At 43.0% G+C, this 57,671-nt stretch carries 57 protein-coding genes (2 of these 57 cut by a window edge); 14 read left to right on the top strand and 43 right to left on the bottom strand.

The window, feature by feature from the left end; all coding sequences use genetic code 11:
* Positions 1-24: the start of a hydantoinase/oxoprolinase family protein gene (locus NST15_RS01950; protein ID WP_342498787.1), read on the bottom strand. 2,046 nt of this gene lie to the left of the window's left edge; the window shows 24 of its 2,070 coding nt (coding positions 1-24); the start codon lies at positions 22-24; its stop codon lies beyond the left edge, outside the window.
* A 366-nt stretch (positions 25-390) separates the two neighbouring features.
* Here NST15_RS01950 and NST15_RS01945 point away from each other — a divergent pair, with 366 nt between their 5' ends.
* The 3 genes from NST15_RS01945 to comJ all read left to right on the top strand — a co-directional run bounded on the left by NST15_RS01945 (position 391) and on the right by comJ (position 3,167).
* Entirely contained in the window at positions 391-819 is a 429-nt protein-coding gene (locus NST15_RS01945) for a NucA/NucB deoxyribonuclease domain-containing protein (RefSeq protein ID WP_007498233.1), read from the top strand.
* A 127-nt stretch (positions 820-946) separates the two neighbouring features.
* Entirely contained in the window at positions 947-2,644 is a 1,698-nt protein-coding gene (locus NST15_RS01940) for a methyl-accepting chemotaxis protein (protein ID WP_342498786.1), read from the top strand.
* Positions 2,645-2,780: 136 nt separating this feature from the next.
* Complete coding sequence (comJ, locus tag NST15_RS01935) at positions 2,781-3,167, top strand: competence protein ComJ (RefSeq protein WP_039166300.1); 387 nt, start codon at positions 2,781-2,783, stop codon at positions 3,165-3,167.
* Between the two features lies 1 nt (position 3,168).
* Here the strand turns inward: comJ and NST15_RS01930 are convergent, their stop codons facing one another.
* Together NST15_RS01930 and NST15_RS01925 are read right to left on the bottom strand one after the other, a co-directional pair.
* On the bottom strand, positions 3,169-3,975 hold the full coding sequence (locus NST15_RS01930) for an AAC(3) family N-acetyltransferase (RefSeq protein WP_342498785.1): 807 nt from the start codon (positions 3,973-3,975) through the stop codon (positions 3,169-3,171).
* Positions 3,976-3,999: 24 nt separating this feature from the next.
* Positions 4,000-4,419: an Lrp/AsnC family transcriptional regulator gene (locus tag NST15_RS01925; protein ID WP_342498784.1), complete on the bottom strand. Its 420-nt coding sequence runs from the start codon at positions 4,417-4,419 to the stop codon at positions 4,000-4,002.
* Between the two features lie 116 nt (positions 4,420-4,535).
* On the opposite strand from NST15_RS01925, the gene NST15_RS01920 reads away from it, so the two are divergent.
* Positions 4,536-5,300 carry an MBL fold metallo-hydrolase gene (locus NST15_RS01920; protein WP_326110629.1) on the top strand — a complete coding sequence of 255 codons (765 nt, stop codon included), beginning with the start codon at positions 4,536-4,538 and terminating at the stop codon, positions 5,298-5,300.
* Between the two features lie 46 nt (positions 5,301-5,346).
* Here the strand turns inward: NST15_RS01920 and NST15_RS01915 are convergent, their stop codons facing one another.
* Positions 5,347-5,676 carry a YckD family protein gene (locus NST15_RS01915; RefSeq protein WP_017366586.1) on the bottom strand — a complete coding sequence of 110 codons (330 nt, stop codon included), beginning with the start codon at positions 5,674-5,676 and terminating at the stop codon, positions 5,347-5,349.
* Between the two features lie 181 nt (positions 5,677-5,857).
* Here NST15_RS01915 and NST15_RS01910 point away from each other — a divergent pair, with 181 nt between their 5' ends.
* Positions 5,858-6,730 carry a transporter substrate-binding domain-containing protein gene (locus NST15_RS01910; protein WP_008347852.1) on the top strand — a complete coding sequence of 291 codons (873 nt, stop codon included), beginning with the start codon at positions 5,858-5,860 and terminating at the stop codon, positions 6,728-6,730.
* 12 nt (positions 6,731-6,742) lie between these two features.
* A complete protein-coding gene (locus NST15_RS01905) occupies positions 6,743-7,420 on the top strand; it encodes an amino acid ABC transporter permease (RefSeq protein ID WP_008347854.1) in 678 nt (225 codons plus the stop codon).
* A gap of 224 nt (positions 7,421-7,644) precedes the next feature.
* On the opposite strand, the gene NST15_RS01900 is transcribed toward NST15_RS01905, so the two are convergent.
* The 5 genes from NST15_RS01900 to NST15_RS01880 form a co-directional block, all read right to left on the bottom strand.
* Positions 7,645-8,943: an arsenic transporter gene (locus NST15_RS01900; RefSeq protein ID WP_008342056.1), complete on the bottom strand. Its 1,299-nt coding sequence runs from the start codon at positions 8,941-8,943 to the stop codon at positions 7,645-7,647.
* A 129-nt stretch (positions 8,944-9,072) separates the two neighbouring features.
* Complete coding sequence (locus tag NST15_RS01895; RefSeq protein ID WP_008342058.1) at positions 9,073-10,305, bottom strand: helix-turn-helix domain-containing protein; 1,233 nt, start codon at positions 10,303-10,305, stop codon at positions 9,073-9,075.
* A gap of 125 nt (positions 10,306-10,430) precedes the next feature.
* Complete coding sequence (gene pruA, locus NST15_RS01890) at positions 10,431-11,978, bottom strand: L-glutamate gamma-semialdehyde dehydrogenase (protein WP_007498254.1); 1,548 nt, start codon at positions 11,976-11,978, stop codon at positions 10,431-10,433.
* 23 nt (positions 11,979-12,001) lie between these two features.
* Entirely contained in the window at positions 12,002-12,919 is a 918-nt protein-coding gene (locus tag NST15_RS01885) for a proline dehydrogenase (protein ID WP_007498256.1), read from the bottom strand.
* A gap of 161 nt (positions 12,920-13,080) precedes the next feature.
* Positions 13,081-13,884, bottom strand: coding sequence for a nucleotidyltransferase domain-containing protein (locus NST15_RS01880; RefSeq protein ID WP_079920380.1), 804 nt, complete (start codon positions 13,882-13,884; stop codon positions 13,081-13,083).
* Positions 13,885-13,944: 60 nt separating this feature from the next.
* Between NST15_RS01880 and NST15_RS01875 the strand changes: the two genes are divergently transcribed.
* Positions 13,945-14,259, top strand: coding sequence for a hypothetical protein (locus NST15_RS01875; protein WP_008342068.1), 315 nt, complete (start codon positions 13,945-13,947; stop codon positions 14,257-14,259).
* Between the two features lie 70 nt (positions 14,260-14,329).
* On the opposite strand, the gene NST15_RS01870 is transcribed toward NST15_RS01875, so the two are convergent.
* Complete coding sequence (locus tag NST15_RS01870; RefSeq protein WP_008342070.1) at positions 14,330-15,292, bottom strand: acetylxylan esterase; 963 nt, start codon at positions 15,290-15,292, stop codon at positions 14,330-14,332.
* A gap of 209 nt (positions 15,293-15,501) precedes the next feature.
* Here NST15_RS01870 and NST15_RS01865 point away from each other — a divergent pair, with 209 nt between their 5' ends.
* Positions 15,502-16,287 (top strand): carbon-nitrogen family hydrolase, encoded by a 786-nt coding sequence (locus NST15_RS01865; RefSeq protein WP_073414744.1) that lies wholly within the window; start codon positions 15,502-15,504, stop codon positions 16,285-16,287.
* A 45-nt stretch (positions 16,288-16,332) separates the two neighbouring features.
* Here the strand turns inward: NST15_RS01865 and NST15_RS01860 are convergent, their stop codons facing one another.
* A complete protein-coding gene (locus tag NST15_RS01860) occupies positions 16,333-17,238 on the bottom strand; it encodes a LysR substrate-binding domain-containing protein (RefSeq protein ID WP_046527179.1) in 906 nt (301 codons plus the stop codon).
* Between the two features lie 118 nt (positions 17,239-17,356).
* Between NST15_RS01860 and NST15_RS01855 the strand changes: the two genes are divergently transcribed.
* Positions 17,357-18,130, top strand: a complete 774-nt coding sequence (locus NST15_RS01855) for a class I SAM-dependent methyltransferase (RefSeq protein ID WP_342498783.1) — start codon at positions 17,357-17,359, stop codon at positions 18,128-18,130.
* A 39-nt stretch (positions 18,131-18,169) separates the two neighbouring features.
* Here NST15_RS01855 and NST15_RS01850 read toward each other — a convergent pair whose 3' ends face one another.
* Entirely contained in the window at positions 18,170-18,727 is a 558-nt protein-coding gene (locus NST15_RS01850) for a shikimate kinase (RefSeq protein WP_007498270.1), read from the bottom strand.
* Between the two features lie 85 nt (positions 18,728-18,812).
* Positions 18,813-19,586 (bottom strand): IclR family transcriptional regulator, encoded by a 774-nt coding sequence (locus NST15_RS01845; RefSeq protein WP_008342083.1) that lies wholly within the window; start codon positions 19,584-19,586, stop codon positions 18,813-18,815.
* Positions 19,587-19,729: 143 nt separating this feature from the next.
* On the opposite strand from NST15_RS01845, the gene NST15_RS01840 reads away from it, so the two are divergent.
* On the top strand, positions 19,730-21,091 hold the full coding sequence (locus tag NST15_RS01840) for a hypothetical protein (RefSeq protein ID WP_191219137.1): 1,362 nt from the start codon (positions 19,730-19,732) through the stop codon (positions 21,089-21,091).
* Positions 21,092-21,131: 40 nt separating this feature from the next.
* On the opposite strand, the gene NST15_RS01835 is transcribed toward NST15_RS01840, so the two are convergent.
* From NST15_RS01835 to NST15_RS01795, 9 genes are all read right to left on the bottom strand, one after another.
* The gene (locus NST15_RS01835; protein ID WP_317328570.1) at positions 21,132-22,442 is read right to left on the bottom strand and encodes an MFS transporter; all 1,311 of its coding nucleotides are present in this window, start codon (positions 22,440-22,442) and stop codon (positions 21,132-21,134) included.
* 45 nt (positions 22,443-22,487) lie between these two features.
* Entirely contained in the window at positions 22,488-23,690 is a 1,203-nt protein-coding gene (locus NST15_RS01830; RefSeq protein WP_342498782.1) for a CoA transferase, read from the bottom strand.
* Between the two features lie 87 nt (positions 23,691-23,777).
* A complete protein-coding gene (locus NST15_RS01825) occupies positions 23,778-24,158 on the bottom strand; it encodes a cupin domain-containing protein (RefSeq protein ID WP_008342095.1) in 381 nt (126 codons plus the stop codon).
* A gap of 23 nt (positions 24,159-24,181) precedes the next feature.
* Positions 24,182-25,942, bottom strand: coding sequence for a thiamine pyrophosphate-binding protein (locus NST15_RS01820; protein ID WP_056703027.1), 1,761 nt, complete (start codon positions 25,940-25,942; stop codon positions 24,182-24,184).
* A 38-nt stretch (positions 25,943-25,980) separates the two neighbouring features.
* Positions 25,981-26,754, bottom strand: a complete 774-nt coding sequence (aroD, locus tag NST15_RS01815; RefSeq protein WP_058214131.1) for a type I 3-dehydroquinate dehydratase — start codon at positions 26,752-26,754, stop codon at positions 25,981-25,983.
* Between the two features lie 9 nt (positions 26,755-26,763).
* Positions 26,764-28,197 carry an aldehyde dehydrogenase family protein gene (locus tag NST15_RS01810; protein WP_050826916.1) on the bottom strand — a complete coding sequence of 478 codons (1,434 nt, stop codon included), beginning with the start codon at positions 28,195-28,197 and terminating at the stop codon, positions 26,764-26,766.
* Positions 28,194-29,051, bottom strand: a complete 858-nt coding sequence (locus tag NST15_RS01805) for a citryl-CoA lyase (RefSeq protein WP_272511972.1) — start codon at positions 29,049-29,051, stop codon at positions 28,194-28,196. Before NST15_RS01805 ends, NST15_RS01810 begins: the two co-directional genes overlap by 4 nt.
* A gap of 324 nt (positions 29,052-29,375) precedes the next feature.
* On the bottom strand, positions 29,376-30,197 hold the full coding sequence (gene nadE, locus NST15_RS01800; RefSeq protein ID WP_007498287.1) for an ammonia-dependent NAD(+) synthetase: 822 nt from the start codon (positions 30,195-30,197) through the stop codon (positions 29,376-29,378).
* 195 nt (positions 30,198-30,392) lie between these two features.
* Entirely contained in the window at positions 30,393-30,989 is a 597-nt protein-coding gene (locus NST15_RS01795) for an urea carboxylase-associated family protein (RefSeq protein ID WP_041508297.1), read from the bottom strand.
* Positions 30,990-31,071: 82 nt separating this feature from the next.
* Here NST15_RS01795 and NST15_RS01790 point away from each other — a divergent pair, with 82 nt between their 5' ends.
* A complete protein-coding gene (locus tag NST15_RS01790; RefSeq protein WP_007498290.1) occupies positions 31,072-32,421 on the top strand; it encodes an amino acid permease in 1,350 nt (449 codons plus the stop codon).
* Here the strand turns inward: NST15_RS01790 and NST15_RS01785 are convergent.
* Entirely contained in the window at positions 32,416-33,174 is a 759-nt protein-coding gene (locus tag NST15_RS01785) for a YqcI/YcgG family protein (protein ID WP_008342108.1), read from the bottom strand. The two genes, NST15_RS01790 and NST15_RS01785, sit on opposite strands and share 6 nt — an antisense overlap.
* 229 nt (positions 33,175-33,403) lie before the next feature.
* Here NST15_RS01785 and NST15_RS01780 point away from each other — a divergent pair, with 229 nt between their 5' ends.
* A complete protein-coding gene (locus tag NST15_RS01780; RefSeq protein ID WP_008342109.1) occupies positions 33,404-33,685 on the top strand; it encodes a DUF2651 family protein in 282 nt (93 codons plus the stop codon).
* On the opposite strand, the gene NST15_RS01775 is transcribed toward NST15_RS01780, so the two are convergent.
* The 6 genes from NST15_RS01775 to NST15_RS01750 form a co-directional block, all read right to left on the bottom strand.
* A complete protein-coding gene (locus tag NST15_RS01775) occupies positions 33,680-34,066 on the bottom strand; it encodes a UPF0715 family protein (RefSeq protein WP_050826910.1) in 387 nt (128 codons plus the stop codon). The two genes, NST15_RS01780 and NST15_RS01775, sit on opposite strands and share 6 nt — an antisense overlap.
* 119 nt (positions 34,067-34,185) lie before the next feature.
* Positions 34,186-34,815 (bottom strand): LysE family translocator, encoded by a 630-nt coding sequence (locus NST15_RS01770; protein WP_008342111.1) that lies wholly within the window; start codon positions 34,813-34,815, stop codon positions 34,186-34,188.
* Between the two features lie 125 nt (positions 34,816-34,940).
* Complete coding sequence (locus tag NST15_RS01765) at positions 34,941-36,128, bottom strand: MFS transporter (protein ID WP_108611512.1); 1,188 nt, start codon at positions 36,126-36,128, stop codon at positions 34,941-34,943.
* Between the two features lie 56 nt (positions 36,129-36,184).
* Complete coding sequence (locus NST15_RS01760) at positions 36,185-37,231, bottom strand: Gfo/Idh/MocA family oxidoreductase (protein WP_342498781.1); 1,047 nt, start codon at positions 37,229-37,231, stop codon at positions 36,185-36,187.
* Entirely contained in the window at positions 37,228-38,094 is an 867-nt protein-coding gene (locus tag NST15_RS01755; RefSeq protein ID WP_024718989.1) for an HAD-IIB family hydrolase, read from the bottom strand. Before NST15_RS01755 ends, NST15_RS01760 begins: the two co-directional genes overlap by 4 nt.
* The gene (locus tag NST15_RS01750; RefSeq protein WP_251186006.1) at positions 38,069-39,394 is read right to left on the bottom strand and encodes a DegT/DnrJ/EryC1/StrS family aminotransferase; all 1,326 of its coding nucleotides are present in this window, start codon (positions 39,392-39,394) and stop codon (positions 38,069-38,071) included. Before NST15_RS01750 ends, NST15_RS01755 begins: the two co-directional genes overlap by 26 nt.
* 109 nt (positions 39,395-39,503) lie before the next feature.
* Here NST15_RS01750 and NST15_RS01745 point away from each other — a divergent pair, with 109 nt between their 5' ends.
* Positions 39,504-40,493, top strand: a complete 990-nt coding sequence (locus tag NST15_RS01745) for a LacI family DNA-binding transcriptional regulator (RefSeq protein ID WP_017366563.1) — start codon at positions 39,504-39,506, stop codon at positions 40,491-40,493.
* A gap of 41 nt (positions 40,494-40,534) precedes the next feature.
* On the opposite strand, the gene NST15_RS01740 is transcribed toward NST15_RS01745, so the two are convergent.
* The 3 genes from NST15_RS01740 to NST15_RS01730 all read right to left on the bottom strand — a co-directional run bounded on the left by NST15_RS01740 (position 40,535) and on the right by NST15_RS01730 (position 44,796).
* Positions 40,535-42,157: an L-lactate permease gene (locus NST15_RS01740; protein WP_056703048.1), complete on the bottom strand. Its 1,623-nt coding sequence runs from the start codon at positions 42,155-42,157 to the stop codon at positions 40,535-40,537.
* A gap of 43 nt (positions 42,158-42,200) precedes the next feature.
* Complete coding sequence (locus NST15_RS01735; protein ID WP_007498309.1) at positions 42,201-43,148, bottom strand: L-lactate dehydrogenase; 948 nt, start codon at positions 43,146-43,148, stop codon at positions 42,201-42,203.
* Positions 43,149-43,365: 217 nt separating this feature from the next.
* Positions 43,366-44,796: a YfcC family protein gene (locus NST15_RS01730; protein ID WP_168948444.1), complete on the bottom strand. Its 1,431-nt coding sequence runs from the start codon at positions 44,794-44,796 to the stop codon at positions 43,366-43,368.
* A 153-nt stretch (positions 44,797-44,949) separates the two neighbouring features.
* Here NST15_RS01730 and NST15_RS01725 point away from each other — a divergent pair, with 153 nt between their 5' ends.
* Positions 44,950-46,077, top strand: coding sequence for a M20 peptidase aminoacylase family protein (locus NST15_RS01725; protein ID WP_008342120.1), 1,128 nt, complete (start codon positions 44,950-44,952; stop codon positions 46,075-46,077).
* A 47-nt stretch (positions 46,078-46,124) separates the two neighbouring features.
* Here NST15_RS01725 and NST15_RS01720 read toward each other — a convergent pair whose 3' ends face one another.
* From NST15_RS01720 to NST15_RS01670, 11 genes are all read right to left on the bottom strand, one after another.
* Positions 46,125-46,847, bottom strand: a complete 723-nt coding sequence (locus tag NST15_RS01720) for an SDR family oxidoreductase (protein WP_255233572.1) — start codon at positions 46,845-46,847, stop codon at positions 46,125-46,127.
* An 85-nt stretch (positions 46,848-46,932) separates the two neighbouring features.
* The gene (locus tag NST15_RS01715) at positions 46,933-47,808 is read right to left on the bottom strand and encodes an alpha/beta hydrolase (RefSeq protein ID WP_336297185.1); all 876 of its coding nucleotides are present in this window, start codon (positions 47,806-47,808) and stop codon (positions 46,933-46,935) included.
* 39 nt (positions 47,809-47,847) lie between these two features.
* On the bottom strand, positions 47,848-48,729 hold the full coding sequence (locus tag NST15_RS01710) for a glycine betaine ABC transporter substrate-binding protein (RefSeq protein WP_008342122.1): 882 nt from the start codon (positions 48,727-48,729) through the stop codon (positions 47,848-47,850).
* Complete coding sequence (gene opuAB, locus NST15_RS01705) at positions 48,729-49,574, bottom strand: glycine/proline betaine ABC transporter permease subunit OpuAB (RefSeq protein ID WP_029575460.1); 846 nt, start codon at positions 49,572-49,574, stop codon at positions 48,729-48,731. The genes NST15_RS01710 and opuAB overlap by 1 nt, the downstream gene beginning before the upstream one ends.
* A 10-nt stretch (positions 49,575-49,584) precedes the next feature.
* Positions 49,585-50,850, bottom strand: coding sequence for a glycine/proline betaine ABC transporter ATP-binding protein OpuAA (gene opuAA / locus NST15_RS01700; protein WP_008342124.1), 1,266 nt, complete (start codon positions 50,848-50,850; stop codon positions 49,585-49,587).
* Positions 50,851-51,250: 400 nt separating this feature from the next.
* Complete coding sequence (locus NST15_RS01695; protein ID WP_007498324.1) at positions 51,251-52,345, bottom strand: toxic anion resistance protein; 1,095 nt, start codon at positions 52,343-52,345, stop codon at positions 51,251-51,253.
* Positions 52,346-52,359: 14 nt separating this feature from the next.
* Positions 52,360-53,976 (bottom strand): YceG family protein, encoded by a 1,617-nt coding sequence (locus NST15_RS01690; RefSeq protein ID WP_017358587.1) that lies wholly within the window; start codon positions 53,974-53,976, stop codon positions 52,360-52,362.
* Between the two features lie 70 nt (positions 53,977-54,046).
* Positions 54,047-54,862, bottom strand: coding sequence for an HAD family hydrolase (locus NST15_RS01685; protein WP_017358588.1), 816 nt, complete (start codon positions 54,860-54,862; stop codon positions 54,047-54,049).
* Positions 54,859-55,968, bottom strand: coding sequence for a cysteine protease StiP family protein (locus NST15_RS01680; RefSeq protein WP_007498339.1), 1,110 nt, complete (start codon positions 55,966-55,968; stop codon positions 54,859-54,861). Before NST15_RS01680 ends, NST15_RS01685 begins: the two co-directional genes overlap by 4 nt.
* The gene (locus tag NST15_RS01675; RefSeq protein WP_342499047.1) at positions 55,961-57,292 is read right to left on the bottom strand and encodes a phosphoribosyltransferase family protein; all 1,332 of its coding nucleotides are present in this window, start codon (positions 57,290-57,292) and stop codon (positions 55,961-55,963) included. The genes NST15_RS01680 and NST15_RS01675 overlap by 8 nt, the downstream gene beginning before the upstream one ends.
* Positions 57,276-57,671, bottom strand: the end of a protein-coding gene (locus NST15_RS01670) for an HpcH/HpaI aldolase/citrate lyase family protein (protein WP_008342129.1). The gene runs 798 nt beyond the window's last position; 396 of the gene's 1,194 nt are visible here — the last part of the coding sequence; its start codon lies off the right edge, out of view; its stop codon occupies positions 57,276-57,278. The genes NST15_RS01675 and NST15_RS01670 overlap by 17 nt, the downstream gene beginning before the upstream one ends.

Here is a 57,671-nt window from a genome sequence, read left to right as displayed (position 1 = left end):
GAGCCGATAAGAGACATCCGCCATTTGTACTTCCCTCCTGCAATGTAATTAGAATCATATTTTGATAAATTACGACATTTTTTGATATTTGACTCCATATTATTAAAGCATATCGGTCTAGTCAATTTTATTTTTTTGAAATTTCTGTGTGTTAAAATCTTGAAATTAGCCCAAAAACCAATCATAAAGCCATTTTGCATCAGCATATATGTTTTTTGAGCAGCAAAATTAAATTTTTATGAGTTTGTACAACGAGGAAAAGAGCATAAACAGGTAAAAACCGTTTTTCAAACTTTAAAAGACGTTTTTTCAAAACGAGGAGAAATTGGTAAGTAATTCTGCTATACTTCTGTTTACAAAATACGCTAAAGAGAAAGAGAGCTAGCATCTATGAAACTTCTTAAAACCATTCTCTTGCTTTTATTGATTGTCATTGGTATAGCGACAGGCTATGTCCAACTAGGGCAACATAAACAAGAGACGACAAACTCTTCTTATGACAAAACCATTCACTTTCCATCAGATCGATATCCAGAAACCGCGAAGCACATAGAAGAAGCTATTGACGAAGGTCATTCTTCCATTTGCACCATTGATCGAAAAAATAGTGATGAGCAAAGAGACAAATCACTTCATGGCATTCCAACAAAGCGTGGTTATGATCGTGATGAATGGCCAATGGCGATGTGTAAAGAAGGTGGAGCAGGGGCTTCTGTCAAATATGTACGTCCTTCGGATAATAGGGGGGCAGGCTCTTGGGTAAGTCATCAATTATCAGATGATCCTGATGGCACAAGAATCCAATTTATTATCGAGTAGCACTATCTTTCCTTTTTTCACAACAAAAATTTCTGTGTAAGTGCATTCACGTATATCAAACATTTTTTTCATGCCGATAATCCTTAAGGAGGGATACCCCTACCTTATACCTAAAGGAGTAAAAAGCATGAAGAAAAAAGGAAAACTGAGGCTTGGCGCCAAAATAATGCTGATCTTTTTAAGTGTCCTCATCGTATTTTCAGCAGTGGTTGGTTATGTAGTGAACCGCGAAATGACAGAGAACATTAAGCAAATGGCCACCGAAAAAGCAAAAGGCGATCTAAAGCTAGGATACGCTTACCTAACTGAAAAGGTTGCTGGCTCGTGGCAGATAAAAGATGGCAAGCTTTACAAAGGAAATACTCAAATCAATAACCATGACACATTGGTTGATCAATTAGCCGAATATACTGGTGATACAATCACGATTTTCCAAGGAAATACCCGTGTTGCCACAAATGTCATGTTAAACGGGAAACGAGCTGTAGGAACCGAAGTCTCGCCTGAAGTAAAGGCCGCTGTTTTGGATAAAGGCGAGAATTATTACGGAACAGCCAATGTTGCCGGGAAAGACTACCAAACGGCTTATATGCCCATCAAAAATGATACAGGGGAAACGATTGGTATTTTCTATACCGGTGCAAATCAAAACATGATTTCACAAATGCTTCAGTCTTTCTTTATTCAATTTGTCACGGTTCTACTGTTAAGTTTAATTGTTTCTGTTATCATTATTTCTATTTTCACAAAGCGGATTCAGACACGTCTCAAACATATGGCATCTGCTATTAAGAGTGCAGGCGAAGGAAATTTAACCATCAACGTGACAGATCACACAGGCGATGAACTTTCTGAGCTGGCAGGTCACTTTAATAAGATGCGTGAGAAATTAAATCACACCATTTTAAATGTGATCAAAACATCTGAATTAGTAGCCACCTCTTCTGAGGAGCTGTCAGCTAGCGCAGAAGAAACGAGTGCAGCATCAGAAAAAATTACCCATACCATTCAAGAAGTCGCACAATCGTCTGAACAGCAATCAGCCCAAATGACAGCTAGTGAGCACACGATGAGACAAGTATCTAACGAGCTGGTAAACATCACTGAAAATGCGGGACAAATGGCAACAAGAAGCCAGTCCGCACAAGAAATGGCGAAAAAAGGTGTACAAAATATCGGTGAAGTCAATTCACAAATGACATCTATTGCAAAATCAATTGAAGAGAATGGTACAGCAATTCAAGCGTTGGAAACACGTTCAGCCGAGATTGATCAAATTTCCAAAGTGATTACAGATATCGCTAACCAAACAAATCTACTTGCTCTTAATGCGGCCATTGAGGCAGCACGCGCAGGTGAACATGGAAAAGGTTTTGCCGTTGTGGCAGACGAAGTGAGGAAGCTCGCAGAAGAATCGCAAACATCATCCAACATGATTTCACATCTCATTTCCGAAATACAAAAAGAGATGAATCATTCGACGAGTGCCATTAAACGAGTACGAGAGGAAGCGGCTCAAGGGGCTGTTCTTATTTCTCATACAGAGGATTCATTTATTGACATTCAGCAGTCAATGAAGGAAATGGCAGATGGCATTAAACATTTATCAGATGCATCCCAAAAAATCGCAGCTTATACAAATGATGCGAAGCAGACCTTTGCCTCTATCACAGAAGGCGTTAAACTGACGAGTGAACATTCACAACAAGTAGCAGGTTTAACAGAAGAACAATTTGCAGCAATGGAAGAAGTAACAGCTTCATCAGAGGCTCTTGCCCATTTAGCAGGAGACCTAAAAGAAATGGTTTCACAATTTCACATCTAGATCCCTCAAACAGTAGCGCAAGACGGCGACAATCGTCTTGCTGCCTAACATTCTCTTCAATTATCTTACTTTCAAACATTCACTTTTCAACATGATCGCCAGCTGGACAAATTTTATGAATAAAGGAGTTATCTATATGAATGATTTAAATCAAACGTATCCCCTATCTATCTCCTATCACCAAATCACCGTATACACTGGAAGCACGACGCCACCTGTGATTGATTGGACAGATGACGATATTCTTCAAGGATTCGCAACTGGGGATCGAGGTATTTCTTTTGAAGGTATCAATAACGGAAAGGCTTCTATTATCGTGACATTAAACAGCCATGAGCCTCCATCATCCGTTGATAGAGTCATCACAGTGCCATTTACTCATTCAAGTGATCATGTTTATCTGACAAGCGTCATGGCACAGGTACTGTCTTTCTCCATTCCAAAAGGAGACTATCAGCTCACCTGCTATATATCTGAGCACCCTGATCAAGATCTCTATTATTTTGATTTTCAGACTGCTTAGATCACGCCTGGTCGTACTGCTCAAGCCATTTTTCTGCAAAATCGACTGATTCTCTCATCGGCAATAAATACGAATTGGCTAGCCCGATTTGACTGTGGTTATAACTACATTCTGATTGTAAAAAATCACGACCAATCTGTTCAAATAGTTCTTCTCTTGTGATGATATCTTGATACTCTTTCCACACCCTCCAACCATTCTCTAAAATGGGGGCCCCTCGTGTCATGAGGTCTTGCTGTGAGATTCGATATTCAGCTAAGTGAAAAGCTGTAACACTCTCGAATGATGTGCCAATTAGCAGCACTTTTGCATCAAGATCGTACATACGTCCAAGAGGTGAATTTTCTCCTAAACCATAAGGAAGCGCATGGTAGTTCAACACTTCATGTTTCCTTTTCCCCCAGGCGGTGAATGAGAAATGAGGATGATTGCTTCTTTCTACGCCTGGGTATTTCCAAAAGGTCTCCGCTACCTTTCCCATTGCTGTTGGAGCTGTGTAAGCCGGATCAAATGCAGGCATCGTGTCTTTGATCGGTTTCCACCAAGAATAAGGAACAGGCGGATTGATCCAATCAGCAGGATCAGACAGCTCTAATGTTTGTGCCGGCATAATCAGTGTTCCTTCATCTGTTAAAATATCCATCATAGCTTGGATAACTGCTATGGCCCCTCCATTCACCCAGCCAATAGATGACAAGGATGAGTGGACACATAAGGTCATGCCCTGCCTCACACCGAGTTGAACCAAATCCGCTTTGATTCTTTCCTTTGTGATCGGCTCAACCTGATGTTCGATTAATTTTTTCATCGTTTATTTCCTCCTGCGCCTCATCTATTCTTGATGAGTGAGACGTTTCACAGCGATAGACAATTTATAATTTGCATGCTTTGTTAGCTCCGTTAAAAATTGATCAAGCTCATCATTACTGGAGAAATGTCCTTCAGCCATATAACAGCCCTCTCCACTAATTTTAAACAGGTTTTTGATTTCTTCCTTTTGATGGAGAAACGATAAAAGCGGTTCATGATCATGACTTCGGGTAAAGAGCTGCAAAAATGTTTGGATGTTCTGCTGTGTCCGCCAGTTAATTGAAATGGTATAGGCTTCAATAATCCCCTCTTCTTCAAGCTTTAAAACTCTATTTTTAGCAGCTTGACCGGTTAAATGGACTTTTTCACCAAGTGCTTTCATCGTCAATCGACTATTCTTTGAGAGTTCTTTTAATATATCCATATCTGTTTTGTCTAGCATTGGCTCACCTCTTTCAAAAATCAAGTCGTTCCGCTGAAAGACTTTCATGATCCTCTGTCACATGAGGCTCTTTTAATATACTGTAAACTTAATGAGAAAAAAAGGAGGCCTTTCTAATGAAAATAACACTCATTCGTAATGCTACTTTATACCTTCAATATGGTCCGTCAACATTTTTAATCGATCCCTTTTTAGCAGCAAAAGGAACCTATCCACCGTTCCCGCATACTGCCAATCAACATGTAAACAATCCAATTGTTGAGCTGCCTGCAAACATTGATTTGGACAAGATATTACAGCCGGATGCTGTCCTGCTCACTCATTTACATGTAGATCACTTTGACGACGAGGCAAAAAAGAGATTAGCTCAAACTTTGCCGATCTATACTCAATCAGAGAAAGATCGCACGGAAGTAAAAGAAGCTGGATTTCAGCATGTTACATGCATTGAAGATGAAATGGATGTTTGCGGTGTTCATATCAAACGAACTGGCGGGCAGCACGGGACAGGAGAAACCGCTAAACGGATGGGACAAGTGAGCGGTTTTGTTTTCTCTCATCCTGATGAGCCTACTCTTTATATTGCAGGAGATACCATTTGGTGTGATGAGCCGAAAGAGGTTGTGAATACATGCCAGCCAGATATTATTGTGGTCAATAGTGGGGCTGCCCAATTTTTAGAGGGAGATCCAATTACGATGACAAAGGAAGAGATTGTAGACATTCACCATACTCAACCACAAGCTCAAATCATCGCCTGTCACCTTGAAGCCGTGAATCATTGTTTATTAACAAGAGCCGCATTAAAATCTTACATTCAAGAGAATCATGCAGATCAGGCCATTTTTGTCCCTCAAGATGGTGAGACGCTGACCTTTTAACACATAAACAATAAAAACCGGCACCTTGCTGCCGGTTTTCTTAAACTTATGGTCGATGGTGCTGTGGTTTTTTTAGTAATGGAACAAACCCGTTATTTTTTAAGTGATTGTAATGTTCATCCATTCGTTTTGTGATGTGCGTGCCTTGTTCCTTCGTTAACACACCATACTGAACGTATTTTTCGATCACTTCTTTTCGTTTAGACAAAATTTGCTGTTCAAGTACTTCAATTTGTTTTTGTTGCTCTGTCGTTAATTTTACTTGATGCGTGACGGGGCGCTTTTCCATTTGGGGTGTTTCTCCATGAGCCGTATTCACCTGAAAACCAAATAATAGCACCATCGTTAGTATGATCAAACCACTTGTTTTTTTCATCTCTGTCGTTCCCTCCTTTATTCGATTTTAATTTGCGCACTCTTTCCTTTTTTATACATTATTCATCCCATCAAATTGCACATAATATTCTTACTTTTTCGCTTTTCATCTGAAAACGTTGTCCTAACTGAAAAAGCGTGCTATGTTTTGTTTTGTATAAAAAATAGAGGAGGATTCTTAAATGAGTCGTTTTTATCATAGAAAACCTATATGGGTGCTGCTTGTTGTGTCTGCTCTCATGCTTGTCATGTCTGCTTGCAATCAATCAGGCTCATCTCAGTCTGGAGAATCAAAGTGGGATCAGATTCAAAAGAAAGGGAAAATCGTGGTCGCTACTTCAGGCACCTTGTATCCTACGTCTTACCATGATACATCAAACGGCAAGGATCAATTGACTGGCTATGAAGTGGAAGTCGTCAAAGAAGCATTTAAGCGCCTTGACGTAAAAGTAGAATTTAAAGAAATGGGTTATGACGGTATGCTCAGTGCCATTAATTCAGGTCAGGTGGATGCCGCTGCAAACGATATCGACATCACAGATGACAGGAAAGATAAGTTCGCCTTTTCAACACCTTATAAATACTCATATGGAACCGCTATCGTCAGAAAAGATGATCTGTCAGGTATTAAAACGCTAAAGGATTTAAAAGGAAAGAAAGCAGCAGGTGCTGCAACGACCATTTATATGGATGTTGCCCGTAAGTATGGTGCAAAAGAAGTCATCTATGATAATGCCACAAACGAGCAATATTTAAAGGATGTTGCAAACGGCCGTACAGATGTCATTTTAAATGACTACTACTTGCAAACACTGGCGCTTGCTGCATTCCCTAAGCTAAATATTACGATCCATCCAGACTTAAAATACATGCCGAATGAACAAGGGTTTGTGATGAAAAAAGACAATACAGAGCTTCAAAAAGAATTAAATCGTGTATTAAAAGAGATGAAAAAAGACGGAACCATGAAAAAGATTTCGGAGAAATTCTTTAATCATGCTGACGTCTCAAAGAAAATTGATGTTGATGTCGAAGATGTCGACATTTCTAAATAAGGAGCCGCAGCCGTGGGAGATATTCATTTAGAATATATCTTTAATCCTGCACTGGCAAAAGCGTCATTTCCGTTTGTGATGAAAGGCATCTGGCTGACGCTGCTCATTTCTTTTGTGAGCATGTTTTTTGGTACGATTCTTGGCTTTTTTATTGCCCTTGCTAGAATGGCAAATACATGGTTCCTTCGGCTGCCTGCACGGCTGTATATTTCATTCATGCGAGGGGTTCCCATTCTGGTCATTTTGTTTATCCTTTATTTCGGATTCCCTTACATCGGCATTGAATTTACAGCTGTCACTGCTGCTATTATTGGATTCAGCTTCAATAGTGCTGCATACATTGCCGAAATTAACCGGGCGGCCCTCTCCTCTGTTCCAAGTGGTCAAGTGGAAGCCGCCAAATCACTTGGTCTCAGCTATTGGCAAACGATGCGCGGAGTCATTTTGCCTCAATCCGTGCGCATTGCACTGCCGCCCCTGACCAACGTCATGCTTGATTTAATCAAAGCTTCCTCACTAGCGGCAATGATTACTGTGCCAGAACTCTTCCAGCAAGCAAAAATTGTGGGTGGACGAGAATTCGATTATATGACCATGTATATATTGGTTGCCTTGATTTACTGGGGCATATGCAGTGTGGTCTCATTGCTCCAAGACTTTTTGGAAAAACGCTATGCAAAATATCTATAACAACAAAAAGCAGATCCATGGGATCTGCTTAGATTGTTGACAAAGGGCTAAAATGAACTTGATTTTAGCCCTTTGTCTTCTTTTCAGAGTGATAGAAAACCTTTGCAGTCTAGGAAAGACGAGTACTGGAGCGGAGCGAATTTGATATTCGTGAGCACCAGCACGCAGGACTGACAAAGAATGCGAGGGTTTGCCTACGCACTGAGATCCATTGGATCTGCTTTTTAATGTATCAGCCATAACCACACATACAACCCCAATAACGTGATGATCAGCGTCGGTATGGTTAGAATGATTCCAGCTTTCATGTATGCTCCCCAAGAAATATGCACACCTTTTTTCTTCAAGACATGAAGCCACAGCAATGTCGCCAATGAACCGATTGGGGTCATTTTCGGACCAAGGTTTGAGCCGATGACGTTGGCATAAATCAGTGCATCTCTCATCACACCTGCTGTATCTGTGTGACCGATGGCAATCGCATCAATTAAAACGGTTGGGAGGTTGTTCATGACAGAGGATAACACGGCTGCCAGAACCCCCATAAACATCGTTCCCGCAAGTAAACCGTGTGACGCCCCCTGTTCAATCCACGCTGCTAAAATTTCTGTCAGGCCGACATTTTTCAGCCCATACACCACGACATACATGCCGATAGAGAAAAACACAATCGACCACGGCGCTTCTTTGACGACTCGTTTTGTCGCTACTTGTGGACTCCGTTTCGCCAGCCATAAGAAAGCAATGGCAATGCCTCCTACAATGATTGACACCGGAATGCCTGCCAATTCGCCAGCAAAATATCCAACAAGCAAGCACCCTAACACATACCAAGATAACCGGAACATGCGCAGATCACGAATGGCCGAAGCTGGTTCCTTCGCCTGCGAAACATCGTACGTTTTCGGGATGAGTTTCCGATAAAACACATACAACACAAGCATACTAGCGCCAAGCGATACAAGGTTTGGGACGAACATGTTTGCTGTATATTCAAGAAAGCCAATATGAAAATAATCGGCTGATACGATATTGACCAAGTTACTAATGACAAATGGCAAAGACGTCGTATCTGCAATAAAGCCGCTTGCCATGACAAATGGCAGGATCATACGCTCATCCAGCTTCAGTGCTCTGACCACAGATAAAACGATCGGGGTTAAGATAAGTGCCGCTCCATCGTTGGCAAAAAAAGCTGCTACCACAGCGCCGAGCAATGTTAAATAAATAAACATGCGGACCCCGTTCCCTCTTGCGGCTTTTGCCATATGAAGTGCCGCCCATTCAAAAAAACCAATCTCATCTAAAATCAATGAAATGATGATAATTCCAATAAATGCAAAGGTGGCGTTCCAGACAATTTGGGTAACTTCCCATACATCGCCCAAATGAACGACCCCAAAAGCAAGCGCAAGAATCGCTCCCCCGCATGCTGACCATCCAATGGTTAAACGTCCTGGCTGCCAAATGACAAGGACGAGGGTCATGATGAAAATCAAAATGGCCAAGGTGACTGATCCCAAAGGTGGCCCTCCTTTCACTTTCCTTATAAAATCTTTATCTATCATACAACGAAATAAGGCAATTGTATGCCATTTTATCATCTCGCATAAAAATCCGCAGGTCAGCCTTTGCACCTGCGGAGTCCACGCCTATTGATCTTTTTTCATCAGCATCAATTCAATAAATAACTCACATCGCTGGCTAAAATGACTTAAATCGATAGACGTCATTTCAAAAATTTGTTTCATTCGATAGTTTAGTGTATTTTGATGAATAAACAACTGCTCTGCAGCTGGTTTTAGCTTGCAATTATTCAATAAGTAGACCTCTAAAGTTTTTAAAAATGATGTTTGGCTGTCACGGTCTTTTTCCTTTAGGCGCAACAAATCTGGATTGAAGTCGTTTTTCTTTTTTTGGTGACTGTAAATCGAGTCTAAGAACCGGAAGACCCCCAAATGCTCGTAATCGTATGGAATCAATTCCTGTCCGCCGACAATCTTCACTGCTTTCACGACTTCTATCGCTTCAAATCGACTTGTGCTCATTTTCATGACATCTCGATATTCTCTTCCCATCCCAATATATAAAGGAGATGGGTGTGTATGCGTTTTCGATTGAAGATGGGCGACGACATCCGCAGCGGTCGCTTTTGGTGAGTGGCGATCTGACAAACTGCCTAATATCACGACGATGTCTGCTTGCACAGAGTAGACATGATTGACCTTGTCTTCTAGCTGTAAATAGGTTCTAATCATATCCTTCACATCTTCTGCCGTCTCACTTTTGTTATCGGCGGCATGAACAACCATCACAGTAAAGACAGCTGGCAGTGGAATGCTTAAATTCTCAGCTTCCCATTTCAGCTCTTCTTCTGTATAAAAATGATCATCCATGACCTTTTTGAAGAACTCTTCAATCTTGCCTTCCTTTTTCTCCAACTGTTTCTTATTTTTATAAATAACTTTTCCAACCTGAAACGATGCCTCGTGTAAAAATTGCAGCTCCTCTTGAGAGAGAGAATCTTCAATGTCCTGCACCCAAATAAAGCCGACAACCTCTTGTTTGTGCTTGGCGCTTACAGCTACTCGTCGATTAAACCCGAGCTCCTCATGACCATTCACATAAAAAGGATTTGAATCTGTATATAGCTGCTCAATGACCCCTGTTTTTTTTAACCAATCCACCACAGCTCCCGGACATTCCTTTGAGAAAATGGTTTGCTGATTGACTGGGTCGAACTGCTGGATGCTGTAAGAATTATAAGCAAGCAGCTGACATTCAGTACTTTCTAAAATGACTGGTTTCTTTAAATAACCACTAATAAATGCAATTAATTTATCGACATCAAAAAATGTATGAAGCTTTTCTAATATCTCTTCCATCCCGATTGCTCCCTGAATAAGTGATACATTTATCATACTTCTTTCCAGTCATATTTGTATAGAAACAAGTCGTAGACAGGTAAAAAAAGCATGAACTCGCCTGCACGAGTTCATGCTTTTCCATATTAAAACATTTCGCTGATCGTTTTGGCCTGCATGTGCAGAGCAAGGTAATCTGGACCGCCTGCTTTTGAATCAGTTCCTGACATTTTAAAGCCGCCAAATGGGTGGTAACCCACAATCGCTCCCGTACAGTTACGGTTAAAGTAAAGGTTCCCGACATGGAACTCCTGCTTCGCACGGTTGATGTGATCACGATTATTTGTAATGACCGCACCGGTTAACCCGTATTCTGTGTTGTTGGCTACTTCAAGCGCCTCATCAAAGCTTGAGACTTTTGAGAAAGCTAGGACAGGTCCAAAGATTTCTTCTTGCATTAAACGAGATGTTGGCTCTAGATCTGCAAACACGGTTGGATGAATGAAGTACCCTTCTGAATCATCACTTGTTCCGCCAGTGACTAGACGGCCTTCTTGCTTGCCAATCTCGATATATTCTGTGATCTTGTCAAAGGAAGCTTGATCAATGACAGGTCCCATGTACACATCAGCTGATAACGGATTCGCTGTTGTTTTCGTTTCTGTGATTTCCTTCACTCGCTCAACGACTTGGTCATACAGCTTCTCGTGGACGACAGCACGAGATCCAGCTGAACATTTTTGACCTGAGAATCCGAAGGCTGATGTGAAAATGGCGTTAGCCGCTAATTCAACATCTGCATCCTCATCTACAACGACTGTATCTTTACCGCCCATTTCAGCAATGACACGCTTTAAATGCTGTTGTCCTGGCTGTACTTTTGCCGCACGTTCAAAAATACGTGTGCCCACTTCTCTTGATCCAGTGAATGTAATAAGGCTTGTTTTCGGATGATCTACTAAGTAATCTCCTACTTCTGCTCCGCTACCTGGCACGAAGTTGACAACACCTTTCGGCAGACCTGCTTGCTCCAGTTCTTCTACAAAGCGGGCTGCAATGACAGGCGTCGCACTTGCTGGTTTTAAAACAACTGTATTCCCTGTGACGATTGGTGCAACGGTTGTTCCTGCCATGATCGCAAACAAGAAGTTCCATGGTGGAATGACAAGCGTCACGCCAGTTGGTGTGTACACATATTGATTGCGTTCCCCTTCGCGGCTGTTCACCGGTTTGCCTTTCGCAAGCTCTAGCATTTGACGGGCATAATACTCTAGGAAGTCAATGGCTTCTGCTGTATCTGCATCCGCTTCATTCCAAGGCTTCCCTGCTTCTTTTACGAGAAGGGCTGAATACTCATGCTTTTTACGGCGAATGCTTGCCGCAGCGCGGAATAAGACGCCGGCTCTTTCTTCTGGAGACGTGTAGCGCCATGTTTCAAACGCTTTTGCCGCAGCTTGAATCGCTTGCTCTGCCTCTTCTTTCCCAGCTTTTGATACGGTACCCACGACTTCTTCCTTCTTCGCCGGATTGATCGAGACAATCTTGTCTGTTGTTTCGATTCTTTCTCCATTAATCACAAGCGGATAGGTTTGCCCAAGTGATTCTGTTACTTTGGCTAATGCTTGTTCAAACGCTTGGCGATTTTCTTCCTGGCTAAAATCCGTGAATGGTTCATGCTTGTAAGGTGTTGTCATCTTTGTCACGCTCCCGTTTCAAATTATTTTCTCGTCATCCCTTTTAAAGCAAATGCAATGTTTGCCGGTCGTTCTGCAAGACGTCTCATGTAGTAGCCATACCACTCTCGTCCATACGGGGTGTAGACCCTCATTTGATAGCCTTCCTTCACGAGTGCTTGCTGCGTTTCTGATCTCATGCCATACAGCATTTGAAATTCGAACTGATCTGTCTGTATATTGTGTTTTTTCACAATATGTTTCGTAAATTCGATCATTTGATCGTCATGTGTCGCAATGGCTGTATAATTCCCTGAGAGTAACTGCTTTTCGATCAGCTTCTTGTAATTCTGATCGACGTCTTTTTTGTTTGGATACGCCACTTCGGCAGATTCCTTATAGGCACCCTTTACAAGTCTTAAAAATGGCTGCAACTCATTTAGGTCATCAAGATCTTGTTCTGTTCTGTACAAATACGCCTGCAAAACCGTACTGACATACTCATATTGAGATTTCATTTCTTTAAAAATGTCCAGCGTCTTTTGACAGCGCTGTTCATCCTCCATATCAATTGTCACCATAATACGGTGTTTCTCTGCCGTATCTAAAATGCTTTTCATATTGCGATACACAAGGTCATCGTCAATATCTAAGCCAAGCGATGTCATTTTAAGTGAGACGTGGGAATTGAGTCCCGCCTCTGCAATTCGCTGAATGGTTTGAATACACTCATTCGTCCGCTCATTTGCAATCTCTGCCTTTGTGACAAACTCACCAAGGTGATCAACCGTTACGGCCATACCTTGATCGTTTAATCGTTTGATGACAGGGATAGCGCTCTCAAAATCCTTCCCACCGATGATTTTCTTTGATGCAACAGCACTTCCCCAATTACGAGCAATATGGTTCAAGAGACTGCTCTTTGACAAAAACAAGAAGAAATTTCTTGTGACCGACTCCATAAAGGGCACCTCCCACTCTTTGTAAGCTATGTCTTTATTGTAAGGCTCATGAGCTGTCCGCTACAATATTTGAAGATGACAAAAATTCTGACTTTTTTTGTGGTTTTATCACAATAAGAGATAAAAAAGAGCCTACCGCTAACCGGCTGGCTCTTTCATGCTTACGCCCACACCTCATCAAGGGTAGACTGCAAAAGCTCATTTAATTCTTGCATCAGATTGTCTTTCGGCTGATTGTAGCTTTTCACCAATTCATCAAAACGCACCAGCTCTTGATCAATAAATGGATGGACATGAGCGAGACGGTTCTCTACATCCATTTCTTCTCCGTCCATTTTACGTTTGAGCAGTTCGTGAATTTCTGCTAACAGCGGGCCTTCCTCCACTAGCTCCTTGAGTAATTCATGAAAATCCATTGGTGGAACCGTCCGGTAGCGTTCAATCCACTGACAGGCAAGCAGCGGACGAAGCACATAGAAATACTTCTTGATTCGCACCTGCTCTCCTCGTAAATGCCGGCTCTCATTCCGCTTCGCCATATTGAGGTAATGATACATCAAAGCCGCAGGGTAAAACGCTCGATCCTTTAATTCTCTTAGCTGCTTTGCCAAAGAGAAAGATTCAGCATAAATGATATCAGAAGACAGCCATTCCATAATGGACGGATTCGATTTATTGAATAAACGCAGCGCCTTTCGCAGCTCCCAGCCGCTGATATCAAGCATGTCATCAATCGGCCGTTCAATGACATCTCGATGTTCTTCCATCGCCCAGTACCATTCCTTCCGGGGAACGTATAAAAAGCGAACATCATAATCACTGTCAGTTGAAGGAAATCCCCATGCCCTGCTGCCCGATTCAACGGCGAGACAAATCTTGATGTCATACGTTTCTTCGATGATTTTCAGCTCTTCCTTAATTCTTTCTCTCAAGTGTCCATCAACTCTTTCTATAGAATTCTGCATGACTTCTTCACCTTTTGGGAAAATACGAATAAGACATATATGAAAAAGGAGTTGGATCTGATGTCTATATCTCGCATTATGAAATGGATCACTGGGATTTTTGAAGCTTGCCTTGCTATCCCTGTGATCGGAGGTCTATTCGTTATCAGCAATGGCTATTCACCGCTCATGGTCATGCTTATTCTGCATATTATCACACTCGTCTTATCGAAGCGAGACCAGGGACCAATGATCGGAAGTATCATTGGAATTGTCACATCCTGCCTTGCATGGATTCCGATTCTCGGATTCATCCTTCACATCATCACAGCCCTTGCCCTGATCGTTACAGCATTAGTGCCTGATGAAAAAACAAGACAGAACACCAGTTATTAAGCTGATCGCTCCAATAGCTGAAAAAGACAAAGAGCTAAAATGAATGTCATTTTAGCTCTTTGTCATGCTCTTATGTTGATAGAAGCAAATGCTTTTGTAAAAAGGACAGCTTCTCTGTTTGAAAAGCAGGAATAAACTCGTGCCCAAAATATCGGTACACTTTCAGCTCTTTATCTGTTTCTAAATGATTGTATGCCGCAAACACGGTGGATGGCGGTGTCACTTGATCAATCAGACCGATCGCCATCAATGTTGGCTGTTTCACCCAGCCGGCTAAATTGATTAAATCAAAGTAACTTAATGTCTCAAATCCCTTTTCTTCAGCTTCAGGATCACTGTTTCTGCGAAAGTATGAATTGATTTCTAAATAAGGCTGCTCCAAGGCAACATCAACCGCACGCTCAAAATTTGATAAGTAAGGATAGTCTGCCACAACGACTTTTGGAATGTCTGAAAGGGCTGCTGCCGCAATCGCTAATGCACCCCCCTGACTTCCACCGATCACGCCGATACGGTGTTCATCTACTTCGGGGAAAGACTGAATGACTTCGAGTGCACGAACAGCATCTAGATAAACACCTCGATAATAGTACGTATCCTTCGATAAAATGCCTTTTGTCATCCACCCTAATGCATGCCCGCCTGGCGTCACTGATGTGTCTTCACTGCCACCTTGACCACGGACAAGCATTCCAAACGTCGCATAGCCATGCAGCGCCCAGTTGACGATGTCGTGAATGCCGCCGTCATAGCTGGCATTATAGCCATGAAAACGAACGAGCGCTGGATGCGGACCAGTTTGATCAGGCACAGCATAAAAGCCTTCAATTTTAGAATGTCCAAAGCTTTGATACGTCAGGCGGTACACCTTGACGCCTTTCACTGGATAGTCATAAGATTCAAGTGTTGGCTCTGCCTCCACTTGGCGCAGTTCTTCGAGCGATTTCTTCCAAAAGTCTGAGAAATCAGGACGTGCTGTTTTCTTTGGTTTATATTTTTTTAGCTCTTCTAGTGATAAATCGAATAATTGCATATCATACTATTCCCCTTTGTTTTATTAGTTATGAGTATCATACCACTCATTTCTTGATTGAGAAAGTCATTTAACAAAACCTTCTGACATTTCTATTGGCAAAGATAGCGGAAAGCTTTATGATAAAGAAACTGGCTTGAAGACTAGATGTTTCAGGCAATATCAACGAACCATTCATTGCATGAAACGAATAAAGGAGGACGACCGACATGAACATCGCCCTGATTCAAATGGACGTACAAATAGGAGAACCTGATGTAAACTTTCAGAAAGCAGAAGCATGTTTAGAAGAAGCCATCCGCCAACAGCCTGATTTGATTATTCTACCTGAAATGTGGAATACCGGCTATGCGTTAGAACAAGCGGATGAGCTTGCCGATGCAGATGGCGAGCGAACAAAACAACTCTTCTCTTCCTTTGCTCGTCAGCACCAAGTGTATCTCATCGCAGGCAGTGTTTTAAATAAGAGGACAGAAGATGAAAACATCACCAATACAATGTATGTCTTTAACCGTCAAGGTGAGCTTTTGTTAGATTATGATAAAATTCATTTATTCCGCTTAATGGATGAACACAACTATTTAACCGCCGGTCATCAGCTTGGTTTATTTAACTATGATGAAGATGTCAAGATTGGCACCATGATCTGCTATGACCTCCGCTTCCCTCAGCTTTCTAGGACGCTCGTGAACAAAGGGGCGAAGGTGCTTGTTAATACCGCTCAATGGCCGTCAGCAAGAGTGGACCATTGGCGCAGTCTGCTCATCGCAAGAGCCATTGAGAATCAGTCATTTGTGATTGCGGTGAACCGGACGGGCACAAGCAGAGACACTGAATTCCCTGGTCACTCCATGGTGATTGACCCGCTCGGACGCATTCTACTTGAGACAAATGATGAAGAAGACATTTATTATGCAAACATTGATCTTCAGCTCGTAGATGAAGTGAGACAACAAATCCCCGTCATGACAGATCAGCGGCTGGATTTATATTAGAAAGCAGGGGGCTCCCCTGCTTTTTGCGTTTAATTAAACGTTTGTTTAAGCTTTTCCTTGATTCTGTTGAAGGTCCATGAAGGCTTGCGCGGCTTTCGTTAAATATCTTTCTTCCACATATGCAAACACAAGTGTGCGGGTTGGGCATGAATCAATGTGTAAATAAGTGACTGCTTTCCTTTCCTCTTGTGCCACCATTTTCGGCACCACCGTCACACCTAGCTCATTTTCAACCAATGCCTGAGCTGTTTGAATATGACTTGTTTCAAATGCAACCCTCGGCCGAAAGCCATGATGACGGCACAGTTCCGTGACCACTTGCCGAAAGCCATATCCCTCTTTCAGCATAATAAATGGGGCATCTTTCAAAAGATGAAACGGGACAGACCCTTCTTGATCCGCTTGATTGATGATTTCATTGAGTTCATCCGTCAACCACGGTTGAGCCGTTTGCGGAATGGCGAGGAGAAGCGGCTCTGTCAGCATTTGTTTTGTTTTCAATGATTCATGCTCGACAGGCAGAGAAAGAATCGCCAGATCCAGTTTCCCAGCGAGTAAACGTCTTTCTAGCTCACGAGGCGATTCTTCTATCAAATGAACGTGAACGTGCGGATACGTTTGACAATAGGTTTTTAATAAACTTGGCAGGACATATCCCCCTGTGACAGCTGGCGCACCGATCATCAGTTCTTTCCCTACCTCATAAGCAGCTTCCCCCATCTCACGCAACAAATCATCTCGTTCCTTCAAAATGGTTTCTGCTCTTTTGATCAATCGGTTTCCTTGAGGTGTAGGAGTGACTTGTCCATACTTCCGAATAAACAGAGGAGTATCTAATTCCTCCTCAAGTTTTTTAATTTGCTGACTTAACGAGGGCTGTGCAATGTGAAGTTTTTCCGCTGCTTTTGTAAAGCTTTGCTGCCGGTACACTTCCATGACATATTCCATCATTCGTATATCCACTTCTCTCACCTCATAGGTTTTAACTATTCATATCATATCTTTTATGTCTTAGACAAATCACGGGAAGAACCCTACGATAAAGAAACAACAAAAAGGGGGTAAAGGAATGAATCCATATTCAAAAGCCGAGAAACAATTCTCACAAAATGCAGAGAACTACCGAGATTCACCCATCTTTGCAGCGGGAAAAGAACTTGAATGGATGAAAACGGCGGCGAAGGCAAAGGGCGATGAGCATCTACTTGATATCGGCTGCGCGGCAGGTCATACCGTTTTTTCCTTTTCAGACGTCATCTCTAAAGGAATCGGGATTGATGTCACACCCAAAATGATCGAGGTTGCTACAGCACTTGCGGAAGAGCGACAGCTGAACCACATTACGTTTGAGCAGGCATCCGCAGACGCATTGCCCTTTTCTGATGCATCATTTGATCTGGTCACATGCCGATTTGCTGCTCATCACTTCCCACATCTCCCGGCAGCCATGTCTGAAATCAGCCGAGTCTTAAAGAAAGGCGGCAAATTTCTACTTGTCGATCATTATGCACCTGAAAACCAAGCACAGGATGACTTTATTAATCATTTAAATAGACTGAGAGATCCCTCCCATGTGCGAGAAAGCTCGTTATCAGAATGGAAAGAGCTTTTCGCTGACAACCATCTGACGAAAGAAGATATCCGTTACTGGGATCTGCATATTGATTATCAGGACTGGATCATACGAGGACATACACCAGAAAATGTTCAAAAGGAAATCGTTGCCCACCTTCATGCTGCAGACGATGAAACGAAACAGCTGTTTCAACTGCAATTCGATGAACATCGTCAGCCAACATCCTTTTGCCTAAAAGCTGCACTGCTTCAAGGAATCAAACACTGATCCTATAGAAAAAAGTCTACCCTAAAGCGGTAGACTTTTTTATTTCGAATATAAATCCCAGCCGAGCTTGAGTGTGTCGACAATATAATTGGCGACTTCTTCAGCTTCTAGATGATCTGTTTCCACTCTTGAGTTATGAAGGGAATAAATTTCCCGGCGCTCTTCAAACAGCTCTTTCATCTCGTCAAGCGTGCGGTTATGAAGAACAGGACGGTTTTCAATTAAAATATCCAGCCGCTGTTTCCAATTCTCCCAAGATAGGTCAAGGAAAAGAACCGTACAATGCTTTAAGCAAGATCGTTTGATTTCTTCCTGTTTAAACGCACCGCCTCCAAGAGACACGATCTTTAGCTGAGTATGTTCACATAAATCGACGATATAGTCCTTTTCAGCCTGCCTGAAGAACGCTTCTCCTTTTTGCTGAAACATTTCTGGAATCGTCATGTTGTACTTTTTCTCAATCTCCTGATCAACATCAATAAAATCTCTATATAACTTTTTGGCAACCAGCTGCCCAATGGTTGTTTTCCCAACGCCCATAAAGCCAATGAGGACAATATTTCGCTGTCTCACAGGAATCTCTCTATTGTTTTTCATGTTCGTGACACGTCCTCCTTACGACAAGGAATGCTACATAATGTTTCTATTATATGATAAATGGACTGAGAAAAGATAGGCATTCTTAAAAATTGTGTTTGACGACGTAACCGAGCTGTTCGGAGAGCTTCTCGGCATGCTCTTTCACTTTTTGCTGCAGCTGAGGGATGACATCTTCAGTAAATCGTTGGGTCGGTCCAGATATGGATAAACATGCCTGCACCTCCCCATGAATGTTAAAGATCGGTGCCGCCACTGCCGCCGATCCGACTTCCCGTTCATCAATACTGCAAGCGGTGTGCGTTTCAAGAATATGACGACATTCTTTTCGCCATTCCTCCATCGTCATGTGATCAGCCTCAGACGCGAAAACTTGCTGTTGAAACTCTTCGCTTTGGAAAGCAAGCAGCACCTTTCCACCAGCACCAGCGTATAACGGCAGCTTCTCACCGATTTTCACAAGATGCCGAATCGATTGCAGCCCTTCGGCTTGTTCAATACATACCCTGCTTTTGTGATCCAGCACATACAGGTTGACGGTTTCCTTTGTTTCATCACGAAGTGTGTACATGAGCGGTTTTGCCAGTTCCCTCAATTTGATGGACTTCCCAGCAATATAACCGAGAAGATAAAGTCTTTGACCGAGCCGGTACTTCATTGTCTCTTGGTTCTTTTCCACAAAATGATTCATTTCAAGTGCCTTGAGCAGTCTCGTTGTGGTAGACATTGCTAAGTTCATCTCTTTTGAAATGTCCGTTAGCGTCAACTCTTGACGTTCTTCGCTAAAGCAAGAAAGAATATCCAAAGCGCGCTGAACGGTACGCAATCCTGATTCTTCTTTTGACTTCTTATCAGCCATGTTCACTTTCTCCTTTTCCCCTTTGATTTCTTATCGACATGATTGACCAATTTTGCTATAATCCATTTTAAATGTTCCATTAAAAGAAAACAAATTCCACTGTACGGAATAAAACCAATAGATGTTTTGATGGAGGAGATATCATGATCTACCTGCTACTTTTCACACTTCTTATTAGCTTATACATCGTTCATCAACTATTCCCTGCTCCCATTCTCTCCTATTTGGTTGGTCTGCTGGCGGCTGCTTCGCTCACCATTTCCTTTAAGAAGGCAAGTGGGCTTTATTTGAAAACGGGTGCTATGTTTCTCTTGATTGGATTGGTGTTATTTTTCTGGTCAGAACAGCCTTTGCATACGCTTTTTCTTCATTTTCATTCCATGTTAGGCTTGCTTTCTTTATTTTTCATGCTGCCATTTATTCATTCTCTCATACACGTTGGACATTTCGATACTCAATTAAATAAACTGCTTACCTTACATACAACGAGCACAAATCAGCTTTATCGCAAGAGTTCATTTGTCACTCATGTTCTTGGTATGTTTTTAAATATCGCAACGATTCCCTTATTATATACATCCTTGAAACCATCGCTGAACGCCCTTCAGGAACAAGTCAAACAGCACCTTTATACGCGCAATCTTTTAAGGTCATATGCGCTATGTCTTAGCTGGAGTCCTGTCGAAGTACTGGTGAGTGTCACCATTGATGCAACCAAATTGAAATATTATCAGATTGCACCCGTTACGTTTTGTTTAATGGTGCTTGTGCTGTTGACGGATTGGTTGCTGTTTTCTCGTCAAAGCAAACGATTGCCGCATATCATCCAGCCGGCGGAAGCTCACTCCAACCCTCATCGCATCAAGAGAAAAACCCTTCAGCTTGCTTTTATGCTGCTCAGTTTTATGACAGTCGTTTCGCTTGTTGACGCCTGGGTTGGGAAAGGTTATCTGTTCGCTGTTGTGCTGACGATTATTCCTTTCGCTCTATTATTCTCGTCTATCATCAAAAAACGAAAACAATATGTAGCCGTCTCTATTCCCCATTGGAAAGAACGAACCCGTCAGCTCTCCAATTATATGTGTCTATTTTTAAGCGCGGGCTTCTTTGTCGATATGCTGCTTGTCACAAACAGCCTGCAGCCGATTCAAGCATTTATCGTCAGTATATCAGATCATGCCATTTGGGTTTATGGGGTCATCGGGCTGTATTTTCTCATCACCGCTCTTTGCGGTTTTCACCCGCTCGTTTCGCTTGCTCTATTAGTGAGCTTGATGGCACCTGTCATTCATGAACTGCCTGCCCTTCCCATCGCAATCATGTTCATTATCGCTGGAACCTCAACGGTCATGTTTAGCCCATATAATGTATCTGTCTCCCTATTAGCCGATTTGATGAAGGTTAACCCTTACCGAATCACTCGATGGAATATCTGGTTTGCTGGTTTTTATATCAGCATGGGTATCGCATGTGCAACGATTATCACCGTCATCTTTTATTCATAGAAAAAGAGAACCCAATGAGTTCTCTTTTTCTTGCTCTCTATTATTTTAATTGAATCCGCTCAATCTTACCTACAATAAAGATATACGACAACGCTCCGCCTAATGCCACTAAGCTGACGAATAAAATACCGCCGTTGTAAGAGCCTGTCGCCGATACAATGAATCCGATAATCAGCGGGGTGATGATGCCGGATAAGTTAGCAAAAAAGTTGAATACGCCGCCAGCCAGCCCTACCATTTCTCTTGGTGCCACCTCAGACAGCATGGTCCAGGAGATATTAGACAGTCCTTGCGCAAAGGAGGCGATGGATAAAATAGTCAGCACAAGCGGGATATTCGTTGTAAAATTCGCTAAAACAATGGTACTTGTCAGAAGCAGACCGACCACAACCGGCAGCTTTCTCGCTACATTGACCGATACACCCTTTTTAAGCAGCCAGTCAGACACATATCCTCCAAACAGCACCCCAAAGAATGCAGCGATGTATGGCAGGGATGCCGCAAAACCTACTTTGAGAAAGGCCATATTTTTCGCCTCTGCTAAATAGGTCGGAAACCATGTTAAAAAGAAAAAGAGGGTAGACGCAACAGAAAATTGACCAATATAGAGTCCAATCAATTTACGATATTTTAAAAGTGCGGCAAAGTCTGCCCATTTCAGTTTCTCCTGTGATGCCACTGTCAGTCCTTCGCCTTGACGGATCAATTCTAGCTCATCTTCATTGATCTTTGGATGCTCTTTCGGTTCGTGATAATACTTGTACCAAAAGAAAGCAAATATAATACCGAGCGCACCTGCCGTGATAAAGACGGTTCTCCAATCGAAAGTTGTCATGATCCAAAAAAGAAGAGGTGTCGCAAATGCAAGCCCCACATACTCTCCAGCGGTATAAACCCCTGTTGCAAATGCGCGTTCCCGCCTTGGAAACCAAGTGGTCACAATGCGGTTATTCGCAGGAAATGCGGGAGATTCTGTAATTCCGATAAACAAACGGCAGCCAAATAAGAAGGCAAAGCTGTTCGCAAACGCCTGTAAACCGGTGAAAATAGACCAAGTAATGAGTGATATTCCATACGTTACCTTTGATCCAAACTTATCAAGAATAAAGCCGCCAGGGATCTGCATGGCTGTATAGGTCCAGCTAAATGCTGAAAAGATGAGGCCTAATAAGGCAGGGTTTAATTGCAATGAAGACTGAATCGCAGGTGCAACAATGGATACACTGGCTCGATCAATATAATTAATAGCGGTAATAAAAAACAACAGAATCAAGATGCCGAAACGAGCTTTTGTTGGTTTCGCATAAGTAGGCCGCAAGTCGTTCCCCTTCAGTTCTGAATGCACTTTCATAACCATCCTCCTTTGTTTCCGCAGCGTGCGGATCGGTTGAGTGTCTTAAATGACCCCTTTTTCTTCTAACTGTTTACACTCTTCTTCTGTGAAGCCAAGCATTTTCGTTAAAATTTCATAATTATGTTCACCTAAATCAGGCGCAATATGGCGAATACGGCCGGGGGTTTTTTCAAACTTCGGAATGATCCCAGGCACCTTCACTTTTCCAAGACGCGGATGATGCACCTCGACAATATTTTCTCGTGCTTTAAATTGCGGATGCTCAAAGATATCCCGAATGCTTAGAATCGGACTCACAGGCACACCATGTGTATCTAGAATGTCTAGGACGTCATCTCTTGTTTTGGACGCAATCCACTGCGAGACGATCGCATCCATTTCATCGTTATGCTTCAGCCTGGCTGCATTCACAGAGAATTTCTCGTTCTCAAGTAAATCTAAGCGATTCATCGCCTCTGCCAATCGATTAAAGGTCGAATCTGTACTCGTCACAAGAACCAAATAATGCCCATCCTTTGTCTCATAGGTGCCGGCAGGGCTTGAATGACCGCTTAACCCTGGTGAACGCTCACGCACCTTCCCTAGCTTGTCATATTCAGCAACCAAAAATTCTAACATGCGGAACACAGATTCATAGAGAGCCAAATCCACCATTTGCCCAGTTCCTTCTGAATGTGTGTCACGGTAATACATCGCTGTCACAGTGGCAAACGCCACATAAATTCCTGCGATATAATCCGTAAGGGAAAAGGAAGGGCTGACTGGATGCCGATCTGGATACCCTTGAATATATGTAAAGCCGCTAAACGCCGTCGCAGGTGTACCAAATCCCGCCTTGTCCTTAAACGGACCGGTTTGCCCATAACCCGAAACACGAATCATAATTAAACGAGGGTTGATTTCTTTTAATACATCGTACCCAACGTCCCATTTTTCAAGTGTTCCCGGACGAAAATTTTCAATGATCACATCAACCTGCGCTGCAAGCTTTTTAAAAATGTCTTTTGCTTCTTCTTTGTGCAAATCGAGTGTAAGAGATTTCTTATTCCTTGAGAGCCCTGACCATCTCAAAGGTTCACCATCTGCAAAAGGGCCAACATGCCGCAGTGTATCCCCTTTTCCAGGAATCTCGACTTTAATGACCTCTGCACCAAAATCCCCTAGAAGCACCGCGCCGTATGGTGCAGCAATCATCGTAGAAACATCTAATATTTTGATTCCTTCAAGCGGTGTATTCTTATTCATTGCTTGACTCCCTTTCATTCAATTGATAAAGGGCTAAAATGCTTTCTATTTTAGCCCCTTTTCTTCTTTCTCTCGTGCAAGGTTTTTTTAGTCCTTCGGAAGCTGCCCTTGCGGTGTATAGAGCCAAATCAGCCATAAAGGTTCGTCCCCTGTGTTCACATGCTGATGTGAGACACCATCTGGAATAAACATAAAGTCATTTTGTTTAAATGATTGTCTTTCTCCATCGCAAATGACTTCGCCAGACCCTTTAATCACATAATCAAATTCCTCTGAACCCGGATGATTGTGTACCGAGCTTGCTTCGCCCGGCTCAAAAATAGTGAGACCTGCCATCATATGCTCTGACCCTACGGTATCTGGTGTTATCGTTTGAAACACTTTCCGAATCATTTTCTCTTCTGGATGATCTAAACCTAACCATAATGGATGACCGTCTTGAAATGGATTTAATACTTTAATTTTCATTGTTTATTCCTCCCTAGTCATGTTTAGTTCACACTGACATGTGAGCGTTTTGTATTTGGTGAATAAATATCATTAATGTTCCAATGTCCATCAGTAGGCACTGGATCATTTTTCATCGCTACATCAATGACACATGGTTCCTGAGAGGCGATCGCTTCAGCCAAAGCTTCTTTGAATTCAGAAGCCGCCGTAATTTTGATTCCCTTCATCCCATAACCTCTCGCAATGGCTGCAAAATCAGGCGAATAGCTTTCTCCATCTTTTCTAAAAACAGTGCCGTATGTCGTTTCATAGTGTGCCATTTGCAAGCCGGCGATCGTCCCAAACGCACTATTGTTCATCACAATCCACACGACAGGAATGTTTTCTTCCATGGCTGTTGCGAGAACAGATGGATTTTGACCGAATCCGCCGTCCCCAACAAGTGATACAACGACACGGTCAGGCTGGGCAATCTTTGCTCCAAGTGCAGCGGGAGCGCCAAATCCCATCGTCGCAAAACCACCTGGGGTTAAAATAGTGCCTGGCGTGTATACGGGAAATTGCTGTCCGACCCCATTTTTATTCCAGCCAACATCGGTTGTAATGAAGGCATCAGGTGGCAATACTTCTCGCACTTCCTGCAAAATACGCTGTGGTTTCATTGGGAAAGACTCGTCTTGAATATTCGTCAAATTACTCTTCTGAAATTCCTCACGATATGCCGCAATGTCTTTTTTCAATTGAGGGCGATCCAGACCTTCTGGCAGCCTTTCTTTCGCCACACGATTGAGTACAGTCAACGCCTGCTTGAGATCTGCTACCGCTCCAATTTCAACAGGATAGTTCCGGCCAATTTCATTCGGATCAATGTCAATATGAATGAGCTTGGTTGATTGGAAATTGAACGTATACTCCGATTCCCACGAACTCGCATCTGCTTCAGCAAAACGGGTGCCTAATGCCAATATATAATCCGCTTCTTTACACTGATCATTGATAAATTTCGTTCCCCAAAATCCTGTCATGCCAAGGGTCATTGGATGATCATCCGGCATCGCCCCTTTCCCCATCAGAGAATGGGCAACAGGGATGCTCAAATGGTCAGAAAATGCCTTTAACTCTTCTGCTGCATCGGCTAGTAAAATGCCTCCCCCTACATATAAGAGCGGTTTGTCTGCCTGCAGCAATCGATCTAATATCCGATTCGCTGTTTGATCATCAATAGATGGTTTTTCAACGGTGTGTGTATGATGAGCGATTTGTTCAAATAACGACACATCTAAGTCTTTTGAGAAGACATCCATCGGAACTGAAATCAGGACTGGCCCAGGGCGGCCGCTTTCAGCTAACTGAAACGCTTTTGATAAAATTTCTGGAAATAATTCTGGAATGTCGACTCGCCATGCTCTTTTCACAAATGGGCGATAAATTTCGTATTGAGAAGCATCGGAATGAAGATTGATTTCTTGGTGTGGGTGCTTTCCGTAGTAATGACTTGGAACATCTCCTGCAATGACAACCATTGGAATGGAATCGAGTGCGGCATTCGCTACGCCTGTTGCCGCATTGGTGAGTCCAGGACCTAAGTGACTGAGCACAACAGCCGTCTGTTTTTTCGCTCGTGCATAACCATCTGCTGCATGCGCCGCTATCTGTTCATGTCTGACATTCACAAATTGAATACGGCTTTTTTCTAGGGCTGATAAAAAAGCAATATTCGTATGACCGCACAGACCGAAGATATGCTCAACTCCTCGATTTTCTAAATACTGAATGACCTGTGTAGATATATTCTTCTTCATGTTTCTCTCCTCTCACGGTGCAGCTATGAATCTGCTACTCACTGATTCTTTGAAAACACAATCGATAGAACGGCATTCAAATCCTGTATCGCAACTTGTCCAGGTGCCGAGCTTTCTTTCCCTACAGCAAAGGTCATGACAGACCCAAAGAGTCCACCTACCATTCTTGTGAAGGCACCATATTCCCCCATCGCCATCGAAATAACGGGGATGGACAGATGCTTTTTCGCCTTGCCTGTCGCAGAGAGCAGTGTCAGTGCATCCTCATAGGAATGCGGCATGACGGCGATCTTTGCGATATCGGCGCCAACCGATTCTGCATTGGTGAATAGCTCCACAAGCCGATCTGCCTCCGGGGTACGCTGGAAATCGTGGTACGACACAATCAAGATGACCCCGTTTCTCTTAGCCGCCTGACTGACTTGCTGGATATGCGAGACATCATGCATTAATTCAAAATCAACGGCAGCCACAAGCTGAGTGGTACAAAGCTCGACAAGCAGGGAAACTTTTTCATCCTCTGAGAGTGAGATGCGTTCGCCGCCCTCTTTTTCAGAACGAATGGTGAATAAAAATGGGATGCTACCTGCCTTTTCAATCATCCCTTTCAGGGTGTCGATGACTTGTTCCTTGTCATTGAGGTGATTGAAAAAATCCGCTCGCCACTCTATCACATCAGGTTTCTTCTCAGCTAACACCTCAACTTCAAGAAACAATTCTTCCTTTGTTTGTCCAATGAGCGGCGTACAAATCATCGGTTGACCGCCTGTCTGCGCACTCTTTACCTTTTGCTGAAAGATATTCACATCCATCTGCCCCCTTTATAGCCCATTTGGCAGCACAACCATTTTGGTTTCGGTCATCTCCTCGATGGCGAAACGCGGGCCTTCCCTTCCAATACCGCTTCGTTTAATTCCGCCATATGGCCAATGATCCAGCCTAAAATTCGATGTCCCATTGATGACAACGCCGCCAGTTTCAAGCTCTTTTGCTGCGTGTAACGCAATATCCAGTTGATTCGTAAAGACGCCTGCCTGCAGACCGTATCGACTATCGTTTGCTTCTTTGATTGCCTCATCCAGTTCCTCGTATGGAAGGACACTGACAACTGGACCGAACACTTCTTCACAGACAACCTTGGCTTGTTTTGGAGGGTTTAGCAAAATAGCCGGTGTGATGCTTGCGCCATTTCGTTGTCCTCCAGATAGAAGCTCGGCACCCATTTTCTCTGCCTCTTGTATCCATGCCTCCACACGTTTTGCTGCTTGTACATCAACCATACAGCCGATATCACTTTCACTAGACAGCGGATCTCCAACGACGAGCTGTTCTACTTTTTGTTTAAGTGTCTCAGTAAATGTCGACAAAATTTGCTTGTGAACATAAATTCTTTGAACAGAAATACAGCTTTGACCAGAGTTGCTAAAGCCCGTTTTAGCGCAAAGAGATGCGGCTTGCTCGATATCTGCATCATGATGAACAATCGTCGCTCCATTTCCTCCGAGTTCCAGCAGTACCTTTTTTAATCCAGCCGAGTTTGAAATATGTTCTCCGCCCACCGCACCACCAGTAAAAGAAACAAGATTGGTTCTTTCATCAGTGACTAACTGTCTGCCGGCGTCTACTCCTCCAATCACAAGCTGCAGGCTCTTTTCAGGAAACCCTGCTTCAAGCAGGAGCTTAACAAACGCTGTGGCAACAGCTGATGTTTGCGGTGCTGGTTTTAAAATAATCGCATTCCCTGCCGCAAAAGCTGGACCGATTTTGTGACAAATTAAGTTGAGAGGCGCATTAAAAGGCGTAATCGCCAGCACAACCCCAACCGGCACTTTAAATGTCATCGCCATTGCTCTCTGTCCACGGGAAGATACATTGCCAGGAATGGTCTCACCGATTAGTCGATTGGCTTCTTCGGCTGACTGCGCCAGCGTTTCAATTGATCGTGAGACTTCATCTCTTGTATTTTTAAGCGGTTTGCCTAATTCTAAAGAAATGAGTTTTGCAAAATGCTCTTTTTGTTCTTCCAATAAGGCGGCTGCCTTTGTTAGAAGCGTTGAACGTTCTAATGCTGATATTGCCGCTATTTGTTTTTTAGCTTGCTGCGCAATAGAAAGCGCTTGTTCTATATCTTCTGAGGAGGCAAGATAGGATGTACCGATCATTTCCCCAGTGTATGGATTGATAATGTCTTCTTTGACATGGTTTGCATCCAGCCATTCGCCGTTTATATATGACAACGCTTTCAATTCACTCAAATTTTCTCACCCTCCTTCAAGTGACGCGTCCCGACCCCCGCATAACGAACCAGTCTTTCTTCATTCGGACAAGGGCCTTTCACTAGGGCACCTTTTGTCAGCTCTTCATATGCATGCGCCACGATGCCCATTCCTCTGGATAAGGAAAAGATGCCTTTTGCCGCTTCAGCTGGAATGTTTAATTCACATTGGATCGCAGCAGATACACCATCTATGTTCATCGTGATTTTTTTCCCTTTTAATTGTTCTAGTTCATGTCTAATCGCCTCAGCTAACCGTAAGTACGTTCCGCTGATATCACCTTGTTGCACATATGTTTGACTCAGCTCATACAGCCGTCTCACTCTCGGATCATCATCATGCAGCTGATGACCGATTCCTGGAATTTTTTCCTTGCGAGCTAACCACGTCTGACATACTTGCTTTGCAGCAGACTTCATATCTTTTTGTGCATCATAAACCGCTTTGGCTTCGTATAACATACGCATCGCCTTTTCTCCGGCTCCGCCATGAATATCACCTAATAGATTCACCCCTGTTGCAACAGAGGAATTAAACGAAATGCCGCATGTAACCGCCATTCTTGCCGCTGCAATAGACGGTGCCCTTGGCCCATGATCCGCACCTGCGACCAGAACACTTTCAAAAAGAGCTGCCTTCGAATCATCTAGTAATTCACCAACAAGCAGTAAATAAAGCATTTGTGGATACGATAATTGACCAATAAGCTCTTCAATTGGATAGCCCCGAAGTTCAATTGAATTTTTTTGAATATGACTAATCTCAGTCTCCCACCAAGCGCCTCCTTCTTTGTATATTTCCAGTGCACTTCGATTTTTCATCGTGTGAATCATTCCTTTAGCCTCTTATTTGGAGATGAACGACTCCTTTAATTCCGTCTAGTGGAATTCAATTTCACTTTTTGGAATGTGTTTTCATTGTAAGCGCATTCGTTTTTATCGTCAATCATTTTTTCTGAAAATACTGTCTTTTGATGAGAAATTAAGTGAATCGAACTAATTATTTCACCACTTATTCTTCAATTCATCCTTTATTTAGTCAAACAGACTTATGTAGATCGTTCTACTAATTAATGAACCATTTTCGATTCATTCTGTCAAATCCAGCTGAAATTTGACATAAAAAGACCCCTCCATCTTCTGGAGAGGTCACTTATTTTATTTCCACCAGTCATCAAACATAGAAGCTGGTACTTGACGTTTATGTTCTGATTGAACATAGCGTTTTTCAATCGCTTCTGCTGCTTGATCTGAAACTGGTTTTCCTTCTAAGTAATCATCAATTTCATTGTACGTAATACCAAGTTCTGTTTCATCCGTTTGCTGAGGCTTATCATCCAGCAGATCGGCTGTCGGTTTCTTTAAGTATAATCGCTCCGGCGCCTGAAGGGTCTCAAGCAACAACCGTCCTTGGCGTTTCGTTAAACCTGTGAGCGGAAGGACATCTGCACCGCCATCCCCATACTTCGTGAAAAAGCCCGTCACAGCTTCAGCTGCATGATCCGTTCCAATGACAAGTAAGCCTTCCTGTCCACCGACGGCATACTGTGCGATCATTCTCATGCGTGCTTTGACGTTCCCTTTATTAAAATCAGACAGCGCACCGCCTGTTTCCTTTTGGTATTGTTCACTGAATGCCGTCACGGCAGGCGCGATATCATATTTCCAAGACTTGTCCGGCTGAATAAATGATAGAGCCAGCTGCGCATCGTCTTCATCTTGCTGCGTGCCATGCGGAAGACGGACTGCAATAAAGACAGCATCCTCTTTTCCTTCTTGACGAAGCTCACTTACAGCGAGCTGAGCGAGACGGCCGGCAAGCGTTGAATCCTGTCCGCCGCTAATACCGAGAACGAATCCTTTTGCACCGGTCTTTTTCAAGTAAGCCTTTAGAAATCCAACCCGTTTTTCGATCTCCTGCTTTGGGTCAATTGAGGGCTGCACATGCAACTCTTGGCTGATTTTTTTCTGCAAACTCATACACTTTTCCTCCTAAGCATCCTCTACATGAAGAGAACAGGTTTTACTTCCATTTCAATTGATTTACCTACGATTTTAGCCACTTTATTATATCATGTTTTGAAAAAAGATATTTTTTAGACGTTCCCCTTTTTCATAAATGATCAAACATTCACAAACGAAATAGACCAAGTCTCTTTGACTGGTCTTTCCTTTTCAATCAATCTCCACCCGAATGGATGTACAGCTTGAGCCATTGCATTTTCCAATGTCGGCAGGACATGCAGACACCGCGACGATGAGATCCATTTCTGCACGCAGACGAATGTAATCACCAGGGAGCGATTTTGGTAGCTCGACAGACAGTTTTCCTTTCTCATCAATGACTGTATTCATAAACGCATTAAAAGGATAATACATATCCTCCTTTGGAATCCCGAATGGCTCAAAAGCCGTTCTGAGATTATCGTAGCATGTATGCATGACCTCTAGGTGCGTCCTGCCGTATAAGAGCTGATACATTTCTTGCCGGCACGCAGGCATATATAAATCATGACATTCGACTGTATCTTCGATGACCGTAAACATTGGTTTATATAAATTAGAATAAAGCTGATCTCCCTTTTTCACCTTGGAAGAGAACAGGCTGTCCATTGTAGCGCCTTGATCAAATTTTTCATAAAAATCCTTTTCATGATAAGCCATCACATCTGCTACTTGCTGCCCTTCGACATCAACCACTCGCATACATTGTCCTTTTCCTAACCGAAAACCAAGCCCATCCTTTGGTAAAATCACGTATTCTCCGTTCATCACATGCACTCCTTTCCATGTTGACAGTATGCCCAAAACGTCCTCTTGATCATGTATAAAAAAAAGAGGCGGTCACAAGCTAATGCTATTGAATCAGAAAGGTGTTGCACATGCATTGAAAGAAGAACAATCTTTATCTTGGTGGCAGCTTTCTCTTATCGGAGTCGGCTGTACAATCGGCACTGGTTTCTTCCTTGGTTCCAGCATCGCCATTACAAAGTCCGGTTATTCCGTCTGCATTTCATTTTTGCTTGCGGCAGTCGGCACATATCTCGTCTTTAAACACCTGGCTGCGATGACAGCCGAAAACCCAGATAAAGGATCATTTTGTTCCTATGCCCGAAAAGCCTATGGGCGCTGGGCGGGATTTAGTAATGGCTGGGTGTATTGGTTTTCAGAAATGCTCATCACAGGGAGTCAGCTGACGGCGATTTCTCTTTTTACTCGTCACTGGTTTCCATCCATTCCACTTTGGGTATTTTCAGCGATTTATTCCGCTCTTGCCCTGCTTGTGATTATCATTGGGCTTTCTTCTTTTCAAAAGACGGAAAATGTCCTTGCCGTGCTGAAAACCGGGGCGATCCTATTGTTTGTCGTCCTTGCGGTTCTTGTTTTATGCGGCATTCTCACAGAGCATAGGCCCACCCTCCACCTGCCAAATAAAGACCATGAATGGATGCCGCTCGGCCCACTCGGTCTATGGAATGGACTGATTTATGCGTTTTATGCTTTCGGGGGGATTGAAGTCATGGGGCTGATGGCGGTTCATTTAAAAGACCCGAAGGACGCCGCAAAATCTGGACGTGTGATGCTGATCATTCTTGCTGTCATTTATATCGTCTCCATCGGACTTGCGCTTTTGCTTGTGCCAGTGACAGCCTTTAACGAGAATAGCAGTCCATTTATTACATCACTGGAACCATTTCATTTATCCATTTTTCTTCATATCTTTAATGGCATTTTCATTATTGCCGGGTTTTCCACATTGGTTGCCTCCCTCTATGCAGTCACGACACTGCTTGGCACGATGTCGGAGCATCAGGATGCACCTGCTTGTTTTAAACAAAAAGAACCATCTCATGTCAGATGGTCTTCAATTCTTTTAACTGCTGCAGGGTTGATTGTCTCGATTTTGCTGGCACTCTTTTTGTCCAAACACATTTACGAGCATCTCACAACAGCAGCCGGTTTAACTCTTTTGTACACATGGGTGTTTATTCTGCTTTCAAGCAAAAAGCTGTCAAAGCCATCCACTCGCCAAACGTGCGAAATGGTTCTTGCCCTGATCTTAATTGGTGCAGCTGTTTCAGGCACTCTGACAGAGGCAAGCGGACGACCTGGCTTTTTTATTAGCCTTGGAATCATTGCTGTAATTGGCATCATGGTACTCTTTATGAGAAAAAAGTGGAAACAGGATCAGGCCGCATCATAATTTCATCATGTTTTTTAAAGCAGTAAATGGACATTTGGCGGAGGCTGGTTTCTCCGCCTCATCATCTGAGAGAAAATATTGTTTCCATTCTAAATTTTTCTGATCCCCATACCATTTTAATGCTGGATGTACATCAACTTGATCATACGCCTTCAGCCTCTTCCGAACGAGTTTACTCATTTTTTGACCAAATGTGGTGGAACCGTTCATCTTTTCAAACACCCACCTTGGTTGAAAGGCCCACATCACATAAGGAAAATGACGGCTTTTTCTTAGCTTATGCGCTGGTGTCGCGCATAAAATAAAATAAGGCTCCCCATGAAAACAAAACTCCCATTCATGATTTTCAGGATCTGATGGAATTTCCTCTGGCCATTTCATTTCATCCTTTTGATGTAATTGCTGAACAACCGACCAAAACTGTTCCTCATACTCTTCGAGCGAGTACTCCTTCATATCCTGTGGTGTTTCAAAAAAGCAAATGAACGAAGCATATTGACCGGTTTCCCTAGAGCAGCTTTGGTATTCCCTTAAAAGCTCTGCTAATTCATTCACGGCCTCTTCTCCCCGCGGATCACCGACAAATCCATAACGCAAATGATCGAGAAAAAATCCTTGTCTGCCTGGTACACACGGAAATGTATCTGCCTCATCCCCGACCATTTCTCCAAACTGTGTGAAAGCATCCTGCTTCCATTCATCTAGTGATCGTAGATTTTGATCAAGGCAACTTTTTGCATACAGCTGGGCCATTTTCTTCCACCTCGTTTTAGCGTCTTCTCCATAGCCTATGAGGAGGAAAAAGCTGTGGTGACTGTCCTTCAACGACTTTCACTGGACATTCACAGGGTGGTTGATTTGCCGGATGAAGCAGGAATTCACTTCCATTTATCTAATCATGTATGAGTATGCTTCTGCATATCATCATTTAGCCGCCTCTATCTAATAGAGTCGGTCATCATAAAAGAAATGGGTGAATGACATGCGTCTTCTTTTTCTCCATCCGATGTATCTGATCTTATTTACACTACCAGTGATGGCTTTCCTTTGGGGATTTGTTGGTTATCTGCTATTTAAACGGATATGGCCTGTCCTCATATTAACGTCTGTGATCTCGATGATTTTCATCTTCGTTTATACTGGATTTGACCTTAGCAATCTATACTGGGTCCTTCTAATGACGGCTCTTGCTTTTGTATCAAGCGGATTCTCGAAGGTCATACACGTTCATTTTCAGGAGAAAAAACGGGAAAAACCTTTATGATTGATTCTTCTTCTTTAAAAAGACTGAATCAAGCAGCCAATAAATAAAGGCCGCGCAAAAGCTAAATAGATAAACTTTGTAGCTAATAAAGACGACAACACCATAATCAATCCATAAAGCAAGCGCCGAACAAACCACCCACGCCCCGATAAAATAAACCAATAAATCACGGCGCCGAAACTTCTCAGGATGACGGTGTAAAACCATTTGGATAGGTGCAGCAAATAGGACATAAGCGATCAAAATAAAAAGACTGGTGACCTCCACATAACTGAATCTGGATTCAGGTGGGGCAAACAACATGGTATAAACGAATGTCGCTGTGATCACAGACAAAATCAGCATACACACATAGTTGAATGCTGGCAGGAACATACGCATGGCAAAAACTCCTTCAATTTTATGTATCTTCCATCATTATTGAAGAGTGTCCTATTATTGTCAAATATGAAAAAGGGCTAAAATGATTTAGATTTTAGCCCTTTTTCTTATCAACCATTCTATCCAATGAGCGCCATGATCCCTTGATATCCAAAGTAAGCACCGAAGCCGAGTAAAGAGAGACCTGCCAGAACGGATAAGCCGTGCAAAATCCGTTCATTTAAATATCGTCTAAACGTACTGGCGAGCAGCGCCATACAGAAATCCCATAAGAGCATGCCGATGAAAATAGCAATGCTGTACATCAGCATTTGAGATGCCCCGTACTTTTCAATCGTATTGGCTAAAATACTGCCATAGATCCCAAGCCAAAATAATATACTAAGCGGATTGGAAAGGGAAATGAAAAATCCCGTCATGAACGAATGCCCGATCGACGTGTTTCCTCCGTCCTTCTTTGGGCTTTCATGCAAATTGATTTTACGAAGGCTTTCAATACCGGTATAGGTCAGAACGAAAAAGCCGAACAGCCACAAAAAGGTTTTCACAAGAGGTGCAGTCAAAAGCTGGGCGACACCAAAATAGATGAGGATCATATAGACAATATCCGCAGCCATAGCCCCCACACCAAAAATCCAAGCGTGCCAAAATCCACTTTTAATCCCTCTGTCGATTTGGGCTGCATTGACTGGCCCAACAGGCGCTGAAAGTGACAACCCTAAAAAGATATAACCAAAAAACACCGCCACATAGACGTCCTCCTTTTGATGCTGACTTGTACATGTTATTCACGCTTTCGTTGTTTTAGTACAAGTCCTTCGTCACCTTTTCTGAAGATAAGCTATACAAAAGGAGGAGCCACCAGATCAGCTGCTTATCGATCTGCTTTCATCGCCGGCGGCTGTGTGGGTATGGTTTCTTTTTTCCGAGATCGATTCATTTGAATGGCAGCCGCAAAAAGGAGAACAGCTAAAAAGGCGAAAACAAAGACGGCGCTTGCCGCACCTGCCCACTCAAGGCTAAACCCAATCAAAAAGGACAAACAGGCTCCACCTAAACTAGCGGCGGCAATAAAATAACTCGTTGCCTCGTCGATGGCATTTTCAATCATTAATGCAGAAGCCGTCAAGGCAATGGGGAACATGCCAGCTGCGCACAGACCGATGAAAAAGATAAGAATCAGCTGCGCAGCGATGTGGGTGGCTAGAGCAAATACGGCGAGCAGCACAATCATAAGTGCTGCACTTAGTTTTAAAAAACGCAGCGGATGCAGCTGATCGGCTTTTCTCGCAATGACAGTTCTGCCAATGACGATCGCTGTCCAAAAAGTAGAGACCGCAAAAAGACCCCAGTTATCTCCCCCTTTTTCCAGCATGATCGACGGTAAAAAATTCGCAAAGTTCGTTTCAATTCCTGCGTAGAAAAACGCAAAACAGATCATAAGCACGACAATCATTCGATTCCCTCGATCAAACAGCAAAGATGGTTTCTTCATGTCTTGAGAAGGAGCTGCCATCTGTCCTTGAGGGAGTTTATTCATAAAAGTAAGCCACAGCATAAGGAAAAAAGTCAGTGCACCGACTTGAAATAAAAACACATAATGCCACGTTTCCTCTGTCACAGTCAACAGAATCAATAGAGGAAATAATAATGCACCTAATCCAAAAAAGACCTCCATGATGCTGATTCGCTTTGCACTGTTTGCCATTGAAATGACATACGCCCCGGCCGTCGTCTCAAGACTGCCTGCACCGCTCCCAAGGAAAAAACCTGCCACCACAAGAATCGTCCAGCCCGGCACCAAAAGGCCAAGAAGAAGCGCTCCGATCATCAGCAGCAATCCCATCGTCAGAACAGTGCCGTAGCCTTTTTTCCTCACAAGAATGGGCGACAAAAGAACGCCTGTCAAAAAGCCAATAAACTGAAAGAAGATTAAAGAAGATAATTCCCCAGGACCCTTATCATAACTAGACAGCAAATAAGGCGTTAAACTGCCAAAAAACACATGAATGGTCCCAATAAAAAAATAAAAGATACAGCCAAAATAAAACACCTTTTTCATCTTTTCACTTCCTCTAAAAAGGAGCGGAGTCATGATATCCTCCGCTCCCCTCTCCATTAATATGCGCGGGCAGAGACGACAGCCTCTTCCCTCTCGAAGCATGTATTCAGCGCAGCCTGCGCGCGATAACCATCTTCAAAATCAGCTACCTTCATATGAGATGGATAAGGATCTGTATTCACCCAATGCATCAGCTGATCACGGAATGTATCAGACCATCCATAAAATTCATTCGGCGGATCTGTCAGCAATGTTTGCGGCATTTGATGACGCTCTACACACAAGCCATCACTGATCTCATATTCGTTTTTCATGTTTGTATGGTATTTGAAAACCTTGTCATGCCCCACCACTTCTACACTAAATCCACATTCCTCGGGCTGCGTACTTTTGGACGTCACCAAATGAAAGAACACTTGATTCTCCATTTGCCCAAAAATTTCGGTATGGTCATCGACCTGTACCTTTTTCTCTTCCTTTTCCTTTACATGTGTCAGCATCTTCGTATTAAGGGATTCTTTTTTCATTTCACTGCCAAATAAGTACCACAGCATATCAATCAAATGAATCCCTAAATCTCCTAATGCACCACTTGTACGCAGACTTTCGCCGCTGTCTCTCCACGAAAATGTCTTTCTTCTAAGGGCACTATTTTTCTTAAAATGTGTCCGTACTGTCAAAACGCGTCCTAATTCACCATTGGCAATCAAGTTCTTCAAAATATTCACAAAGGATAAATAGCGATAGTTAAAACCCATACTGGCTTGAACCTGGAACTGTTTGGCTGTCTCCACCATTTCCTTCGCTTCTTTTAACGATACAGCCATCGGTTTTTCACATAAAATCGGCTGTCCCGCTCTAAGTGCCTGAAGGGCATGGTCCTTGTGACAGAAGTTAGGGGAAGCAATGATCAATCCATCTGATGCATCCGCTAGTGTTTCGATACTGGCATACACCCGTCCGCCGTACTGTTTAATAAATCCTTGTGCGACGGATTCGTGCAAATCATAGACCCCAGATAATTCTGCACCTTTGATCGTTGATAATGCTCTAGCATGTGCTTTTGCAATATTCCCTGCTCCAACAATTCCAATTTTCTTCATGAATGTGCCTCCTCATGTTTATACATCACTGTTTTCAATGTTTCATAGATTCCTTTTGCATACCCATGATGACAAATTTGATGATGGTGCCGTTTGGCTTCGGCTGTTGCATTTTGGACAAGAAAGCCGTGCGTGACGGATTGAAGCATCCGCAGATCATTCCCACTATCACCAAAAGCAAAACCCTTATCTTTTGACAGGTTATATTGATTCAGCATAAACCGAACGATTTCATCCTTTCCTGTTCCAACTGGTAAAAAATCAACGTCATAGCAATCCGCCGGGTCTCCCGCAAGCGGGTTGCATTTGTTGATGTTCACCGCCACACCCCGCTCCTTCGCAAGTGTTTGGATGAACGATAGATGATGAAGGTCTGTTCGTTCATCCTGCTCCTGATAATAGAAATTCTTTTTATACCCAGAGCTGCCTAGCTGCGTTTGCGGCCTAAGGGTGATCCCCTTTTCACGTACGGCTTGCAGAATATCTTCAATTTTTTCGTCCGAAAAGCCCTGTGCATCAAGCCGTTTCATCCATTCTGCATCCGGCTGTCCAAATTTCCCATCTGATGTATACACAATTTCAGTTCCTAAATTCGACGCAATGAAATGCGGGAATTGATAGAAACCGCCTTTCTCCATTTTGCTCGTAACAGAATCGAGGCTGCTTCCCGTCACCCAGCCCAGCATGAGCTGTCCGGCTTCGCTCTTTTCTGCCACAAAAGCTTCCAGCCGTTTTACATCCTCTCTCTGCTCCTCGGTCATTCCGTGAGAATAATAGGTCTCATCGAAATCACAGAAGACGATCCACTGCGGATGTTGCGGTTGATGCACAAGCTTTTTATTGAATGGAAGATTTGATAACATGATGGACCCCCTCGATGACTTTCTCCTGATCTTGCAGCGGCATACCTGGGTAAAGCGGCAAATGGAGTAATTGCTGTACGGCTTTTTCCGTATGTGGTAGTGCCGTTTGTTTATACTTTTGAGAAACAAGATTCGTTTGATGCTGATGCGATAAGATTGGGTAATAGACGTCTGTTTCTATGCCCATTTCCAGTAATTTCTCTGCCAGCTCATCTCGGCTTCCCTTCACCACTCTGATCGGGAATAGATGCCATACATGATCGTCTGTCAGCTTCGGAAGCTTTATGTAGCCTTCGTCTTCCAGCGTTTGCAGCTGATCTATGTATCTCTTTGCCAAGTAAAAGCGTTTAAAGTTTTGTAAACCTAAATATTTCATTCGTTCTAGCCCGATTGCGGCCTGTAAGTTATCAATCTTGGAATTAAAGCCATAGTCACTGCGCTTCACGTTTTTCTTTCCTGGTTCAAAACCGTGATAGCTGATTTCCATGCATTTTTCGGCTAAGGCTTCATCATTTGTCGCGATGGCTCCTGCCTTTCCGCAAACTCCAAGGTTTTTGTAAGGATTAAAGCTGAGAACAAGCCCATCCCCAAATGCCCCAAGCCCGCTGCTGCCAATCGCCTGACAGCCATCCTCAATGATCGATAGACCATGCCGTTTCGCAATCGTCGAAATGGCCTTCATATCCGCTTGCTTTCCATACAAATGAACCGGGAGAATACATACTGTCTTATCTGTGATATGCTTTTCTATTTCATTCGGCGCTAGGCAGTAGGTGTCTGGATCAATATCGGCATAGACTGGAACCGCACCAATCGCAAGCACTGCATTTTCTGTTGCAGCAAAGCTGTTGGCAGGTAGGATGACCTCATCTCCAGGATGGACGCCTGCTGATATTAAACTGATCATCAAGGCATCTGTTCCACTTGATGTGGCAATGACATATTTTTTCCCTAAGTACGCTGCGAGCGTCTTTTCAAACTTTGGAATATAAGGGCCTGATGTAAAACGGCCTGAACTTAATACTTTTTTCAGCACCTGCATAATATCATCGATCTCATCCTCTGAAATCAGTTTATCGACCGGCAGGAACGGTATCTTTTTTTCCTTATTTTGTTTATAATGGAAGAGAATTTTTTCCAAACCCGTACGCGCAATATCTTGCTCAAGGAACGCAGCAAGCTTATCATTCGCTAGATTCTTTTCAACTGAATCAGCCTTTACTTGAACACCTTGATTGATCATATCCAGCAACGGTAGATAATCCTTGCTTTTACCTGATATCTTCGTCAATATTTGCATTCCATTCCCTCCAATTAATCAATTCCATTTGTTAATATTTAACTTGTTTCACATTGTAAATGATGTTATCGATTTCAGAACAATAACTTTGTGTAAAGGATTTGTTAATATGTGTACAATTTATGAAATTGCCAAACGCTGCGGGGTTTCAACGACCACTGTTTCTCGGGTGCTGAACAACCATCCATATGTATCCGAAGAAAAGCGCCAGCACATTTTACAGGTGATGAAGGAAATGGAGTATACACCAAGCTCAGCAGCCCGCACCCTTCGGTCACATCAGACAAAAACCATTGCTGTGTCTGTTCCAGCTGTGGACCATCCTTTTTTTGCACAATTGATTAAAGGCATTTCAAAGGAAGCACTGGATCAAGGGTATAAAGCCATCGTGCTTCAGACGTTTTATCAAGAATCAGTAGAACTTGAAGGGCTTCAATTATTAAAAAGAAAAGAAGTAGATGGTGTCATATTGGGGGCGTTAGAAAATAAGTGGGAAACAATCGAGCCATTTTTAGCAAACGGCCCGATCGTCATGGCAAATGAATTTCATCAAACAGCAGACATTCCGATTATCGGATATGATGAGCGGGAAGCTGCCTATAAAGCGGTTGACTACTTGATTCAATCAGGGCGTACATCCATTGGATTTTGCTTTGATACAGAAAGCAGTGAAGCGCAAAAACAAAGAAAGCAAGGCTATCTTGATGCGCTTTCTGATCACGGTTTGCCGCTTAAAGAAGATTGGCTGTTCGGCGAGGCTTTTACCATTGAAGACGGATTTCGTTTAATGGACTTAATCCACCGGATGCCGGATGCGCCGGATGCGATTTTCACCGGCAATGATCAAGTGGCAGCAGGCCTCATTAAACAAGCCATTTCATATGGATATCACATTCCTAAAGATGTAGCGGTGATCGGTTATGACAATCAAGACATTTGCGAAGTGACAGCTCCAACGATCACGACCATCGACATCCCCATCGTCGAGCTTGGCCAGCAGTCTGTCAAACAAATGATTCAGCTGTTGCAAGATCAAAAACCATTACAACGTGAACATATTCAGCTACCTACTCGGCTTGTCACACGAGAATCTACATAAAAAAAGACTGAGAAATCTCTCAGTCTTCCATTTTTCAATCACTATATAAATTGAGCAAGAATGAATGTCCATATACATACGATGCCGAGCAAAATGAAGCTGTACTTCACTGTTTTTTGGAAGAGCTCAGATTCTTTACCTGTTTCTCCAACAGCTGCTGTTGCAATGGCAATGGATTGTGGAGAAATTAATTTCGCCATCACACCACCGGTCGTATTTGCCCCGATTAACAAACCTGCCTGAGAGCCGATTTGAGAAGCGGTGACTGCTTGAAGGTTACCGAATAAGGCATTGTTACTCACAACAGATCCCGTAATAAACACGCCGATCCAGCCAAGCACTGGGCTGACAAGCGGGAATAAATCGCCTGTTTTAGCAAGCGCTAGTCCGATAGCAGAACTTAGGCCTGCAAAGTTCGCCAAGTTGGCAAAGCCCATGACAAAACAAATCGTAAGAACAGGAACCCAAAGCTCTTTGACCGCTGCATTCAAGCAGGCAGACCCTTCTTTTAATGTAATATGTCTGCTGAACAATCCTGTCAGCATCACTGCAATTAGAATGGCGGTACCTGTTGCACTAATAACATCAATTTTAAAAATCGCATCAATCGGTGTTTCTGTTTGAGCAATTGGCGGTAATTTCACAATTTGCTGATGCAGAAACGGCATTTTCACTAAAATGGTTGTCCAATTAAGCGGGCCTCCCTCAGCAAATAATGCTTTAAAAGCTGGTAGGCTCCATACAGTAATGACGGCAGTTAAAATATAAAACGGAGACCAAGCCTTCAGCACCTCAACCCCGCTATACGTTTGTTTTTTCTCAATGGCTGGTGCCCCTTCTTCACGATAAATATGTTTCGGCTGCCATTTTCGAAGAAATAAAGCCAAAATTCCCATACTCGCTAAAGCTGAAATAATATTGGCAAGCTCAGGACCCATCGTGACCATTGTAACAGCCTGCAGAATCGCATAGCTTCCACTCACAACAAGCAAGGCTGGTAGTGTTTCTTTGATTCCCTTAAAGCCGTCTACAATGAGAATCAGCAGAAATGGGATACAGAAAGAAATAAACGGAATGGTGTACACAAGGGTTTGAGACAGCTCAAGCGGCGTCATATTCCCCATTTGTGCTCCAGTAATAACTGGGATACCTACTGCACCAAAAGCGCCAGACGCAGCATTTGCAATCAAGCAGAGCATGGCGGCTTTTAGTGGTTTAAACCCAAGCTCTGTTAAAAGAGCGGCACTAATCGCAATCGGTACACCGAATCCAGCGGCTCCCTCTAAAAATGCGTTAAAACTAAAACCAATTAATAAGAGCTGTAACCGTTGATCTTGAGAAATTCCTGCAATACTAGAACGAATGACATCAAACTTTCCAGACTTCACAGCAATTTTATAGAGCCACACGGCCATGATGACGATATATCCAATCGGCCACAGCCCATTAGATACACCGAGCACCACAGCAGATAATGCTTTTTCAATTGGCATATGAAAGAAGAAAACAGCTGTTACAAAACTGACGATCAAGGTAAAACAAGCGGCTAATACCCCTTTTAACTTAAATACAGTCAATGCAAGTAGGAAAAACAAGATTGGAAGCATGGCCACCAATGCACTGACGAACTCATTACCAAACGGATCATATATTTGCTGCCACATAGTGATTCATCCTTTTCTGCTCAGATAGGTTGCCTTTGATTGATTAAAAATGAGGAGCTAAAATTTCTTTTAACACATTCACACTATGTGCGAATTTTTCTTTTTCTGTGTCGTTCAGTGCGAGCTCCATCACTTCTGTTGCACCATTTCGGTTCACGAGGGCAGGTACACCAATGTAGACATCTTCTGCTCCGTATTCCCCATCTAAATAAGTGCTGACAGTCAAAATACTGTTTTCATTGTGTAAAATGGCTCTAGTAATACGGGCTAAACTCATCGCTACGCCGTAATAAGTCGCTCCTTTTTTCTCAATGATTTGGTAAGCAGCATGACGGACATTCTCCATGATGTCGTCTAAATCTTCTTGTTTGTATTGGTCATTTCTCTTCATTAATTCTGTGATCGGTACACTTCCGATATTCGCATGGCTCCAAACAGCAAGCTCTGTATCTCCATGCTCTCCAATGATGTACGCATGCACATTGTGCGCCGCTGCTTCAAAGTACTCACTAAGCATGTATCTGAATCTTGCCGTATCAAGCGTTGTTCCACTACCAATCACTCGTTCTTTTGGCAGTCCGCTGAATTTCCAAGTCGCATATGTCAAAATATCAACTGGGTTCGTAGCAACTAAGAAAATACCATCGAATCCGCTTTTCATCACATTGTCTACAATGCCTTTAAATATATTTAAATTTTTCTCAACAAGATCAAGTCTCGTTTCACCTGGCTTTTGGTTTGCACCAGCGCAGATACATACAATGTCAGCATCCTGACAATCCTCATAATCTCCATACCAAGTATTCACAGGATGCGGGGCGAATGCTTTCCCGTGGTTTAAATCCATGACGTCACCCATTGCTTTATCTTGATTCAAATCGATGACTACCAATTCATCTGTGATTGCTTGATTTATTAATGTAAAGGCATAACTGCTGCCGACAAAACCTGCTCCAATAAGTGCTACTTTGTTTACTTTTTCGTTTGTCATTTATCTCATCCTCCTGAGTAAAACTAGGTTGTTTTTCTTATGTGAAGTATTTCACATTCTTATTGTGCAACACTTCACAAACTTTTGCAAGGGGATTGCTCAAAAAAATAATGTAGCCATTTTGTGAACACTCATATTGTGGTTTTAAACCGCTGTTCCCATACATGTTCTCATAAGAAAAAAGCCACCAAACACTCTTTGGTGGCTTCTCTCTTATTTAATAAGGTCCCCAATTGATCATGACACCGATACAAATAAAGACAAGGCCGATGACGAACCAAATGAGCGCAAGCGGCACCATAAAACGCAGCCATTTCACGTATGGAATCCCACTTGCAGCCAAGACAGCCATCAACACACCTGAAGTCGGATTCACGCAGTTGACCACCCCTTCACCGAGCATCACTGCTTCTACCGCTACTTGTCTCGTGATACCCATTAAATCAGCAAGCGGCGCAAGAATCGGTATAAAGACAACCGCTTCTCCTGATCCTGATGAAATCAAAAAGTGAAGGAGCGCACTGGCGATATACATGCCGATCGCACCAGCGATTGGACTAAACCCTGTCAGCATACTCGCAAGCCCATTCACCACAGTATCAAGCAGCTTGCCGTTTTCCAAAATGACTGAAATGCAGCGTGCCATGCCAACAATGAGTGCGCCGTATACAAGGCTTTGACAGCCGACAATAAACGTTTTTGCAATATCATTGGCAGCTAATCCCCCAAGCAGTCCAGCAGCAATGGCCATGAAAATAAACACACCAGCCATTTCCTTATCGGTCCAGCCAAGCTGAAGCGCACCATACAAAAAACCCCCAAGCGACAAACCACACACCGCTAAAATCAGCTTATGTCTGCCGGTGAATTCAGGCTTGTCCACAGATTCCGCATCAGCTCCTCCTAGCCCTTTAGCTGGAAACCACTCGTCACCAAGCAGGCTTCCCTTTTCTTTATTTTTCAAGCGTTTTGTATATAAATAGATGTACACAATACTAGATAGGAGAAAACAAAGATAAATGATGACACGCAGCCCAATACCAGAAAAAATCGGCAATTCTGCAATCGTTTGTGATAAACCTAAAGGAGATGGAGACAAAATGGTTGCGTTAAAACCTGCATAACAGCCGATGTAAATAACCGCCGCTCCCGCCACTGCATCCCACTTTAAAGAACGTGCCACAATGATTCCAATAGGAATAAAGCCAATGACCGAGTTCACCACAATTCCGGTCGTCCCAAGTACAGAAAACAATCCGCCAACAATACAAATAAACAATAGCTGTTTCGTTTGGAACCGGCTGATGACATTGTGAATCATCCCGTTAATGGCACCTGTCTTTTCCAGAATCGCAATGGTTCCGCCAGTAAAAAGAATCAGAAAAATAATAGAGGATGAACCAACCATCCCTTCTTGAATCGCTGTAAAAAAACCAACCGGACTAACTGGTGATTGATCAATACGGTGATAACTGCCAGGAACAGCTGTTGTGATCTCTCCTGACGTTTTCCGATCAAATTCACCGGCTGGTACAAAATACGTTGCGATCGTACAAATTAAAGCAATCATAAATAAGAGTACATACGCATCCGGCATCTGAAGTTTTCTTTTTTGTTTCTTAGGTGCTGATACTGTCGCTGTTTTCATCTGTCAAAACCCCTTTGTCCCGATCGGAATTTCACTTAATTTTCTGAATAATCAAATGATGTGTTATATTATAAACACTGATGATATTTAAGATCAATATTATTTCACTAAAAGAATGTTTTGGCAGATTATCTGTCAGCAAGGAGGCTTCTCATGACAACTTTGACAAACGAGATGAAACAAACCGTGACAGACATCTTTGAACATCTGCACGCCCATCCAGAAATCAGCTGGGAAGAGACAAATACGACGGCTTATATTGAAGATCTATTAAAGAAAGCAGGCTGTAAAACGAGAACATTTGAAGACTGTACAGGGGTAATCGGTGAAATTGGGGAAGGCGCACCAGTGGTTGCTGTGAGAGCCGATATTGACGCCCTCTGGCAGGAAGTAGATGGCGTTTTCCAAGCCAACCATTCATGCGGACACGATGCACATATGACGATGGCACTTGGGACATTCATGGCATTGAAAGAAAAAGAACTCCCAAGTGGCACGATCCGATTCATTTTTCAGCCTGCCGAAGAAAGAGGCGGCGGCGCTTTAAAGATGATCGAAAAAGGTGTGTTAGCAGATGTCGATTATTTATACGGGGTGCATGTGCGCCCAATTCAAGAAACCTTAAACGGACGATGCGCTCCTGCCATTTTGCACGGATCAAGTAATCATTACGTCGGGACCATTCTAGGGGAGGAAGCACACGGTGCACGCCCGCATCTTGGGGTCAACGTCATTGAAGTTGCATCTACGCTTGTGCAGAGACTGGCACATATCCATGTCGATCCACGAGTCGCCCATTCTGTGAAAATGACCAATTTAAATGCAGGCGGCGGCAGCTCAAACATCATACCTGGCAAGGCCTCTTTTACACTCGACGTTCGGGCACAGACAAACGAAGTGATGGATGAATTAGAAAAGGAAATTGAAAGAGCATGCCATTCTGTAGCGGATGCTTTTGGCGCCTCTATCACACTTTCAACTGATCATCGTCTTCCAGCTGCGACATTAAATGAAGAAGCTGTGGAGATCATGTCACATGCCATAGAGCAAGTGCTAGGCAAAGAACAGCTCGATCCACCGATCGTAACGACAGGCGGAGAGGACTTTCATTTTTATGCAGCAAAGGTTCCGCATATTAAATCGACGATGCTCGGTTTAGGCTGTGATTTAAAACCAGGGCTACACCACCCTTATATGACATTTGACCGCTCTGCCATTTTTACCGGTATTGAGATTTTGACGGAAGCTGTATACGAAACACTTCAACAGCATTCATCGTAAAATAAAAAAACCACCCGTCTTTTCTGAAGCGGGTGGTCTCCTTTATTTTACGCATTCACATCTGTCATTGCCGGGACATTGATTTCTTTGACACAGGACACCCTGGATAGATGAATAACACATCTCGCCAGCTCGACAATATCTTGTACAGGTATTCTCGTTTCATCATACAGAGCAATGGCTTTTTCAGCGCCATCTTCGTACGGAACTTCTGCCGCCAGCTCTCCTGGATTGATACAGGTAACGGATATTTTATCTTTCCTTACGTGCTCTCTTAGTGCGTTCACAATACCACGAAGCCCAAATTTAGAAGCAACAAAAGAAACCTGAGATAAATTCGTATGGTCAAGTCCCGCAGTAGAACCAATGACGATGATCTTTCCATTCTCAGATGTCCTTACGTGCGGAAGCAGAGCTTGAATGTAGGTAATCGTTGAGGTAACGTTCACATTGATTAAATGAGCGATATCCTCCGGTTGATCATGATCGAAAGAATAATCATCTTCAAAGCCGCGTTTCTCCCATAAACCGACGTTATAAATGAGTATATCAATTGTCTGACCCTTCAATGCTTCGAGCATAAAAGGGATATGGGTTTGGCTTGATAAATCGATCTTCAGCCAGATTCTACGCACTCCGTCATCTATATTCAAACTGCTTGGTTCACTTCGTGACACAATCCATACTGTATCTCCACTTGAAGGAAGACCTTTTACAAAGGCATCCCCTAATCCTTGACTCGCACCAAATATGATATAGTTTTTACTCATGCTTCCTCCTTCATGGCTCACTTACGAGCTTCCATCCATACACCAACTCATCTGTAAGCGTTTTATACCTATATCATACAATGTCTTATACATGCTTACCCCTTTTATGCTCATCTTCACTTTCTAAATGGCCTAGCTTCCTTATTTCCTTTAATTCCGCTGGTAACGCACGCTCTTCTATAAAGCTTTTGATCATGTCGACAAAAAGTTCTTTCTTTTCAAAAGTAAACGTATGTCCAATGTCAGGAACGATGACCCCCGCTGCATTCGGGTGTGCATTCGTGATTTTTTCTGCTGACCTAGTCATAATGCCCTTTTCCTTTTCTCCCACTGTCACAAGAATCCGTGCCTTCGCTTGTTGAAACGTGTCAGGGAGCTTGTAATGAAGGTTTTCTTGAAACATCGTAAGCAGCGTCTTCTTCTGCAATTGTTTGGAATCCGCTGCATAATGATCCAGTACATCGTTTGGAAGTCCCATCTTTTCTGCTTGCAGCTGGATGAACCAATCTTTCTTTAATAACGGATATGTAAGAGGTAAAATGGGCCTTACCATCAAATAGAGCCATGGTAATGGCAACACAAGGGCGCTATTGATGATGGCGATGTCTGCGATGTCTGGCTCTCTCGATAACACATCAACGGCTACCTGTGCACCTAGAGAGAAGCCAATTAGAATGACTGTACGGCCATGTGCATGCTCCTTTATCCATGAAATGATTTCAAAAGCACTTTCTCGCATGGAAAACGACGTTTCATTTGCTCTTGTCCCGTGACCAATAAAATCAGGGGTATAGCATTCATACGTTTCCTTGAATATTTCCATATGCTCCTGCCACATCCAGCTGCTTACGCCTCCACCGTGCAGGAAAATCATCATTGGTTTTTCCACCATCGACAACTCATCCACCATCCTTATATATAAGAAAAAGCAGTCGCTTTTTGAGCAGACTGCTTTTTCCATATGCTCCCTTCTATTATAAGGGAACTGTTATACAATTGGCTATTTTTTCAAATCTTCGATCGAGTTAACGTTTTTCATATAAGTCGGAACAACGAGACCCATGCGAAGACCCTTCATACTTGTACCGAGATCATCATATTTTCCTTTAAACTTCGCTGCATACGTTTTATGCGTATTTGGAAGCCATGCAGATAATGATGCATCAGCACTTCCGGTTGCAATTGCAGTCCACATTGGGCCCGCTTCAACCTGAGTCAAGGTCACTTTAAAGCCAAGTTCACGCAATACCTCTGCGGCCACATTGGTACTTGCAATCTCACTATCCCACGCAACGTAGGCAAGATTGATTTTGTCACCGTTTGACTTTTTCACGCCTTTTGTCCATTTCGCTACTTGATCTTTATGCTTTTTCACATATTTAACAGCAGCATCCTTTGGTTTGACGCCATCCTGAATATCAAGCATCACTTCACCCATGTCATCTTGAGACCATTTAAACTGACTGAGCATTTTGGCTGCTTCCGGCTGATCCTTCGCAAATCCTTTACGAGAAATGGTGTGAATTTCTTCTTCATCACCATATGATTTTTTCGGATCATCCAAATATTTCAAATCGTAGCGAGAAAACATCCAGTGAGGATTCCAGCCAGTGATGATAATCGGTTTTTTACGGTCATACGATTTCTTCAATGTCGCTGTCATCGCTGCACTTGAGGCAGATACAACCGTCCAATCCTCTAAACCGTAATCCTTTTTCGCTTGATCGGTTAAGGCCATAATACCTGAACCCGGATCAATCCCGATAATCGTTTTATTGACCTGCTGCGCTGCACTTGCATTTGAATCTGATTGTGCACCACAAGCCGCTAGTAAAAAGACGAGCAGGGCGGTCATCCCAATGTAGAGAGACTTTTTCCACATTAAGCATTCCCCCTGGTTTTTTTCGTTTTAATGTTTTGTGTAATACGATCCAGTGTGATCGCTACGATAACAATGGCAATACCAGCTTCAAAACCAATCCCTGTTTTCAGCTGAGTTACTGCACTATATACTTCCGAACCAAGTCCTGGTGCACCTACCATTGCCGCAATGACGACCATGGATAGAGCAAGCATGATACTTTGGTTAATCCCAGCTAAGATGGTTTTTGTAGCAAGTGGAAGCTGAACTTTGAACAAACGCTGGAATGTCGTAGAACCAAAAGCCTCTGTTGCTTCAATCAAATCCGCTGGTACTTGTTTAATACCGAGAATGGTCATACGAATCGTTGGCGGCATAGAGAAAATAACCGATGCCACAACCCCAGGAACAACTCCAATATTAAAGAAGAAGATCGCTGGTAAAAGGTATACGAATGCAGGCATTGTCTGCATTAAGTCTAAAATAGGTGTGACAATTTTACGCACCGTTTCCTTCTGTGATGCCCAAATACCGATCGGAACCCCGATCACGATAGAAATGACCACAGCTGTCAGAACGAGCGCAAGTGTTTGCAGCATTGGCTGCCAGTAGCCTAAATAGTCGATCAGTAAGAATCCAATAAGTGTGAAAAGAGCAACTCCTCTTGTACTGATCCACCAAGCAATGCCGGCAAAGATAAGCGTTAAAATAATAGATGGAATCACGCCAAGTGCAGCTACAATACCATTTACTGTTCCAGCTAATCCATTTGTAATGCCATCAAAGAAACCACCAAAGGTTAATGTTAACCAGTCAACAAATTGATCGATATAATCCGCGAACGGAATTCTAGGTAAATCACTCATACTAAACATCTTATTCTACCTCCTGTGCAGAAGGCTCTTGTGCTTTAATTTCCTCTAGCTCGTTAGAAGACATGTTGATATATTCATCATTACCTGATAATGCACCAATCAATGCACCTCTGACCACAATACCCTTCATTCTATTTTTCTCATCTACAACGGCAATTGGAATGTTCGCATCAGACACCGCGTCAAAGATCTCTGTTAAATACGTTGATTCCAATACTGTCGTAAATTCTTTATCAAGAACAGTTTCTAGCGACGCACCCGTTTCTGCCGCTTTTTTCGCTGCTTGTGCAGAAATAACACCTAATAAATGCTTTTTCTTATCTACTGCATAGATAGACGAAATACCAAGGTTCTTCATGAGCGTGAGCGCAACACGTGCCCCTTTATCAAGCTGAACTGTTTCTGCACGTTTCATAATATGACCAGCGGTTAATACTTTAGAAAGGTCTACATCTTCAACGAAACGTTCAACATACTCGTTCGATGGGTTCATCAGAATTTCTTCTGGTGTTCCGATTTGAACGATATTCCCGTCTTTCATGAGGACAATGCGGTCGCCAATACGAAGCGCTTCATCTAAATCATGCGTGATGAAAATAATTGTTTTTCCTACAGACGTATGAAGCTCAAGCAATTCATCCTGCATGTCTTTACGAATTAATGGATCTAGTGCGCTGAATGCTTCATCCATTAACAAAATATCAGGGTCATTAGCTAGTGCACGTGCCAATCCAACACGCTGCTGCATACCGCCACTTAATTGATTTGGGTACTGCTCTTCAAAACCTTCAAGTCCAACAAGCTTTAAAGATTCAAGCGCTTTAGAGCGGCGCTGTTCTTTCTCTACACCTTGCAATTCAAGCCCGTATTCTGTATTCTCCAGAATGGTACGATGCGGGAACAATGCGAAGTTTTGGAAGACCATGCTGATCTTTTTCCGTCTGACTTCACGCAATTGATCCTTTGACATATTTGTTATCATATCCCCATCAATATAAATTTCTCCGGAGGTTGGTTCGATTAACCTATTTAGCAGCCGCACAAGTGTGGACTTTCCGCTCCCTGATAGCCCCATGATGACAAATATCTCGCCGTCATAAACATCAAAATTTGCTCGATTGACACCAACTGTTGCGCCGGTCTCTTTTAGGATTTCTCTTTTTGTCTTCCCTTTTTCAAGCATTTGAGATGCTTTTTTAGCATTTTTACCGAAAATTTTAGATACATTATTTATCTTGATTTTGATCTTTCTCTCTTCAGAATTCATTTTTTCCCTCCAAATTAGCATCTTTATAACCGTAACATAAGCGTTATGATGCGAACAATCTTTAGAATTCGCTTATTTCCGTACAATATGTATGAATTCCATATAGAGGTCTGGTGATTACAGTTTATACGCCGTATTACTCGTAAATCCTATAGAATGCTTCATAAACTACATATTTTACGGGGTATTTCCTCTCACCAGACAATATTTTACTGGAAATTCCTTATTGTGCTAAAAAATAAGTCGAATCCTTGTGATAGCGGACTTTTTCTTTCATGGGTGAACCATGCCCCTGAACAGGATTTACCCGAAAAAGGTCACATAAAAACCTTTTTCCTCAAATTTTAATCAAATTCATGAAAAAACTGCCTGCAACTTTAGTTACAGACAGCCTGTTTTTTTAGGACTCTAGGGCAGCTTTCTTAATATTATCTTGAAGCTCAAGCATACGTTTTGTTCCGTCCTCACGTAATCGTTTGTTTTCTTCTTCAATCTGCTTCGTCTCTTTCATCCCTTGTACAATCGTATTGAAGGATGATTCGATCGTTTCAATGTCGATGCTTGGACGACCTGATAATTTAGCAATCTCAACACTTTGACTTGAGATATTTTCAGCATTTCGTTTCAGCATTTCATTCGTTCTTCTGTCCAGTTCACTCATGGAATCAGCCACAAGCTTTTGTCTCTTCGCTGTTACCGCTTGAATGATTCCATTTTTGAAAATCGGAATCGTAATGATGAAGGCAGAGTTAATTTTCCCGATTAATTTCGTATTACCACGCTGCAGCAAACGGATTTGCGGTGCCGTTTGAAGTGCCACCATCCGTGCCATATCAAGATCATATACACGCTCTTCAAGCGCTTGAATCCCATTACGAAGCGTATCCAGCTCCATTTGTGCCAGCTGGTTTCCCCCCGCCGCTTTTTCTTCATAAGAAGGAACCAATTGTTTTAATTCTTCGATCTTCATTTGCCCTGCGACGACATACTTTTCAAGCTCCATATAGTATTGAATGTTATGCTCATACATTTCTTCAAGCGTAACCGTCGATTTGGTCATTTCATCTTTGTATTTACTGATTTCCACATTGATTTTTTCAATTTCTGCACCGAGCGTTTGATATTTGCTGAATATCTTTTCGATCATGCTACCGCCGCGTTTAAAGATTTTTGACAACAAACCGCCCTTCGGCTCGTCAAAATCATTTTTATCAAAACGATCCATAATCTTTCCAAGCTGTGTAAGCATCGTTCCTGAGTCTGTGACACTTGTTGAACGCATCATAGAGAGGATACGATCAGAAAACTTAGAGATTTCGACAGCCGGCTGTTTCCCGTATTCAAGCAGTTCAAGCTGATTTTTGGCATCAATCTGTCTCGCAATGTTTTGGACTTCTGGTTCATTGCGCAGCTGAACGCGAATATCGTCTGCCTTTTCAATCGTGATTTCCTCTTTATCAATTGAAATGATGTCATTTCCGTTTGTATTTGTCATAAGCTTTGATCTCCTTATCGGTTTTTAATGGATTGAAATAACTTTCTCACAATAGACGGCTCTTTAAACTCTTGGTTCATGACCATTTCATCAAGCCAATGTGTATCAAATAATTGATCGTCTATATACCGCTCTATACACTGATAGCCGGCGGGATGATACACGAAGAGATCCACACCCATTTCATTTAGGAAAATCAGGGCAGCCGCATCAGAACGAGTCAGCTCACCATTATATTCCGTATGGTATAAAATCACTTTCGGTACAGTCTGGGCATAATCAAAGGTTTGAATGAGTTCAATTACATCTTGGTTCATATGCAGAAGCTGCTTGAATAAATAAATACGCACATCTAATTCAGTCTCATGGCCTTCTTTTAACAGCTTCGGATGCTGACAAATGCGAGAAATGGCCTCTGCGATCGCACGCTGCGTGCCCTCATATAAATGCGAGAACTGCCACACATTGCTTTTCATTAACAAATCAGGGTCAACCTCTCCTGCTTTAGAAAGTGCATGCTGATAATGAAATTGATAATTCGAAGACACTTCTTGTGTGAAAGGGAAATGACGGATCGTTTTCGTTTCTTTCCCCTCCATTAGCGTATGGATACGGTCCCAATATTCTCGCTTGTCTCTCGTCACCCCCATCATCTTCGCAAAAAGATTCGGAATCTGTATGGTGTCACGGTCTGCTTTGAAATTCGGGCGGATAAACGACCGTTCCTTCGCAATTAAAAACAGCTCATCATACGTTGTCTTTAGCGTAATAGAATGAGGGGTATGATCTCTGAATTGCCATGGCTTATACAGCATGGAATCTTCTGTGTGAAGTACCTCTTCAAGCTCTCTTGTCGAACGGTACGCCACCGTTGATTTCCTCTCAGGCTTTTCAGTAGGGAACGGTTCAAGCTTTGACGTCCCTGGATACTGATCAATAAAAGTCAGCTTTTCTTCTGGATCTAATTCACGAAATTGATCCTTGCCTTCTGGATGAAACAGCACCACATCACAGCCAATCAGCATGACATAGTAAAGAAAATAAAGCTGACTTTTATTCGCCTCTCCATACCAAATGACAGATGGCATTTTTTCTTCCATATTGCCTTCCTTCAGCCATGGTCCTAAGTGATTATTTGAAAACTTCACTACATCTAGCAGCACACGACGGAAATCAGGATGCTGGAATCCCCCTTCATGCAGCTGCTTGAAATGTTCAAACACCTGGATTAACGAAAGGCGGATATGCCGGTTCATCACTGGGTTTGGATGACGGACAATGAGCTGTTCACCATCTAAGAAAGCCACAAATCGATTCACGGACAATCCCTTTTCTTCCTGATTAATCATATGAATCCGCTGGAGCGCTTGAAAGTGCTCCGGCTCAATATGCCGGTTGAGGGTTTCACTTAAAATATGCATGCCGTCAGTTTCGTATAATTCATGTAAATAAATAAAATAATCGGTTGCATCATGCGGAGTTCCAAGGACGCGGGCGGCGAGACGCGGCAAGGATAAGGTGTGCTCGTCCTTGACGTAGCCGTCTCGTTCAGGGAGCGGCTTTTTCAGCAGGTTTTTCCAGGCTTCCTGTTTCGCCCGTGTCTGGGTTACGTTGATTTCTTTATAACTCACGCCGCTCCTTCCTTTCTCCTATATTTTCTCGAAAGCTACTACTATCATATCATTCAGCCTTCTACTTCTGCTATCGAATCGAAGGCTTTTTTGCTGTGTTCATCTTCTTTGCGACAGAAGCGGCGATTTCGTCTGCCGCCGCCATGCCAGAGGCTGTCGTCGGTTCAAACGATAGCTCAGCATCTAAGACTTCCCCATGACTCGGAGCGAAGCCTTTATCTGCTTGACGTATGAGATCAGCATCTAACAAGGAGTCGCCCGCTCCATAAACATATTCAAGGTGTAGCCTTTCTTTTAGAAAAGCAACAGCAGCCCACTTATTGAGCGGCTTTGGAATAAAATACAGCTTTCGGCCTTGAAGGGAAACTTGCCAGCCTCTCTCCTCACCCCACAGCCTTAATTCAGCAAGCGGAATATGAGAAAGAAACTCGTCTTTCATAATCAAATAAAGAAATCTTCCCTCAGCTGTTCGAGTACGTTTCACCCAAGCGGCAACCGGAAGTTCAGAGATCGCCCTCAGCATATCTCTCACCGGCATACACTCTTGCAGTCTCTCATCTACAATCGCCTGCCACTCCTCAAGCGGCTTACCGTGATGAAGGATACAGCCGCCGTTTGTCGTGACGGCATACTCTGGTTTGATCTCTTGCTGAAAGAGAGTGATTCGTTCAAATTGTGCTGTCGTTCTTGTCGTCACTGGGATAAACCAGCCTGCTTGATGAATTGCCTGTAAGGATGCTTTCGTTTCAATAGACATGTAGGAAAGCGGCCGGTCGTCCAGCACCTCAATTAATTCGTATGCTCCCTTGTATGCATACTGCTCCAGCATTCGATGTGAGTATATCAGTGTCCGGTCTAAATCACTGGCAAATGCGATATTCTTCATGACGATTGCTCCAACGGGCGGATGAGCCCGCAGCATGTGTAGGACATGTTGGCATATTCAATGACGGGCACGCCTCTGTCCTCTGCGAGTAGTAAAATGTGCTTGAGCTTCTCCCGAGATCCAGGCTGAATGAGTATTTTCCAAGGGACTCTTCTGAGCAGCACACGGGTCGTCTCACCGACGCCCGGCTTAATCAAATGTGTATTGTCAATTTGGAACTCCTGACCAATCGCTTCAATGGAGGTCATCCCTCGCCAGTCAGGAGGCGTTCCTTGTGCGAGCAGGGTCTCTGCTTTCTCTTGTACATTTGCATTAAGTTCAGAAAATGCTTCTTCAATTGTATTCACGTACAGATTAGAGACATCCTCATCAATGAGCTCTTCATAATACTTGGCCCCATGGAAATCATCGGCATGGATCCAGCGGTTGTTTAGCACCGTTCGACTAACTAGGCCAGATACCGTTGAATTCAAGCAGGCACTTGGAATGAGGAAATCCTCTCTCGTTCCGTAAACACTCGTACAATAACCAGGATCAGCAAGCACAGCCAGCTCACTCGAAAGACGAATTCCATATTTCTGTTCAAAATCAAGCACCGCTTGTTGAAGCTCTTTGGAAATAGCACCCTTTCCGGTCCAACCGTCAATAAAGGCAATCTCAAAACCTGGATGTTCTTTGAGTATATAATGCAACGCATTTTCATCTATTCCACGGTCACGAATAATAGAGATGCTATAATGCGGCAAATCGAGACCATACGTCTTTCTGATATACCGTTTAATGAGCACCCCGATTGGTGTTCCAGCCCGTGCCAAGCTGCAAAGAACGGTTTGAAAGCCTCGCTTTTTCACAATTTGTTCTGCGACAACCGCTACGGCTTCCGCTACCTTTTGCTTACTTTCTTCAAGAGATTGATAGAATAAGTCCATATAAGATGCCGTCGGCTTGTATTCAATTGGCAGCATTTCTGAGTAATGTGCACCGCTTTGAATAGAGCGCTCCCGCTCTTCTGTACTTTTCTCCATCTCAATCGATGATAAATCCTTGAGTAAGAAGGTTACGTCCTGCTCTGGATAGCTTCCCATCTTTGTATACACGTTAGCCATTCACCTTCACCTCATCTGATAAAGTCACAATATGCACATGCTTCACATGCCGCTCAGCAAATAAGTGGATCAGCGGCATCAAAGCTTCTTGAGACACCTTTTTCTCAAAAAACAAAAAGACATCATCGTACTGATCTTTAGGGATATTGTACACGTAGTGCTGAATACGGGCATCCTCTGGACTCAAAAATGCGAATCCGTTTTGAACAGCGTACCCTTCCTTTTCAACAGGATGAATCGGACTTCTTGTCGTCGAATGAAATAGGACACCTTCACCCATATGAGCTGCAAGTCTCATCGGCACATACATCAATTCTCCTGTTCCTAAGCAGAGTGTCTGTTTTCCTTTTCGTTCTCGCTGAAGCTTCAGCCCAGCCTCAGCAGCTGCTTGATCAATGGCGACCGTATCCACTGCGCTTAAACCGAAACGACCTGTTTCATGTATATACGGCGAATGCCCCGCCGGATTGACTGCATGGGAAAGTGAATATGGCACTTGCTTAAAGAAGGATTGAAGAGAATGAAAAGAGAGTTCAGGTCTCTTCTCTTGCGCAGCAATCTCATACGAATAAGTAGGCTCATCCAGTGTTGTTCCCCGAAACATCATCTGCCCTTTTAATAAAGATAATGATGTGATATTTACCCCCAGCTCCTCTTGAAGCTGGAGCATCGCTTCCTCGTGCTCCTCTGTTCTCCAATCTAAAATGGATAGAATCGTATAAGAGGATCTAGGGTGCTTTGCGTGCAGATCCCGAATGATATTCATATTTGTCCGGCCTGTCGTGACCTCATCATCTACTAGCACAATCGGACGATCCGTACGAAGTAAGGCGCCGTCTGCATAGCAAAGCTGATCCGTGGCATGAGAATGTTCTTCTTCAAATACGAGTGAAGGATCAAGATCCAACAGCTGTTCACGTGTCGTATGAATGTAAGAGGCTCCTTCTATGACGTCATACACACCATGACCAAGCGCTGTTGCCGTTTCAGCAAAGCCGATTACTATCGGCTCGTTACTTGCCGGCAGCTTCTCTTGTTTGAGCGCTGCATAGGCTTCAATTAACTTAGCATGATCATCCGTTTTTAGAGCATCTACTACACAGTCTTGGTGCGGGGGCGTCTTGCCTGTTTGTTCTTTTGCATAAGCCATTGCCAAAAGACCTGAGACGAGGAGTGGTTTCAACGGGTGAACAGGCATATGTTTCCCGAGCACCTTACTAACAAATAAAAAGGCTCTCTTTTTGTTCACCCGTGCCGCCATGTCAAAAAGATGTTCTTTTTCAAGCTGAAGCGTACCTTCTTTGAGGTTAAGCTCCACCTCCATATGTTCCAAGATGTTCAGCGTATGCGGCTTCTGCTTCTGTGAGTATGTCGATATAGCTTCTATTTTCATGAAACACCCCGTAAATGTCTGACTTCATTAAAATGTTTTCCGCCCAGCGATAGTGCGGCTTCGTTTCGTTCATTTTATTAGAAAAGGTACTCTTCATCACGCCGACTGTACCATCTGCATGCTCTAAAATACTTAATGCATCCATGTACTCTTCCTTTGTGACAACGTACATGCTTTGAACTGGCTTGAGATGCGTTGGATGGATGACTGTCTTGCCATGAATACCGTTTACCACATCCAGCCTTGTCTCTTTGAGCAGACCTTGCATATGATCGAGCTCAGATGATAAAGACTCACCGCTCTTAGAAAT

Origin of the sequence: Bacillus sp. FSL R5-0820, from assembly GCF_038593385.1 — a bacterium.
Classification (GTDB): Bacteria; Bacillota; Bacilli; order Bacillales; family Bacillaceae; genus Bacillus; species Bacillus altitudinis.
Note: the sequence above shows the minus strand (reverse complement) of the source record. Positions and strands in the feature narration are given on the sequence as shown.

Excerpts from the sequence above, each read along its gene's own strand:
- NST15_RS01945 (WP_007498233.1), top strand. The coding sequence starts at position 391 with ATGAAACTTCTTAAAACCATTCTCTTGCTTTTATTGATTGTCATTGGT.
- NST15_RS01940 (WP_342498786.1), top strand. The coding sequence starts at position 947 with ATGAAGAAAAAAGGAAAACTGAGGCTTGGCGCCAAAATAATGCTGATC.
- comJ (WP_039166300.1), top strand. The coding sequence starts at position 2,781 with ATGAATGATTTAAATCAAACGTATCCCCTATCTATCTCCTATCACCAA.
- NST15_RS01930 (WP_342498785.1), bottom strand. The coding sequence starts at position 3,975 with ATGAAAAAATTAATCGAACATCAGGTTGAGCCGATCACAAAGGAAAGA.
- NST15_RS01925 (WP_342498784.1), bottom strand. The coding sequence starts at position 4,419 with ATGCTAGACAAAACAGATATGGATATATTAAAAGAACTCTCAAAGAAT.
- NST15_RS01920 (WP_326110629.1), top strand. The coding sequence starts at position 4,536 with ATGAAAATAACACTCATTCGTAATGCTACTTTATACCTTCAATATGGT.
- NST15_RS01915 (WP_017366586.1), bottom strand. The coding sequence starts at position 5,676 with ATGAAAAAAACAAGTGGTTTGATCATACTAACGATGGTGCTATTATTT.
- NST15_RS01910 (WP_008347852.1), top strand. The coding sequence starts at position 5,858 with ATGAGTCGTTTTTATCATAGAAAACCTATATGGGTGCTGCTTGTTGTG.
- NST15_RS01895 (WP_008342058.1), bottom strand. The coding sequence starts at position 10,305 with ATGGAAGAGATATTAGAAAAGCTTCATACATTTTTTGATGTCGATAAA.
- pruA (WP_007498254.1), bottom strand. The coding sequence starts at position 11,978 with ATGACAACACCTTACAAGCATGAACCATTCACGGATTTTAGCCAGGAA.
- NST15_RS01885 (WP_007498256.1), bottom strand. The coding sequence starts at position 12,919 with ATGGAGTCGGTCACAAGAAATTTCTTCTTGTTTTTGTCAAAGAGCAGT.
- NST15_RS01880 (WP_079920380.1), bottom strand. The coding sequence starts at position 13,884 with ATGCAGAATTCTATAGAAAGAGTTGATGGACACTTGAGAGAAAGAATT.
- NST15_RS01875 (WP_008342068.1), top strand. The coding sequence starts at position 13,945 with ATGTCTATATCTCGCATTATGAAATGGATCACTGGGATTTTTGAAGCT.
- NST15_RS01870 (WP_008342070.1), bottom strand. The coding sequence starts at position 15,292 with ATGCAATTATTCGATTTATCACTAGAAGAGCTAAAAAAATATAAACCA.
- NST15_RS01865 (WP_073414744.1), top strand. The coding sequence starts at position 15,502 with ATGAACATCGCCCTGATTCAAATGGACGTACAAATAGGAGAACCTGAT.
- NST15_RS01860 (WP_046527179.1), bottom strand. The coding sequence starts at position 17,238 with ATGATGGAATATGTCATGGAAGTGTACCGGCAGCAAAGCTTTACAAAA.
- NST15_RS01855 (WP_342498783.1), top strand. The coding sequence starts at position 17,357 with ATGAATCCATATTCAAAAGCCGAGAAACAATTCTCACAAAATGCAGAG.
- NST15_RS01850 (WP_007498270.1), bottom strand. The coding sequence starts at position 18,727 with ATGAAAAACAATAGAGAGATTCCTGTGAGACAGCGAAATATTGTCCTC.
- NST15_RS01845 (WP_008342083.1), bottom strand. The coding sequence starts at position 19,586 with ATGGCTGATAAGAAGTCAAAAGAAGAATCAGGATTGCGTACCGTTCAG.
- NST15_RS01840 (WP_191219137.1), top strand. The coding sequence starts at position 19,730 with ATGATCTACCTGCTACTTTTCACACTTCTTATTAGCTTATACATCGTT.
- NST15_RS01835 (WP_317328570.1), bottom strand. The coding sequence starts at position 22,442 with ATGAAAGTGCATTCAGAACTGAAGGGGAACGACTTGCGGCCTACTTAT.
- NST15_RS01830 (WP_342498782.1), bottom strand. The coding sequence starts at position 23,690 with ATGAATAAGAATACACCGCTTGAAGGAATCAAAATATTAGATGTTTCT.
- NST15_RS01825 (WP_008342095.1), bottom strand. The coding sequence starts at position 24,158 with ATGAAAATTAAAGTATTAAATCCATTTCAAGACGGTCATCCATTATGG.
- NST15_RS01820 (WP_056703027.1), bottom strand. The coding sequence starts at position 25,942 with ATGAAGAAGAATATATCTACACAGGTCATTCAGTATTTAGAAAATCGA.
- aroD (WP_058214131.1), bottom strand. The coding sequence starts at position 26,754 with ATGGATGTGAATATCTTTCAGCAAAAGGTAAAGAGTGCGCAGACAGGC.
- NST15_RS01805 (WP_272511972.1), bottom strand. The coding sequence starts at position 29,051 with ATGATTCACACGATGAAAAATCGAAGTGCACTGGAAATATACAAAGAA.
- nadE (WP_007498287.1), bottom strand. The coding sequence starts at position 30,197 with ATGAGTTTGCAGAAAAAAATCAGCCAAGAGTTGCATGTGCAGCCCTCA.
- NST15_RS01795 (WP_041508297.1), bottom strand. The coding sequence starts at position 30,989 with ATGAACGGAGAATACGTGATTTTACCAAAGGATGGGCTTGGTTTTCGG.
- NST15_RS01790 (WP_007498290.1), top strand. The coding sequence starts at position 31,072 with ATGCTATTGAATCAGAAAGGTGTTGCACATGCATTGAAAGAAGAACAA.
- NST15_RS01785 (WP_008342108.1), bottom strand. The coding sequence starts at position 33,174 with ATGGCCCAGCTGTATGCAAAAAGTTGCCTTGATCAAAATCTACGATCA.
- NST15_RS01780 (WP_008342109.1), top strand. The coding sequence starts at position 33,404 with ATGCGTCTTCTTTTTCTCCATCCGATGTATCTGATCTTATTTACACTA.
- NST15_RS01775 (WP_050826910.1), bottom strand. The coding sequence starts at position 34,066 with ATGCGTATGTTCCTGCCAGCATTCAACTATGTGTGTATGCTGATTTTG.
- NST15_RS01765 (WP_108611512.1), bottom strand. The coding sequence starts at position 36,128 with ATGAAAAAGGTGTTTTATTTTGGCTGTATCTTTTATTTTTTTATTGGG.
- NST15_RS01760 (WP_342498781.1), bottom strand. The coding sequence starts at position 37,231 with ATGAAGAAAATTGGAATTGTTGGAGCAGGGAATATTGCAAAAGCACAT.
- NST15_RS01755 (WP_024718989.1), bottom strand. The coding sequence starts at position 38,094 with ATGTTATCAAATCTTCCATTCAATAAAAAGCTTGTGCATCAACCGCAA.
- NST15_RS01750 (WP_251186006.1), bottom strand. The coding sequence starts at position 39,394 with ATGCAAATATTGACGAAGATATCAGGTAAAAGCAAGGATTATCTACCG.
- NST15_RS01745 (WP_017366563.1), top strand. The coding sequence starts at position 39,504 with ATGTGTACAATTTATGAAATTGCCAAACGCTGCGGGGTTTCAACGACC.
- NST15_RS01740 (WP_056703048.1), bottom strand. The coding sequence starts at position 42,157 with ATGTGGCAGCAAATATATGATCCGTTTGGTAATGAGTTCGTCAGTGCA.
- NST15_RS01735 (WP_007498309.1), bottom strand. The coding sequence starts at position 43,148 with ATGACAAACGAAAAAGTAAACAAAGTAGCACTTATTGGAGCAGGTTTT.
- NST15_RS01730 (WP_168948444.1), bottom strand. The coding sequence starts at position 44,796 with ATGAAAACAGCGACAGTATCAGCACCTAAGAAACAAAAAAGAAAACTT.
- NST15_RS01725 (WP_008342120.1), top strand. The coding sequence starts at position 44,950 with ATGACAACTTTGACAAACGAGATGAAACAAACCGTGACAGACATCTTT.
- NST15_RS01720 (WP_255233572.1), bottom strand. The coding sequence starts at position 46,847 with ATGAGTAAAAACTATATCATATTTGGTGCGAGTCAAGGATTAGGGGAT.
- NST15_RS01715 (WP_336297185.1), bottom strand. The coding sequence starts at position 47,808 with ATGGAAAAAGCAGTCTGCTCAAAAAGCGACTGCTTTTTCTTATATATA.
- NST15_RS01710 (WP_008342122.1), bottom strand. The coding sequence starts at position 48,729 with ATGTGGAAAAAGTCTCTCTACATTGGGATGACCGCCCTGCTCGTCTTT.
- opuAB (WP_029575460.1), bottom strand. The coding sequence starts at position 49,574 with ATGAGTGATTTACCTAGAATTCCGTTCGCGGATTATATCGATCAATTT.
- opuAA (WP_008342124.1), bottom strand. The coding sequence starts at position 50,850 with ATGAATTCTGAAGAGAGAAAGATCAAAATCAAGATAAATAATGTATCT.
- NST15_RS01695 (WP_007498324.1), bottom strand. The coding sequence starts at position 52,345 with ATGACAAATACAAACGGAAATGACATCATTTCAATTGATAAAGAGGAA.
- NST15_RS01685 (WP_017358588.1), bottom strand. The coding sequence starts at position 54,862 with ATGAAGAATATCGCATTTGCCAGTGATTTAGACCGGACACTGATATAC.
- NST15_RS01680 (WP_007498339.1), bottom strand. The coding sequence starts at position 55,968 with ATGGCTAACGTGTATACAAAGATGGGAAGCTATCCAGAGCAGGACGTA.
- NST15_RS01675 (WP_342499047.1), bottom strand. The coding sequence starts at position 57,292 with ATGGAGGTGGAGCTTAACCTCAAAGAAGGTACGCTTCAGCTTGAAAAA.